This window comes from Paraeggerthella sp. LCP19S3_G8, assembly GCF_052119225.1.
Classification (GTDB): Bacteria; Actinomycetota; Coriobacteriia; order Coriobacteriales; family Eggerthellaceae; genus Paraeggerthella; species Paraeggerthella hominis.
In genome coordinates this window covers 1-41,308 of record NZ_JBQKFQ010000016.1, presented here as the reverse complement: position 1 = coordinate 41,308, position 41,308 = coordinate 1, and the positions used below count along the sequence as shown (strand labels likewise).

Genomic DNA, 41,308 nt, shown 5'->3' with positions numbered 1-41,308 from the left:
TCCGGGGCGGGTCGGCCAGCAACCCCGCAGGGTCTGCTTCATCGTAATCCGCTTGCGGATCGAGCTGGAAAAGAAAAGACCCGGCAGAGCCAGGTCTAACTGTAATGGGGGCGCGTGCCTGGAACGCGCCCCGGGGCATGTGCGGAGCGCTTTCGAGGCGTGCCCCGAGGCATGCTCTCCCAAGCGTGCCCCGAGGCGTGCCTCCCCCCAAACGTGCCCCAAAATCGCGGCTCTGCGCTCCACGAAGGCTTCCGCGCGCGCATGATTTTGAGCACTTGCATCAAAAGAGCAGGTGGGAAAACTCTAGTGAACCAGTCTATTATTTAAGGTGCGTTTTAGAGAACGCAGGCCCGCGATTTCGTGCCAAGTGGAGGCGTGCCCGCTGCTAAATTGCCGCCGGCGCATGGTCGAGGGTCGCGTCGGTCGTCCGCCAGTTGACGCAGGCCATTAACGGGCGGTTTTCCGGGGTGGGTCGGCCTGCGCTCGGATGCGCGGCGCCCCCGCACGAACCCGCTCCCCCGCACGAACCCGCTCCCCCGCACGGATCCGCTCCCTGTGCAAACCCGCGTCCCGCGCGAACCCGCTCCCATATCCGCTTCGCACGCCCGCCGCTTGCCTGCGTTCGGCGGAATCGGTTTTGCAGCGAAAGCTTCTCGCTTGGTCAAATGCTGTTTGCTAGAGGGCCTTGCGCTTGAGGAGCGCCAAATCGGAATCAAGCGACATCAAGTTGACCGGGCGCGATTTGGGCATCCTTCTCGCAAGGCGCGCAAACCGGAATTCAACTTGCGAAAACCCCACTCTGATATTCGCCCAAGACGGCACGCGTTCTAGGTCGAACCTTTTCTCGGGTGCGGTCAAACGTATGTCAATGGGGTCCAACGGCGAAGAGACGTGCTGCCAAAAAGAACAGGACCCTGGCAAGGGTCCTGTTTAAAGGCGGGGCTTCTTGGAGCGCGGATTGTCGCGGATCCGCTCAGGCTGGAATTTATGAAAACAGCCCATACAAGGAGGTGCCAACGGCAACGAATGGGTGTTTCCAACGTTCCCGCCTTGCATATACTATAGTTCCTTGGCTACTGATTATCAATATATAAAAAATTGATACTTACTATATTGATAATTGATAGTATAGTTGCTTCAAGTTGATAGCAACCGGATGGAGGCGGCATGGGACGATGTGCGACCGAGGATATCGTAGAGCTTATGAACAACGAATGCTTCTATCGACTGCGCAGCGTTATCGACAGAGGGTTGCTGCTGTTCGAAGATCTCGATCAATACGAGCTCCCGGAGGGGTACACGAAAGACGAGATTTGGTTGATCTTGACTGCCATTCGAAAGCAGGTTGCCATATTCGTTCCCGACGATCCGTATCGCGAGGCCGATTGCTGGTTCATAACCACAAGCGCCATGGCCTTCGACTCGAAGATGTTGGAGATGCGTTGCATGGCGGGCTTTCCGCTGGACAAGGCGCTTGCGTCCTTGAAAGGATCTCCGTTTGTCACGCGCTACATCGAGCGCACGCTGGCTCGGGTTCTGGAAACGGAGGGCGCGCAGGTATCCGACGATCGGATACACGAGATATTCCTAGGCGGTCCGCTGCGCAGTGATCTTGACCGTGTGATCAGCAACTACTTTGAAGTGAGCAGCGACGCCGACCTGCTTGCCGAGCGCGATATCACGTACGGACTGGTCGAAACGCTGTACTATCGATTAACCGAAGGGGTCGACGTTCGCAACGTGCCGCGCAGGGGCGAAGTGTGCCCGCTCGACGAACGCATTGCGCCGCCCACCTCGGCAGCCGCGATCGACGCCGTATGCCGCCGCGCCCGGCTTGACGACGACGAGTTCCGGTTCGGTCCCGTGCTGCGCATAATCAACGTGTCCTGGTTCTTTTGGAACTTCGACGTGTTTCCCTGCCTGAACTCGCTGGTGGGCGTTTTGCTCAGGAACATCATGGCCATCAAGTGGGGCTATCCGGTGCTGAGCTGGCTTCCCGTGGGATACTACCCCTTCGGGGAGTTGAACACGCCGCGCATGAAAGCGCTGTTTACCAACTGGTCGGTCGATTACGGGTTCGGTTTCGATTTCACGTCCTATTTCTCCACGTACGTCAAGCTGTACTTAGCGGAGCTTGACAAACTGGAAGCGTCGGTCGAGCAGTTCCAGCGGCTTAGCGACCTGATCGGCCGCATGTTCGGCGCCGATTTGAATTACCGTCAGCGCTCCATTCTTGCGACCTTGTGCAAAGAACCCGACGCCCTGTTGCGCATCGGGCCTCATCAGCGTACGTTTCGTGTGGCGTATGCAACGGCTCGGGGCGATTTTCTGGAGCTTGAGCAGAAGCGGTACCTTGTACGGGAGCAGCGGGGACGAGCGTTCGTGTTCCAAGCATGCCCGGAGCTGCGTGAAAAGATCGTCAGCCTTGGCGAGGCGGCTTTCGAAGAGCCGGGGCAGCGCGGGTGATTGAGGGACGCGATTTGAGCCGAGCGCGTGCGAAGCTTTCGCTGAACAGCGCGCCTCCCAAGATGAGCGCACCGCCGACAACCTGGATGGGCGCGAGCGATTCGTGCAGCAAGGCGGCGGCTAGAATCACGGCAGAAAGCGGCTCGAGGTAGCCCAGCACCGCTACGGTTTGCGCGGAAACGCCGCCGAAAGAAGAAAAGTACAGGTAGCACCCGAGCCCTGTGTTGATCAAGCCCAACGTAAGAATCCAACCCCATTCATCGGGTGCTATGCGAAATCCCAGATCGCCTTTCCAAGCCATGAACAAAAGCACAAGAAAGAAGCTGGTCACCAGTTGAAGGGCGGAGCTTGCGACGCCGTCCACGCGGTCGGCTTTCTTGCTGAAGATCACCATGGCGGCGTGCATGATAGCCGACATCCATCCGCAGAACATGCCCCAAGCGGAACCGCCGCCGTCAAGCGTTTGCGCGTTCACCAAGACGGCTCCAACAAGCACGGTGCAGAATCCTACCACGTTGGAAAACGTAAGCCGTTCCTTGAAGAGAAACGGGGAAAGTATCATTACCATAATGGGAGCGCAGTAATAGGAGAGCGACGAGATTCCAACGCCTACCAGGCGATACGCCTCGTACAGAAAAATCCAGCTTGCACCCATGGCTACGCCTGACGCTGCCAGGTACACAAGGTCGGCTCCTTTGGGCAAGCAGGCGGGCAAGCGTCGGGCGGCAATCAGGACGCACACCATCAAAGCGCTCCCTATAAGGGTGCGCAGCAAAACGATGGCATCGCTTGGCAGCGTGATGTGGGCGGCAATGATGCCGTTCGAGCCGAATAGGATCAGCGAGGCGATGAGTTTCACGTACGAAGATTTCATACGCGTTAGTGTGACACGACTTCATCGGATGCGAAAGCGCGCATCGCTCGCAAGCGCGTTTCGGATTGCCGCCGGAACGGTCGGATTTGTTTCAGGGCTGGTTTGGTTGCGGAAGCGAAAGCGGCGCTGTTGGAGGAAGGCTGCTTTTCGAGCGTGCGTGCAGTGCAGCCGGTTTGCACGTGAAGCTCCGCGCATCGATGACCTGCCGTTTGCGTGCGAAGACGCCTCGCGCGCATGACGTTGTGCTACTCTTGTCCGAAAACAATGCGAGACAAGGGAAGTGATGACGTCATGGTGAACGAGAGGATGTACGGGCTGGGGAACGAGCCGTCGGCGATTCGCGAGCTGTTCGCGTACGGGCTGGTGCGCAAGGCTGAAATCGGCGCCGACAACGTGTTCGACTTCAGCATTGGAAACCCGAGCGTCCCCGCGCCCGACGCGGTGAAGCAGGCTGCGCTCGAACTGCTCGATCAGCCAGCCGTGTCGCTTCATGGCTACTCGCCTGCCGCCGGCGTGCCCGAGGTGCGCGCCACCATCGCCGAGAGCATCCGCCGCCGCTTCGACGTGCCCGCTTCGGCTGAGCACATTTACATGACCGTGGGCGCGGCGGCCTCCATCGCCATATCCCTGTCGGCCGTCACGCAGCCGGGTGACGAGGTTATCGTGATCAGCCCCTTCTTCCCGGAATACAAGGTGTGGATCGAAACGGCTGGCTGCGCGTGCGTAGAGGTTCCCGCGCACGTGCCCGATTTTCAGCTTGACATCGATGCCTTGGCGGCGGCCATCGGCCCCAAGACCAGCGCCGTTATCATCAACACGCCGAACAACCCCGTGGGCGCCGTGTACTCGCGCGCGAACCTGGAGGCGCTTGCGAAGCTCCTGACCGAGAAAGAGGCTGAACTGGGTCGCGAGCTGTTCCTGATCAGCGACGAGCCCTACCGCGAAATCGTCTACGAGGGCATCGAGGTCCCCTACGTGCCGTCTTTGTACGCGCGCACCATCGTGTGCTATTCGTACTCGAAGTCGCTTTCGCTTCCGGGCGAGCGCATCGGGTACGTGTTCGTGTCCGACGCCATGGACGACGCGGACCGCGTGTTCGCCGCCGTGGCCGGGGCGGGTCGCGCGCTCGGCTACATTTGCGCTCCGGTGCTGTTCCAGCGCGTGATTGCCGCATGCGTGGACCAGCCGAGCGACGTGGAGGCGTATGCCGAGAACCGCAAGCTTCTGACCGACGGCCTGAGCGCGCTGGGGTACGAATACGTGGAGCCGCAGGGCGCGTTCTACCTGTGGGTGCGCGCGCTGGAAGACGATGCGCAGGCGTTCAGCGATCGCGCCAAGGAGCACGAGCTGCTGATCGTGCCGTCCGACAGCTTCGGCGTGGGCGGCTGGGTGCGCATCAGCTATTGCATCGCGCGCGAAACCATCGTGAACAGCATGCCGGCGTTCAAGGCGCTCATGGAGTCGTATCACGGCTAGGACCTGTCGTGCAGCTTGGTGAAGCTTCGGCTTGCCGGGTTTTTCGATGCTGGCGAATGCCGTCGTGTTCCGTTGGCATCGAAGCGCAGCGGCGCTTGTTTCGTCTTCCGATCTTCAGGGGGCGCTCCGGGGCGAGGATTCGTCTCGGAGCGCCCCCCTTCTTACAGCAGTTCCAGCAGCTGGTCTACGGCTTCGGGCCTGGTTGCCCAGCTGGTTGCGAAGCGAACGACGGTGCGACCGTCGGGCGTGCGCTCCCAGAATCCGAACGAGACGTCGCGTGCCAGGCGATCGCGCGTGGCGTCGTCGAGGATTACGAACTGCTGGTTCGTGGGTGAATCGATGGCTAGCTGGTAGCCCTTGCTGCGGAATCCTTGGGCGATGCGCTGCGCCAGATCGACGGCGTGGCGCCCCATCGCTTCGTAGCGAAGCTCGTCCTTGTCCTCCTCGAAGAGCGTAGCGAACTGAATGCCCAGCACGCGCCCCTTCGCCAGCAGGGCCCCGCGCTTCTTGACCAGCGTGAAGAAGCGCTCGTCCAGCGGATGCCCGAACGCGGCCAGGTTCTCCTGGGATGCCGGGCGCGAGAACACGACGGCTTCTCCGAACAGCGCTCCCACCTTGGTCCCGCCGATGTAGAACGCGTCGCACAGGCGCGCGATATCGCGCAGGGTGACGTCCGATCCAACGGCGGCCAGCCCGTAGCCAAGGCGCGCGCCGTCCAAGAACAGGCGCATGCCGAAGTCGTGGCACACGGCGGCAAGGTCTTCCAGCTCGGGCAAGGCGTACACCGTGCCGTACTCGGTGGGGTGCGATACGTACACCACGCCCGGCGCTACCATGTGCTCGTGGTTGGCGTCGTTCCAGTACGTCTCGCACAGGTTGCGCACGTCGTTGGCATGCAGCTTGCCGTTATGGTGCGGCAGCGCGAGCACCTTGTGGCCGCAGGCTTCCACGGCGCCTGCTTCATGCGTGTGGATGTGTCCGGTGTCGGCCGAGATCACGCCTTCCCAGGGGCGCAGCAGCTGGTCGAGCGCCACTGCGTTCGTCTGCGTGCCCCCAACCAGGAAGTGCACCGATGCTTCGGGTGCGTTGCAAGCGGTTCGCACCAGGTCGCGCGCCGCTGCGCAGTAGTCGTCGGTGCCGTAGCCGGGCGTTTGGTCGAGGTTGGTGGCTGCAAGACGTTCGAGGATGGCCGGGTGAGCCCCCTCCATGTAATCGCTGTCGAAGTGAAGCATGGCGTGCGTTCGGGTCCTTTCTTGCTGGGAGAGCGCACGGCTTTGCCCGTTCCGCAGTTCAGCGGCGACTTGGCAGTACGCGTCTTTTCGGGACGATGATCCGATGCGGCTCGAGCGCGAACAGCTCGGTTGCCGTTAGGGTTTCCTCGCATGATAGCGCACCGTAGCGGCAAGTTTCGGCGCAGACCCCGCAATCGCGGCAAAGGGGAGCGTCGAATTCGAGCACCGTGCCGCCGCCCGCCGCCTTGCCGGCCTTGCGCAGCGCGCCGGTGGGGCAGAACTGGGCGCACAGCGTGCATCCCGAGCAGTGGTCGACGTCGATGCTCAAGCGCGGTGCAAGGCTGCGCGGCACAACGGGGTTGTTGGCGGGCAGCCCGAAGCCGTGCAGGTCGTCGAGCAACTGCCAACGTCGGCGATCGGGTTCGGGGTCCGTTGCGGCGCGGTGCGGGTTGACCAGCGATTTTACAGGGGTTGGCAGCGCTTCGGCTGCCGCATCTGCCAACGTCGAGCGCGCCTGCGAAAGCAGATCGCGCCGCGAAAGCTGCCCGGCGGGGCTCTGTGCGTCCGCCAGGCTTTCGGCTTCCTCGCATGCGCATGTTGTTAGATCGATGCCCCAGATATGGGCGATGCGCTGGGCGTCCAGGGCGGCCTGGGGAAGCCGCGTCACGGCCTGACGATGTTCGCAGGAGGCGCAAGGAGCGCTCAGGAGGAAAACGCGCTGTGCGCCAGCGCATGCAGCATGCAGGATGAGTGCAGCGTCCACCCAGGCCAAGCAAGGAAGAATCAGGGTGCGTTCGACGTCGAGCCCCAGGTTCTCTGCGCCGCGCACGCAGGCGAATCCCATCGTTGCGGGGTTTGGGGCGAACGGCGGATCGTCCGCTTCGCCGTATTCGCACGCTGCACGCTGCTCTGCTTGGGCTTGCTCTCGGGCGGCGGATCCCGCCGCTGCGCACGCTGCGAGCAGCGTGTCGTCATCGTGCGGGGAGATTGCGATCAGCGCATCAACGGGGCAGGCAGTCACGCACGCTCCGCAGTACGCACAGCTTTGCAGATCGATGCGCGGGCCGGAAGCGGCGTCTTTGCCGATGGATTCGTATTCCCTGGCGCCGCAGGTTCCCGCTTCTACGCGTGCTGCTCCCGTGGAGCAAGCGTCAGCGCAGGTCGTGCAACTGGCGTGCAGGTCGCGCTCGGAAAGGCAGCGTCCGCTCGTCAGCACCGCCAGTGGCGGCCGGTCGACAATCCGCTGCGCAACATCTATAACGTTCGGCATGGCGCGTCCCCCTTGTTTGCGCGGTTTCGCAACGCCGTTGCACGGGCGCTACGACGTGTAGTGCTGCATGTAGTCCAAAATCTCCTGACGAGAGTGCAGGCCCGTCTTCGCGTAGATGCGCTTGATATGCGCATGCGTTGTGCCGGGGCTGATGAAGAGCTCTTCGGCAACGCGCTTTTGCGTGAATCCTAGCGCGTACAGGGCCAGTACCTCCACCTCTCGTTCGGAGAGCATGAACTGCCTACCTATCTCTTCGGCGTTGTGCTGCATGGACGCTTGGCGCATGTCGGCAAGCGTTTCGTGCTCGTCGAGGCCCATGATCTTCGACAGCACGCTTTGCTGCTTCTCTTTCCGCTTGTCTTCCTTCTCGTTTTCCAGTTGGGCAACGCTTAAGAACTGCGTGAGGACCACCTGGGTTGACAGCACGATGGCCGTTCCCATGACGGCGCACATGAGCATGTCGTTGGCGGACAGCTCGTAGAACTCGATCAGGGCCACGCGCGTGACGGCGCGGCACCCCCAGCACACCATCCAGCCTGCGATGGCGTAGTAGTACGGGTCGCGCCAACCGCAGCTCATGAACGCGATGATGATGTACCAGCTGAATGCCACCATGAGCGCATTGAGTGTGGTGGTGAAGATGGCGCCGATGTCCAGCGCATCCGGAAACGCCGCATAGCAGATCAGCGCCAGGCATGCCAGCAGTTCCATCAGCACGAAAATCCCCACGGTCATGATGCGCTGATGCCGCTTCGCAACCAGGAAAACGATAGTGCCGCTGATGCCTACGACTACCAGGAATTCGATGAACCGCGTAACGGGCGTAAACGATATGGGCTGGCCGTTGGGGTATCCGCGCAGCATGCCGTCGACTACGGCCAGGCACCCGACGCCGATAGCGGTAGCTATGAGGAATCGCTTGCTGGTCAGCATGCTCTTTGCAAATCCGAAGTAGTCGCTAGGAAGCGTAATGGAGCGGATGTCGTGAGCAAGCGCCTGCTTGCGTGCCCAGCGGATGCAGGGGTATTGCGCTAGAGCGAGGGCGCACGCCACCAGGTTTCCCAGGGCGATGGGCATGAGCGTGCACAGATAGATTTCAATTTCGCTGAGGATGAGCGCGGCGAACACGTACACGGCGGCCGTGATGGTTGCCGCCCCGCGCGCTCGCAGCAGCCAGTAGAAAATGGCCCCCGACGACGCAAGGGTGCACAAGGTGCTCATGGCGAAATGAGCTTCCCAGCTTTGCACTCCGAACATTTCGAACGCGCCCAGAGCTGCAAGGCCAACGGCTTCGAAGAAGATGCAGACGTGCACGAGCGCGTTGGTAAACGACTTCTTTACCCTTCGCTTCGTAATGGCGATGTACAAGAAGAACACGCCCAGGAAAGCAAGCGCCACCAGCATGGCTCCGTCGGTGAGCATGCCCGCATCGGTGCTGGTGTAGCTTCCGTAGCTTGCTACGATCAGGCCGGCGCGACCGAATGCCAAGCCCACGATCGAGGGCAGCAAAGGCGAGAATTTCCGAAATTCATTGCGAGCGGCGTCTTCCTGCTCGCCTTCGAGCGGTGCCGGGGCGAACAGCGACACCTCGTCATGCTGATCAGCTTCTCCTGCAGCATCGTGCAACCGATCGTCCAACCGTGCCCTCCCCCGAAGCGATCCGTTGATATTCCTGATAACAAGGCCTTTCTTGCAAATTATCCCCAAAGAGGGTACGGAAGCCTTGCGTCGAGGCTCATCATAGCACAGTGTTCTATTCAGGTTTGTAACGGGTGCTTGAGGCTAAGGAGGCGGGGTCGTGGGAGATACGAGAGACGTATACCTCGAGCCGAACGAGCGGGCGGTTATCCGCACCGCCGATGTGTACCAGACGATTATCGACGACGGGGTGTCGGGGTATTCCGATACCCTGCTTGCCGTGGTGGCGAACTTCAGCAACGGCGGCGCGCCCGAGGGTTTCAACGCGCAGAGCATGGTGGGGAAGTCCAAGCGCGGCGAGGTCGCGTTGAGGCTGTTCGCTGTGGTCGATCCGGCAACGGGAACGCTTGCGCGCGTAGGGTTCAAGACGCGCGGCTGCCTTGCCATGACGGCGTGCGCGAGCGTGGTCTGCTCTATGATCGAAGGGAAGACCTTTGACGAAGCGCTTGCCGTGTCTGCCGAGGACGTGAAGGAAGCGCTCGACGGCGTTCCGTGGGACAAGGCTCATACGCCGGTGTTCGCCGTGGAGGGCGTGCGCGCTTTGGTCGGCGACTGGCTCATCCGCCAGGGGGCGACGCTGGATCGGCTGAATCGCGAACTGCCATGCGACGAATATTCGGTCACATGCATGCTGTGCGAGCACTGCTCGCTGCGCGATTCGCGCATTGACTTGCAGGTGAGCGAGGCATTGGCGAAAGCGGGCGTGAGGGCATGAGCGAGGTGCAGGATACGCTGTCGGCGGGTGCCGATTTTCAGGATGCGCCCTGCGATTGTGAAGCGGCTGAAGAAGTTGTCGATCAAGAAGCGGTTGCGTTGGAACTTGCCGAGCGCAATGCGCTTGCGGCCGTGTTTGACGACGTGCGAGAGCAGTCGTCCGACAGCCAGTTGGTCGAACCGACGCGCTGGGTTGACCTGGAGTTGGTTCCTGCCCATATGACGGCGGACGAATTCGAGATGTTCGTGTACGAGTACCTTGAAGACCAGCAAGCTGCTGCTCAGGAGCAGGCGAGCGAGGACGAACCTGCCGTTGTGTATCGAAGCGCCACGCGCGCAGTGGGGGTTCCTCCTGCGATTGTGGCGCCCGCGCCTGTCGAGGAGCCGGACGGCGCCGCTTCCGTGGATTGCGCCTGTTTGCCGGCGTTGGATGACGCCGTGCTCGAGGTTGTCGATGCCGGCAATCTCGAGGTTGTTGATGCTGCCGTCGATCTGGACGAAGCGGCTGCTTCGGAGCCTTCTGTGCAAGACGATCGCAGCCCCTTCGCCAATTTGAACATTCCCGCAGGTTATCGGCTGGTCGAGCTTGAAGGGGAGTGGGTTTTGGTTCCGACCGACGAAGACCCGGAGCCCGTCGAGCGCGTGGTCGATTGTACCGGGATCGTGGCTTTGGTGGGAGCGCGCAGCTACTATCTGTACGACAGCGGCCGCATGACCGACACGTTTGCGCACTGGGCGTTTTTGGCGGCCGAGGACAACAACGTGGTGACGTTCGTGGATTGCGTTCGCGAGGAATCCCGCGTCTACCCGCGTCCGCTGCCTGCATCGAGCTTGAAGAGCCCGCCGTTTCGGTTGACTGACGAGGAGATTGACCGAGCATGGGACGAGGTGCGCGAATCGGGCCTCTATCCCGATGTTCAGCAGACGCGCGCATCGAACGGCGACGTGTACTACTTCTCGACCGAGTACCTTACGCCCACATACGCGGGCTCTCTTGCCGAGTGGGCTTCCGTCGAGCGCTACATGAACGTGTAGCTCGCTTTGCGGGCCGGGCCGGCGGCGATGCGCCGTTGCCCCCGCGTCTGCCGCCGACGTGAACCCGGCTGCGCGCGGCTCGGGGCGGGCCGCGGAGCCTTGCGCAGCCGGGCTCACGTCGGCCCCTTCTCATGGCCTTGCGCACGAAAAACCGCCATCGCTGGCAGGTTCTTGCGGTTTGGGGTCGTCGGAAGACTCCTTGCTTTTGGCGGTAATAGAGCGATCTCGCGTTACGCCAGGTCAAAAATCTATAGAAAATTGCTAGGTGTTCGGATGCCTCTCATCGCACTTCGACAACGACCTCAAACCGTCAAAACCTGCCAGCAAACGCGGTTTTTCGTGCGCAACGGGGCGAAGGGGGGCGCGGGGCTTGCGGATGCGTGCCCCATGCGGGATGCGGGCCCCGTGCGGGATGCGATCCCCCCGCAGCAGCGTGGGCGCAAATCGGGGCCTGTGGCAAAAACGGAGAACCTCGAGGGCGCCCGCACGAACGGCGCGCCGGTAAAAGGCGTGGTCACATTTGAAGTGCGGATGAAAAGCGGCTTCATTCGGTTTTGCGGGCGTTCGGGATTGTCTCAGCCCCCCTCGCGCCCAACTTTTCCACCGCCCCTCATCTGCCATTCCCGCTACCCTGTTACACAGCGAGGCCCCGGAGCAATTCCGGGGCCTCGTGCTTGGAGGGAGGGGGAGAGGGGTACGGGCATCTGGCTTGCGCCAAGGTGCCCGTATGCGAAATGGCGTTACGGCAGCAAGTTCAAGCCGGCAAGTTCTTCCTTGACGTCGGCCATGCCGTAGTAGTCCAGGCAATCCTTCGTCGGGCAGCCCAGCTTTTCGTCCCAGCCGAACTTAGCGTACGTCATTTCGAGCGCCTTGTTCCAGTCGTCGCGATCCATTTTGTCGGTGCCTTCGGTGAAGGGCTGCTTGTCGGGATCCTTGGTGAACACCCACTCGGTGATGACGTCGTGGACGTTGCGCATGTCGTTGCAGCCTATCGTGCCGTCGGGGTCCATCATGCCGCGCACCGTTGCGGCACGCTGCAGCGTCATGATGCGCGCGCCCGCTTTGTACAGGTCATCCGTGGACACCTGCTCGCCGGTGACGGCGGTGAAGAACTTGGCTTCCAGATCCAGGTCGCCGCGGTAATCGCGCGTCTTCGAGGGGCTCATGGACATGGGCCACACCCAGTTGCACAGCGTAAGCGAGTCGTGCAGCACGTCGGTCACGATGCTCCACCAAGCGAAGTTCGCCTTGTGCTCGTTCATGGGGGTGTAGTTCTTGTCGGCGTCGATGGCGTCCTCGCCGCCCCAGATCTCGGCAGCTATCTGCTTCTTTAGGTCGAAGGGCAAGCCGCAGCCCTGGAAGTTGACGGCGGAGTGGATCATGTCGTCGCGGTTGAACATCATGTTGTACACGCCGCCCACCTGGCCGAAGCATTCGATGGCGTGGTGCACGGGCCAGCCGCGGTAGTTGATCAGCGCGGAAGCCGGCTTGTCGAACCATCCCATGTCGTCCCAGCGCTTGCACCACACGATGGGGCCGTGCGCGATGTAGGACATCTCGTTGTCGCCCTTGGCAATGTGCTGCAGCACCTTCACCATCAAGCTGGGATCGTTGCTCTTGAGGCCCTCCCAGTCGAACAACGCGTATTCCTCGGGCGGCAGCACGCGCTCGAAGATGCCGGTCGCGTAGCAGTGCGCGATGTCGCGGTACAGCTGCGCGTAGTTGCACCACAAGCCCAGGTCGTCGACCGTAGAGCCCATAGCCTGGTTCCAAATTACAAAATCCTCGGAGCCGTTTTCAACGGTGGTCTTGTCTCCCAAAATCTTGATCATGTACAGGAACGGGAAGTTCGGCACGCAGGTGTTGCCCGTGATCTCGAAGCCGCCGTTGTCCTTGCTGCCGGGTACGCGCAGGTCCGAGTAACAGTGGATGGGGCAGCTGTGGCAGCCGTTCATCTTGATGGTGTACTTCTCGGCTTCAGGGCCGTCGTCCTTTACGGACTTCATGCAGCGGTAGCCCACCGTGTTCAATTCGCCGGGCTTGGGCTCGCCGGTTTCGATGGGGCCGCCTTCGGCCTGCGCCCAGTACAGACCCTTGCGCGCCGTCCAGCGGGAGCCCTTGTCGTAGTACTCGGCCCATTCCTGCTGCGTGGAGGGAACCACGTGGTTGTTGTTCGATCCCACGATATCGCGCAGCATGTAGTCGGACAGCTCCGCTACCGTTTGCGGGTCGGCTACGTTCACGCTGCCGTTGCCTTCGACCACCAGAGCCTTGATCTTCTTCGATCCCATGATGGTGCCCACGCCGGCGCCTGCCGAGTGGTTGCGCGAGTTCATGAGGCATGCGTACGGAACCAGGTTCTCGCCGGCGGGGCCGATGGTGGCCACGCATGCGCTCATGCCCTCGATGCGGTTCAGCGTTTCGGTGGTGGCGCGGGTTCCCATGCCCCAGATGAAGCTGGCGTCCTTGATTTCCACCTGGTCGTCTTTGATGTGCAGGTACACGGGCTTGCTGGAAGCGCCCTCAAGCACGATGGCGTCGTAGCCGGCCAGCTTGATCTTCGCGCCGATCATGCCGCCGCAGTGCGCATCGACCGGAAGGTGGTCGGTGGTGAAGGTGGACAAGAAGCTGATGGTGGTGCGGCCGGCCAAGGGCACGCCCGATGCCGTCAGGGGGCCAACGGCGAAGACGATCTTGGACTCGGGCGCCAAAGGATCGGTTCCTGCGGGAACTTCGTCGTAGATGATCTTGTTGGCAAGGCCCATGCCGCCGATGTAAGCCTTGTAGGGGTCGGTCGGTTGCGTCGTGATCGCGCCCGTGCTGAGGTCGACGCGGAGGATCTTACCGGCCCATCCGTACGATTTTTCGTCAGCCATGTTTGCATCTCCAAATTCTTGATAGTCGGCTCTTTGTTGTGTGAGAACCCAGGGGATGCGTGCGGAACACGGTGACAGAATTCGTCGCCGCCCAGTATGCCTTGCTCTTCTGAAGTGCGCGTACCCTGTTTGAGGGTATTTCGCAAAAATGCCCGATTAAAGCCAAAAGCACCTCAAAGAGGGTAGGGACGTTTGCGTAGGGTAGGCATACTGCAATTGTTGTGTGAACCAGGAAACGCAGAAATGCAAGGATAGCGCGGGACGGGCCTCCCTGGGCGCAAAGGAAAGCGCTCGCAGGGCGGCGAAACCACTGAAACGAGACTCACCATATATGTGAGGGGGGAGTATCAGGCTATGTCAGATACCAATCTGAACAACAACACCTCCGAGGAACAGCGCGCTCAGGCCAAGGAGCCCGCAGCGGCTGGATCCGCTGCGACGCCCGCCGCGTCCGAGGAGACTCCGAAGAAGAAAAACATCACGCGCCGCGACGTGCTGGCCATGGCCGGTTGCGGTGTAGCCGGCTTGGTGGTCGGTGGCGTGCTGGCTTCGTGGGGCGTGACGTCCGCCTCGATCGCCTCGGGGCGCATCGACATTCGCACGACGCCCACCAAGATGATCGTGACCGACCGTGCCCGCTGTTCGGGCTGCCAGCGTTGCGAGATGATGTGCACGCTGAAGAACGACGGTCGCGTGTGCCAGCACATTGCTCGCGTGCGTGTGTGGGAAAACTACAACTGGGGGGCCGGCCCCGACACCGGCGACGGCGTGTTCGGCGACGGCAACGGAGCTTGCGAGTTCACGGTGGAGCATTGCAAGCAGTGCGCCGACCCGCAGTGCATGAACTACTGCCCGGTTCACGCCATCTACTGCGACGAAGAAAGCGGCGCGCGCACGGTAGACGTCAAGAAGTGCATCGGATGCGGCATGTGCCACATGGCGTGCCCGTGGAACATGCCCGTGGTGGACTCCGAAACGGGCGTCTCGACGAAGTGCATTTCGTGCGGCCGCTGCGCCGAGCAGTGCCCCAATGGCGCCATCAAGTTCATCGACTGGGAAGACATTGCTCAGAAGGTCATCGATCAGGGCGTCGTGAGGACGGCGACCCTCGTGCAGGGATAACCCCGGTTCATCTGTTGTTGATGCGCGACAAGCGCATGATTCAAGGAGAGGAGGAAAGGCGATGATGAAAGACGAGGCCATGCTTTCGGTGCTGTCGATGTGCTTTGCGCCGGTTGAGGAAGCCGAATGGAAGCAGGCGTCGACCGGTGCCGCGTGGTCGGATTTCCTTGACGCCGCGCGTTGCGCCATGCAGGACGATCGAGCCTTCGGGGAAACTCCCAGCCCTATCGCCAATGCGCGCAGGCGTTGCCCGTTGCAGGAATTTCTTTCCGTCGGCGAGGTGAACGCCTTGTTCCGTCCTCCTACGTACCAGGAAAAGCGGGCGTTCGCGGCTCGGCATTTCGTTGGCGGGCTTCCCGAGTCGGCTTTGCCCGTCGAGTCTTTGTACCGACCTTGGACCAGCGCGGCAGGATCTTCGCCGTTCTCGCGCAATACGGGTGGATTGTACTGGGGGGATTCGGCGCTGTACATGCGCGATCTCATCGAGCGCTTGGGCTTTCAGGTGCCGCCGGAGTTTTCGGCGTGTCCCGATCATCTAGCCCTTGAGCTTGATCTTGCGGCAACGCTGCTGCGTTTTGACATGCGCGACGAAGCGCGACTGTTCCTTGTGGAACGGCTTGGCTGGCTTACGGCGTATCGGTTGCGGTTGCTGTCGCTTGAAGACGATGCGAGTTTCTACATTGGCCTGATCGACGTGCTCATGGGGATATGGGCGCAGGTTTCGCCGACGGAGATGAGCGCATGACGGGTGTCGAGCACATCGAATGCACGTGCATGCATATAGAGAGGAAACAACTATGTCAGAACACGCTATAACCAGGCGAGGCTTTCTGGCTGGGAGTGCCGGGGCGGTCGCGCTTGCGACGGCGTCCGGGTTCGTGAGCTTCGACGCGTGGCAGCAGGCTCACGCTGACGAGCCGACGAACGGGGAGACGAAGACGGTCCACACGCTGTGCAATGCTTGCTCGAGCAAGTGCGGCTTCTCCGCCTACGTCGTGAACGGGCGTTTGACGAAGCTTATCGGCGACGCCGACCATCCCTACGCCAAGGGCAAGCTGTGCGCCCGCGGCTACGGCTATTCCCAGATTGCCTATTCGAAGGATCGTCTGACCGATCCGCTCAAGAAAAACGACAAGGGTGCGTTCGAGGCCATCACGTGGGATCAAGCATACAGCGAGATCGCCGAAAAGGTGAAGGGCATCATCGCCTCCGACGGCCCTCAGGCCCTGGCCATGGTCCAGGACCCGCGCCCGTCGGGCAAGTACTACACGAAGCGCTTCATGAACGCGCTGGGTTCGGCGAACGTGTACACGCACGGCGCCGCCTGCAACCTGTCGAAGGAAGCCGGCTTCACGCAGGCTATCGGCGCGGGCAATTACTCCAGCGATGTGGCGAACTCCAAGATGACCATGTTCATCGGCCGCAGCTACGCTGACGCCATTCGCCCCAGCTCGGTGGCTTCGTTGCAGAAGGCTCATGACAAGGGCGCGCATATCGTGCTGGTGGACCCGCGCTGCAACAACTCCATCAAGTTTGCCGACGAGTGGGTGCCCATCAATCCCGGCACCGACCTTGCCCTGGTGCTTGCTATGGCAAACGTGCTGGTCACGCGAGACCTGTACGACAAGAACTACGTTGCCGAGAACACCGTGGGCTTCGATCAGTGGGCGAAAGAGCTTGAAGCGTATCCGCCTTCGTGGGCCGAAAAGGTCACGGGCATCCGCGCCGAGACGATCGATCGCTTGGCGGTGGAATTCGCCCAGGCCGCTCCTGCGGCTTCCATCGAGCCCAGCTGGCGCGGCGCGTTCGGCTGCTCGTACGTGAACTCCGGTGAGACGGCGCGCGCCATTGCGCTGTTCAACACGCTATTGGGCTGCTGGAACCAGAAGGGCGGCGCGCTGTTCACTTCGAGCGTTTCCGCTGGCGACGTGGACAAGGCGCAGTTCCCCAGCGTTCCCAAGCCCGAAGGCAAGATTGCCGGCTCCGAAGAGTATCCGCTGGCGCTTTCGGGAATGGGCACGAACCTGTTTGCGGCGCAGCAGGCCAAAGAAGGCGTGTTGAAGGGCATGTTCTTCTACAACTCGAACATGGCTGCCGGGTACTCCAACACCGCGTACCTCAACGAAGCGCTGTCCAATTTGGACCTGATGGTGGTCGTGGACGTGCAGATGTCCGAAACCGCCATGCTGGCCGACTACGTGCTGCCCGACACCAGCTACCTGGAGCGCTTGGAGCTGCCCGAGTTCATCGGCGGCAAGGTTCCGGCGGTGTCGTTGCGCGATCAGGTGCTCGACAAGATTCATCCCAATACCAAGCCGGTCGATCAGATTTTCAGCGAGCTGGCCGACGCGTGCGGCGTGGGAGAGTACTTCCAGTTCAGCGTGGACGAACTGGCTGACGCGCAGCTGAAGACCGTGGGCCTTTCGCTCGACGCGCTCAAGCGAACGGGCACGGCATACTTCCCCGAAAAGGAGTTCTCGTACGGAAACGCTCCCAAGTGGAAGACCCCCTCGGGCAAGGTCCAGTTTGCCAGCGAGGCGTGCGAGAAGGCGGGGCTGTCCGCGGTTCCCGTGTGGGTGGAGCCGGCAATCATGCCGATCGGAAACGAACTGCGTCTGATTGGCGGCAAGCAGGCTATCCACAGCCACACGCAGACGGCGAACATCGAAGACCTCATGCAGATCACGAAGGACTACGATCTGACGCGCGTTTGGATCAACGCCGACGTGGCCGACAGCCTGGGCATTGCCGATGGCGACGAGGTGGAGGTTTCGAACGATCAGCACACGGGTCGCGTTCGTGCAAAGGTGACGCAGCGCATCAATCCTACGGCGCTGTACATGCCCAGCCACTACGGCTGCTCGGTGCCCGATCAGCATACGGCGTACAACGTGGGCTTGCGCCAAATGGATTTCGTGCCCTTCCACATGGAGCCCGGATATGGGTCGGCGATGACGCAGGAAGCGGTCGTCACGGTTAAGAAGGTGGGTGCGTAATGGCTCGCTACGGAATGCTCATCAACACGAAGAAGTGCATTGGCTGCTACGCCTGCCGCGTGGCCTGCCAGCGCCAGAACGATCTGTTGCCTACGCAGCACTTCATTCGCTACGAGGAACAGGAAACGGGAACGTATCCCAACGTGGGGGTGGAGACGGTGCCGTTGCAGTGCATGCACTGCGAGGACGCTCCCTGCGTGGCGGTGTGCCCGACGGGCGCTGCGTTCATCGGCGCCGACGGCGTGGTGGGCGTTGACCACGGTCGCTGCATCGGATGCAAGTACTGCATGGCGGCGTGCCCCTACCAGGTGCGTTCGTTCAACGAGGAAACGGGAACCGTTGACAAGTGCCGCTTCTGCACGGTGTCGGCCGAGGTGACGGGCACGAAGATGTGCTCGTGCGTGGAGGCGTGCCTGACGGATGCCCGCATCTTCGGCGACTTGGACGATCCCGAGTCCAAGATATCCAAGGCCATTGTCGCGGAGGGCGCTCAGCCTATTTCCGGCGACTTGACCAAAGTCAAAGTATTCTACGTGAGGTGATGAACGATGACGTTTGAACCGATTTGGGGCTCCATCATCGCATGGTACCTGTTCCTCGCCGGTCTCGGCGGCGGCGCGTTCGTCACCTCCGCCTTCTTGGGCTGGCGTCATCCCGAAGCGGTGAACATGCGCAAGATCGGCCATATCGTGGCTCCTGTTGCGGTGGTCATCGGCTTGGTCTTGCTGATGTTCGACGCCGAGGGCGGCCTGCACAATCCGCTGCGCTTCGCGCTGCTGCTTACGAACTTCGGGTCTGTTATGACCTGGGGCGTGGTGTTCCTGGCTGGCTTCACCGTGCTTGCTCTGGTGGCGCTTTTGCTGGACATCCTGAAGAAGAACGTGCCGGTGTGGCTTGACATTGCGGGAACGGTGTTCGGCGTGGCCGTAGCCATGTACACGGGTGCCCTGCTGGGCGTGTGCAAGACGTTCCCCTTGTGGAACAACGCGCTGCTGCCTGTTTTGTTCCTGGTATCGGCTTTGTCGGCCGGCGCAGCTTCCGTGCTGCTCATCAGCATTGTGAAGCATGCCGACGAGTTCAACCGCGTGGGCGTGCTGAAGAAGTTCCACTTCTGCCTGCCCATCATCGAGTTGGTTTTGGTGGCTGCGCTGCTGTTCATCACGTCGAGCAACTCGGTTGCAGGGTGGAACTCGGTGGTCAGCTTGGTGTCCGGAGGATATGCGGCGCTGTTCTGGTTCGGCTTGGTGCTGATTGGCTTGGTGATTCCTACCGCCCTGGAGACGTGGCTGCTGTTCTTCAGCCCGAAGGAGTTCGAGGAAAGCCGCAAGGCGCATTGGATCAGCTTCGGCTCCGATGCGGGCGTGCTCATAGGCGGCTTCCTGCTGCGCTACCTGGTGGTTGTTGCTGCGCTGCCCCTTACGATGGTCGTGCCTGCTCTGTAGTCCGAGGCACACGGCAAACGTGCGTGCGCGCCGCTTTCTTGGGAAGGCGGCGCGCTTTTTGTCGGGTCTGCAGGTTTGGCCCGCGCGCTGGGCGAGCGTGCGGAAGCGCTTCGGCTGACGCTGGATCCCTTGCGTTTCGGGGTTCTTCTCGGGATGGTTTCTCTTCGGAACCGCTTGGCACAATGTAAGGTTGGTTTTCTTGTATTGCTTTATAATGGGAACCTTCAAACGAAGGGAATGAGCATAAGCACTACGACGTCATACGAACGCGAATGGTCACCGGTGGGCCTTGCTTTGTCATGCGTGCTGGCCGCATTCGGCTTGTGCTTGCACGCCGACAACCAACTGCTTGCCGTGTACGCTCTCGAGGGCGTTGCGGGCCTGTTCGCATGCTCGTTTCTTATCGGGGTGGTGTCGCTTTGCATGGCGGTGCTGGTTTCGGCGCACGATGAAGAGCAACGACGCTGGTCGATAGGCATTGGCTTGTTCGCCAGCATTGTCGGCGTAGGGTTTGCCCTGCTGACGGGTCTGTTGCCTGCGGCGGTATGCGCTGCGGGATCGGGGCTGTTCCTGGGCTTTGGCCTTACCTGCCTGCTGCGCCAGTGGGGGCGTTATTACCGGCTGTTCACGCATCGCGGCGCGCTTCTGAACACGGCGCTTTCCTTTTTGGCGGCTGCATGTTGGTGGTTCGCGATGGAATTTGCCGGAACTCCCTTTCTGTTCTGCCTGGGTCTTCTTGTTCTGGCCGTTTGCGGAGGGCTGCCGCTTCTTGCGCGGGAAATCGTGCTTGCCGACGAGGTGCGCGCCGGTCTTCGCGACGACTACGTTGCGCCTAAGCCTATCTCCACCATGTCTCAGGCCATGCGCAACGGATGGGCTGCCGTGCTGGGCCTCATGTTCAACTTCTTCATGATCGGAGCGACGTTTTGGCCGTACGCGGGTGGATTGTCCGCAACGGGAATTTCCCCGAAGCCTTTGGCGTACCTGCTTGTGTTCGCACTGGTGTGGTGGGTTGTTTCTCGTACGCGTGAAATCGTCGGCGGCGCTATGGAGTCGTTCTACCGTGCGGCGCTGCCGTGTTCGGCGCTGCTTCTTCTGGCGTATCCTCTGCTGAGTTCGGTTGATGTTTTGCAGGGCTCGATCGCGCTCCAAGTGATTTCGTATCTGGGCGTGGCCGTGTTCAATATTTTGGGCCTGGTGGTGCTGTTCTGGACCGCCAAAAGCTCTGAGGTGGGCTTTTCTCGCGTGTTCGCCATGTTCTGCACAAGCTGCGCCGCAAGCGTTGCGGCGGGGATGGTTGCGTTTCAGTTGCTGGGCGACGGCGCTCAGAAAATCGCGTTGCTCATGTTGGCTGTCTACGTGGTGGTTGTCCTTCTTGCCCAGGTTAGGGCTCGCATCGTCCGGTCTATGGCGCAGTAGGTTGCGCGCCCGCCGCCGGGTGCGAAGGCATCGGCTGGCTGCCCGGTTGCCTAGTTGGGCGTGGCGCGCGGCTTCTCGCTCGGCGGCGGGTACGATCGGCCTCTTTCCTTGCGCACTCTGTGAATTCGCGGCAACGCGTATGTCTTAAATGATTGATCAGCGGTATCATAAATGCAGATGAACAGTGGCGTCGCATGCGGCGCTCGCGGTTACAAAGGAGGAGTTTTTCATGGATGCTCGCGTATACGAACTGCTGAACGACCAGATCAACAAAGAGCTGTACTCGGCGTACCTGTACCTGTCTTTCGCCGACTACTACGAAGAAGAGGGTCTGGAAGGCTTCGCCAATTGGTACGAGATTCAGGCCCAGGAAGAGCGCGATCACGCGATGATCTTCCGCAACTACCTGCATGAGAACGGCCAGAGCGTGAAGCTGCTGGCTATCGACCAGCCCGACAAGGAGTTCTCGAACTACTTGGAGCCGCTGGAGGCTGCTCTCGAGCACGAGAAGTACGTGACCAGCCTTATCAACGACATCTACAGCGCTGCTGCCGATGCGAAGGACTACCGCACGATGAAGTTCCTCGATTGGTTCATCGAGGAACAGCAGGAGGAAGAGGACAACGCCGACAAGATGATCACGCGCATGAAGCTGTTCGGCTCGGATGCCAAGGCTCTCTACGACCTGGATCAGGAAAACGCCGCGCGCGTCTACACCACGCCGTCGCCGCTGGCTAACGCATAGCCGCAAGCGATCTGCCTTTGCTTGTTGGACGCCCCCGCTTCGCCGGGGGCGTTTTTTCGTTCTGCATCCCGGGTGCCGAGGGCGGGCTTCATACGGCTTGGATGGCGGGCTTCGATCGCTTTTTCCGAGCCTTTCGCTTCTCTTTGCCGACCTTGCTGCCGAGTTCAAAAATGAATAAAATCCCCGTCTTTTTGTATATGAGTAGCAAGGTCCTCTTGATGACGGGCAAAGGTCCGTTAGGTAACAATTTCGTTGTTCACCTGCACAAAAACCCTGGAAAGGGTTCGCTTTTAGGGTAAAAGAGAGTACAATCGCGGTGTCCGACAGTTGAATAGAAACGCAATACGAACGATAAGACTATCTTCGCCAAGTAAACAGTCTCGTGCGGTTATTATTGCGGACATCGTGAAAGCGATGGGCTAGTAGGAAAAGCAGCAAAAGCCAAGCGATACTGTCGGTATTCCTTTCGATGAGGCCGGGGCGCAACCCCCGGCCTCATTACGTATTCCCCTGTTCGCGGCTCTCGAAAGCAAAGCGTTACGGTTTGCTTTCCGATCGTCCAGCCCTCGGAAGCCCCACAATCGTGTGCCAAATAGGTAGAGGGGGTTTTCTGGGTATGCGGTAAGGTGTACGGTAATGGTTCTGCGAAATGATCGAAAGGAAGTACAAGTTGCAACAGGCTTTGCTTTGGGCCGCCGCCGGTACCGGATTCACGTTTCTCATGACCACGTTGGGCGCTGCTTCGGTTTTCCTGTTCCGAAAGCGCGACAGCCTGCTGTTCCAGCGCATCTTCTTGGGGTTCGCCGCGGGCGTTATGATCGCGGCTTCAGTGTGGTCGCTGCTCATTCCGGCTATCGAGCGCGCTGAGGAAGCGGGTCAGATCGGATGGATCCCCGCAGCTGGCGGATTCGCTTTGGGCGTGGCGTTTCTTATGGCGCTGCATCAACTGCTGCCGCATTTGCATCCAGGAGATAGCAAGCCCGAAGGCTTGCCCAGCAAATGGAATCGACCCACGCTGCTGTTCACGGCGGTAACCTTGCATAACATTCCCGAAGGCATGAGCGTGGGCTTGCTGTTTGCTATGGCGGCGCAAAACGGCGGCGATCCTGCAATGTTCGGCATGGCCGTAGCGCTGGCTATTGGCATCGGTATCCAAAACGTGCCCGAAGGGGCGGCCGTGGCGCTGCCTATGCTGCAAGAGGGAATGAGCGCGCCGAAGGCGTTTGCGCTGGGTACGTTGTCGGGTCTGGCCGAACCCGTATTCGGCATTCTCGTGGTGCTTTTCGCGGGGCTTATCTCGCCGTACATGCCGTGGATGCTGGCGTTCTCGGCTGGCGCCATGATGTACGTTGTGGTGGAGGAACTCATACCCGAGGCGCATCTGGGCGACCACTCCAACGCCGGCACCCTTGGCGTGATGGCCGGCTTCTTGGTCATGATGGTCTTGGACGTGGCGCTGGGGTAAGGCGCTGCGAACAGGCATGAAAAAGCCCGCAAGCAAAGCGGGCTTTTTCATGTGCGAATCTCGAACAAGGTTGCGCTACTGCGCCGGAGGGGTGGGAGGCTGCTGCTGGTTTCCGGGCTGCTGTGCGTAACCGTACACGGGCTGCGCCTGGCCGTAGGGCACCATGGGCGCGCGCCTCAGCTTGTTGATGTACACGGCGGATACGATAAGCAGCACCATGGTAATAAGGTTGCCGCACAAAAACGAGAATACGGCGCCTGCGATGGCCCAGCCGAAAGCTCCGCCCAGTTTGTCCACGTTGTTGTAGTTGCGCATTCCCAGGATTGCCGCCACCAACGGAACGATGGAGCAGATTATCAACCAGCCCATGAACATGCCGAGAACGCCCAGGCTCAGCATGGCTAGGACAACGACCTCGTCGCCGCTCAGAGAGTCCGCGCTTATCCCCGAGCCGTTGTCGATCTCGATAGCAGCGGAACTCGCGACGCTTGGATCGCTGAGCGCTACGCCGCCGATGCCCAGAAAGATCATGACCAGCAAGGAGCCGGCAACGGCAAGTATGGACAGAATCAAGACGGCAATGCTCAGCCCACGAACTACTTTCGCATCAGAGTTAGGCATGGCAATTTCCTTTCGAACGGTGTACGGTACACGCGTATGTACTATGCTTGCTATTGTACGCTAGGCGGCAAGCCTGCTGCGCTCGGGGCGCGGTAACGGTTCAGTCAAAAGAAAGTTGGTCATGGTCATGGAGAACTTTGAATTCGTGTCGCCGACTCATTTCGTATTCGGCAAAGACGCAGAACTGCAGGTGGGGACAAAGTTGGCCGAACGTGGCGCCCGAAAGGTGCTGCTGCATTTCGGCGGCAAAAGCGCTTTGGCCAGCGGCTTGATCGATCGCGTCAAAGAGTCTTTGGAGGCGCACGGCATCGAGCACGTGACGTTGGGGGGCGTTCGTCCCAACCCTGAAATCACGTTGGTGCGCGAAGGCGTAGCGCTATGCAAGCAGCACGAGGTGGATTGGGTACTGGCTGTGGGCGGCGGGTCGGTTGTTGACTCGGCGAAGGCGATCGCGGTGGGCGCGCGCTACGAAGGCGACGTGTGGGATTTCTTCGAGTCGAAGCGGCCGACGAACGACGTGCTGCCCATTGCCGTGGTGCTGACCATTCCGGCGGCTGGCAGCGAGGCGTCGAAGAACACGGTGGTCTCGAACGATGCGTTGCAAATGAAAACAGGGTATGCGAACAACGCGCAGCGCCCGAAGCTTGCGTTCATGAACCCCGAGCTCACGTTCACCTTGCCGCCGTTCCAGACGGCTGCCGGCTGCACCGATATGTTCTGCCACTTGCTCGAGCGCTTCTTCGACGACGTGGGCGCGGTTCCGGTGACGGACAATCTGTGCTTGTCGCTTATGAAGACGGTGCGCGCCGAGGCTCCGCGTGTTCTGGCCGATCCCGACAATTACGATGCGCGTGCAAACGTCATGTGGGCGGGCATGCTGTGCCATCAGGGTTTGGCGGGCGTTGGTCGGCATGAGGACTGGGCAACGCACGGCTTGGAGCACGAGCTTTCCGCACTGTATCCGGAGATTACCCACGGCGCGGGCTTGGCCGTCATGTTCCCGGCTTGGATGGAATTCGTGTACGACGCGAACCCGGCTCGCTTCGCCTACTACGGGCGCGAGGTGTTCGGGCTGGCTCCCACGGGAGATGTGGCCGCCGACGCTCTGTCGGCTATCGACGAAACCCGTTCGTTCTTCGCGTCGTTGGGCATGCCGATGACCTTGGACGAGCTGGGCGTTGAAGAAGCCGATATCGATAAGCTGATTCCCACGCTCAAAGAGAACAAGGGCGAGCCGTTCGGCAGCTTCAAGAAGCTGAGCATGGACGACGCAAAGGCCGTCTATCGCATCGCTTTTGCATCGGGCGACGAATAGCATGTGATTGTCGGGGGCCGCATGCGGCCCCCGACTTACATGAAGCAGCTGGTTACGATCACGATGGCGGTTGTGAGCAGGCCCGCCACCGCGATGGCCACGCCGCTCATGGCGCCTTCGAGCTCTCCCATTTCGATAGCTTTGGTGGTGCCAACGGCGTGTGCGCAGGTTCCGATGGCCACGCCGCGTGCCACGCGGTTGCGCACGCGGAACACGCGCGTCATGAGCGGCGCGAATATGGCTCCCAGAACGCCGGTTACGATAACGGCCGCCACCGTGATGGAAGTGATGCCTCCAAGCTGCTGGGAAACGGCGATGGCGATGGGCGTGGTGACCGACTTGGGAACGAACGAAAGCGCCATGTCGTCGCCCAAACCGAGCAGTTTGCACAACCCGTACGCGCTGACCATGGAAACGATGGAACCTACCAAGCAGCCGGCGAAAATAGGTGCGAAGTGCTTCTTCAGGATCTGGCGCTGCTGGTATACCGAATATGCCAGCGCTACGGTTGCGGGTCCCAGCAAGAACGAGATCACCCGGACGCTTTCCTCGTAGGATTCCAGAGGAATGCGAAAGATGCTCAGCACGGCGATGACGAATACCACCGTGACCAGGAGGGGATTGAGAAGCGGGGAGTTAACGCGGCGGTACAGCAGGACCGAAAGCTTGAACGTCGCAACGGAAAGCACGGTGCCCACAATAAGCGTGAGAATAAGCGGCGCCATGCTCTACCTCTTTTCCCATCGATCCATCAGGCGCGATACGAACACCACGGTTCCTGACGTAGCCAAAAACACCAGCACGGTTGTTGCTACGCAGACCAGGGCAAACTTCGCCACGTTTCCTTCCAGCAGAGAAACGCACCCCATGATGGCAACTCCGGCGGGAATGAAGAACAGCGACATGTTGTCGATAAGGCACGTGCACGCATCGCCGACATGCCGCGTTTTCAGGAGGCCCGTTCCCAAAAGCGCCAGCAGCAGCACCATGCCCACGATGTTTCCAGGCAGGGTGATGGGAAGTACCGAGGCGAGCGCGCAGCCTGCGGCGTACACGCCCAGAAGCAAGACGAGTTGGGCGAGAATTTTCGCGATGCGCTTTGCGGCGGCGCCGGTTTTCGATCGCCATGATGCGGCGTTTTTCGGGGACGTAGACGCGTGTCCCGAGGCGTCGCGAGAGACGCCTTCGATGTGCTCCATGGTTCGGATCCTCACGTGATGTGCGGATCCGATGCCCGCGCGCGACGACGACGTGCGGCGCCCGCGGGCATCGGATCAATGCGAAGCGGCTAGTTCCTGTCCATCATAAAGCGAAATGCTCGGTTGTCCATGGAGGCTTTCTGGAGATAGAAAAACGATCCCTTTCGCACAAGGCGATCGGGACCGTCGGGCAGCGTCGAAAGACGCGGTGCTTGCGGGCGCTTGGCGTTCTAGTCGTCGGCTCCTACCAGGGAGTTCATGATTCCCGACACGATGCTGATCACGATGGATGCCACGAACGCGCTGCCGAAGGTGGCAATGGCGAACCCAACTTGGAAGATGCCGTTTGCAAGCCATGCGGCTACGTACAGCAAAAACGTGTTTACGATCAGATAGAAGATGCCCAGCGTGATGACGGTGATGGGAAGGCTCAGCACCTGCATGAGCGGTTTGATGCTGATGTTGACAAGCGCCAACATCAAGCCGAAGATGGCGATTCCCACCCATGCCTCGTTGCCGCCGATGATCTCGATGCCGGGAACCAGCCATACGGCCACGCCGACGGCGATAGCGGTGACCAGCCAGCGGATGATGAAGTTCATGGGAAGTCCTTTCACGTACGGTGTCTCGCAGACTACTATACCGTGCGTCGCTGAATGCTTCTTAAAAGAGTTATAGATCCGTTACCGCTTACGCTGGCGTTGTCCTTCGGTTTTGAGCGGGCTTATCTGCACGCAGGCCCGGCATGCTCATGCCGGGCCTGCGTATCAAGCGAGCGTTGGGTTAGAAGCGCAGCGACAGGCAGCTCAGGCCGCCGTCCAGCTTGCGGTACTCGGACGTGTCGACAGTCAGCGTCTGGTAGCCCGCGTCCTGCACGGCTGCCAAAACGGTCGGGTAGCCCTCGGGCACGATGACCGTGCCGTTCACCCAGATGCAGTTGGCGGCGTAGGCCTCGTCCTCGGGAATCTGGATCTTGTTGTACTGAGCGAAGTCGGGCTTCGTCACGAATTCGCCGGACACCAGCATGTTGTTGTCCTCGAGGTAGTTCACGCCCGTCTTCAGGTGCAGGACGAATTCCAGCGGCACTTCGGAGCCTTCGAGGCCCCAGCCTTCCAGGATCTCGAAGAACTGGCGGATGCCCTCTTCATTGGTGCGAGCGGAGCGTCCCACGTAGAAGTGGTCGCCCACCATCATGACGTCGCCGCCGTCCAGCGTGCCCGGGGCAACGATGTGCTTCACGTGCTCGTCATCGAAGAACTGGCGAACAGCGGGCTCGATCTCGTCTTTCTCGCCGTTGCGGCTGGCGGCGCCAGGGTTCGCGATGATGGCGCCCTTGCGCGTGATGACCGCCGGGTCCTCGACGAAGCAGGAGTCGGGGAACTGCTCGAGCGCGGGCAGGACGGTTACCTCGACGCCGCATTCCTTCAGGGCCGCAATGTAGTCGTCATGCTGCTTGCAGGCCAGCTCGTAGTCGGGCTTGCCCAGCTCGGGTGCGGAGGTGATGCCTTCGACCATCGATTTGGCGGGGCGGCGGACGATGACGTTCGTGAACTTGGTCATTGCGAATCCTTTCGCGCGGTTCGGTGCTGCCGGTATTCCTTATGGTGCAAACTGTAGCTTGGATATTGTATACAATCAAGGCGTATAAGGAAAAAGTTACCGCCCGGACACGACGCCTTGGCAACGCGCTCGGACGGCATGACGGTGCAAAGCCCGGTCGATCTTGGGGAAAGCAAGCGAGCACGCGTGAAGCGGGCGTGCGTGAAAAAGGTCGCCACCCCGGCGTTTGCGCCTGGCTGTTTTCGGGAATGTCTAAGGGCTCGTTTGCCCTGTTCTTCGCAGAGGGCAGGGTTGCGCGTATGATATATTGGTATGCAGTGCAGCAGCGTGACAGGCGGATTACATGACAAACGAGTACCGGTCGCTGAAGGGCCATGTGTACGACTACATCGTTGATCTTATTGACGGCGGTGCGCTGGCCGACGACCACAAAATCAGCGAGCAGCAGATATGCGAGGCGCTAGGCGTGAGCCGTACGCCGGTGCGCGAGGCGCTCATTCAGCTTGCCTCCGACGGTTATCTTGAAAACGTTCCGCGCAAGGGGTTTTACGTGAAAAGCGTGACCGAGGACAGCGCTCGGGAGATTGTCGAGGTCATCGGGCCTTTAGACGGGCGGGCGGCTCTGCTTGCGGTGGACCGCATGACCGACGAGGACCTTGCCCAACTGCAGTTTCTGCACGGTTCGATGGAGCTGGCCATCGAGAAGCGCCTGTATAAAAAATACGACGATCTTCAGCGCGACTTTCACGCCTGCTATATGGAGAAGTGCGGAAACGCTCGCTTGGTGGAGCTTATCCGGCAGTTGAACCGCTACTTCATGAAGCGCGAGTACGCCCGCGTTGCCGAATCCGATTTGGACGGCCTTTTGCGGCAGGCAAACGACGAGCATGCCGAAATCGTGCGCTTGTTCGAAAGCCGCGACGGTGCGCGCCTGCAACGCTATATCCGCGATGTTCATTGGAGTGACGACAATGCAAAATTCCTCGTTTGGCAGTAAGGGCGCATGCGCAAGCGTGTTGGAAGATGCCGTGCCGCATCCCGAATGCCCCGTTGAGCGCCAGTGCGGTGCGTGCCAGCATATCAGCGTGGCGTACGCCGATCAGCTTGCTGCCAAAGATGCGCAGGTTGCGAAGCTGTTCGCGCAGGTGGCCGATCCGTCTGCGCTTCTGCCTATTTTGGGAATGGAAGACCCCTATTACTACCGCAATAAGGTGGCGTCTCCGTACGCGCCCGGTCGCAAGCTCCCTGCGCCGGGCGGCAAGGGAAAAGCCGATCGCTCGAAGGAAGGTCGAGGCAAGAGCGGCAAAGGCGGCAAGAACGGCAAGGGCGCAGCTCCCCGGCGCGAGATCTTGTGCGGCATGTATGCCGCAGGTACGCATCGCATCGTTTCCACCGATGCCTGCCTGCTGGAAAACCAGCAGGCCAAACGCATTATCCGGGCCATTCGCGATCTTATGCCGCGCTACGGCATAACGCCTTACGACGAAGACAAAGGGGTGGGGTTTTTGCGCCATGCCATTGTGCGCGTGGGGCATACAAGCGAAGAGGTGCTGGTTACGCTGGTAACGAACGGGCGGGAGTTCCCGGCGTCGCGGAATTTCTGCCGCGATTTGGTCAAGCGCTGCCCCGGCGTCACGACGGTCGTGCAGAACGTCAACGAGCGTCAGACGAATGTCATCTTGGGGCAGCGCGAGCAAACGCTCTATGGCCCCGGCTTCATATTGGATAAGCTGTGCGGACTGAGCTTCCGTATTTCTTCGCAGTCGTTTTACCAGGTCAACGCAGTTCAGACTGAAGTTTTGTACCGCCGTGCCATCGAGCTGGCCGAATTCACCGGCAGCGAGAGCGCCATCGACGCCTACTGCGGCACGGGCACCATTGGTTTGGTGGCGGCAAAGCACGGCGCCGCGCAGGTGACGGGCGTGGACAGCGTGGCTTCGGCCATTCGCGACGCGCGCGAGAACGCCCGGCACAACGGGGTGGAAAACGCCCGGTTCGTGGTGGGCGACGCGGGCGATTTCATGCGCGAGCAGGCGGCTGACGGCCAGCGCGTAGACGTGCTGCTGATGGATCCGCCGCGCGCCGGCGCGAGCGAGGAATTCTTGCACGCTGCCGTGGCGCTTGCCCCGAAACGCATGGTTTACATTTCCTGCAACCCTACAACTCAAGTGCGTGACCTGGCGTTTCTACGTGACCGAGGCTTTACGGTCAAGGTTGTTCAGCCGGTTGACATGTTCCCTCATACCGATCATATCGAGACCGTCGTGTCGTTGACGCGGGAGCCTTGATTCCATGAGATCGTAAGGGCGTAAGGGGGATGGCGGGTTGAAAAGAGCATTCCGGTCTTTAAGTAAAACAGGAGTCGTTCTCTGCGAGGTGGCGGTAGCTGTCGCATTGATATTCGGGTGTTTTCTCAACTTTCGAATGCAGGTTAACTCCTATATCGACGAAGACATGCGCTCTCAAATCGAGGCCGTCCAAAAGAATAGCGCCCTGCTCATTCAAAACGAACTGGACTATTTGAAGAACCTGACCGCTTCCATGGCGTTGACGCTCAGTCATGCGGAATTGCAGACGGACGAGGACATTCTGCAGATCCTTGAGGGCTATGCCGAAACGTCCAACGTCGTCCGCGCGCTTTTCGTCACCTTCGACGGCTGCACCTACACCAGCTACGATGGCTACCAGGGGCAGAATGAGGAAAACACGCGCCTGGACGGGGTTTTGCTGTCCGAGATACGGGAGCCGGTTTTTTCTCAGCCTTTTTACACCGATGAGCTGGATGAAGTCATTTTTGGCGTGGTTGCCCCGGTTACCATGGGCGGCATCCCGGGCGTTCTGGTTTCCTCGTACAACATCAGGGAATTTCCTTCGCTTTTGGAGAACAGCCTGCTGGACGGCACGGCGCAGATAGGGATCGTCAGCAGCGCCGGCAAGGTTGTCAGCGGCGAAACCTCCGATCAGTTCGGCCTTGATATTTTTGACGCGCTATCCGACCTGACCTTCGAGCAGTCATCGGCAGAAGCCATGCGCGCGGATTTTGCCGAAGGGAAGCAGGGGTTTTCCGTATACTCCGCAGGCGACGCTGTGCATTACTGCACGTATGGCCCCATAGACGCGAACGACTGGTATGTTGTGGTGACGATTACGGAAAACTCGCTGCGCGGAAAACTCGTCAACCTGGAGCAGTACGGACTTTGGCTGACCGTGGAGCTGGTCGTCATCATGCTGGGCCTGTTGTGCGCGATTGTCGTAGGCCGACTGCGTGAGCAAAAAAGGATCCAGGCGATTCTGGAGCGGGCAGCCCAAGTGGACGGGCTGACCGGAGTCTACAATCGGAAGGCGGTCGAAGATGCGATCACCCAGAGCATTTCGGAAGCGGGGGAGAACGCGTCCGCTACCTTGCTTGTTATAGATCTGGACGACTTCAAGAATATCAACGACGAGGGCGGGCATCTTTGGGGAGATGCGGTTCTTAGGGAGTGCGCCAGCAGATTGCAAGATGCGTTCGGGGCTGCGGGCATCGTCGGGCGCATCGGCGGCGACGAGTTCGTTGTGTACCTGCCGGGCGATTGGGACGTTGACCAGGTGGAAGAAAAAACCAATGCCCTGATCCGCGATTTCTACGTGCTGACCGACGCTGGCGAAAGAAAAAAGGTCTCCATCAGCGTTGGGATGGCCCGGGCCAGCCTTGGGAAGAACTCGTTTCTTTCGTTGTACCAGTTGGCGGATGCCGCGCTGTACCGTGCGAAGCAAACGGGAAAATCGAAGCTGTCCGATTGAGCGTTGCCCAAGCTGTCTTCCCGCGTGGCTCGAGGCTCGGACGTGCTTCAGGACAGAGCCCTTAGGGAGGAGTATGATATCGCCAAGACGCTTGGCGTCCTGTTGGACTTGAAAGCCCCGTTTGGGCTTCGCCGCTTTCGAGTGGGTTCGATCGGCGGGATATGCGAGAAGGGGAGCGAACGTGAGCGAATCGAACATCCTGCGTCAGCGCATTGCTGCCGCCGTTTCCGAGCGCGACTTGGCGAAGCCGGACGCCCCGGTGCTTCTTATGGTGTCAGGGGGGTCGGATTCGACGGCGCTGGCATATTTGGCTCGCGACCTGCACGACGAAGGGCTGGTGGGCCCGCTTGCCATGTTGCACGTGAATCACAAGCTCAGGGGCGAAGACGCCGATGCCGACGCGCGGTTCGTGGAAGAGCTTGCCGAGCTTCTGGCTGTGCCGCTGTTCTTGTGCGAGGTCGATATAGCGCGCGAGGCGCAGCGCACGGGCGAGAACGTGGAGGCCGTCGCGCGGCGCGAGCGCTATCTTGCCGCGAACGAAGCGCTCGAAAGCCTGTGCCTGCACGCGTCCGCACCGCTTGCGGACGGGCGTATTTTCACGGCTCACACAGCCGACGACCGCGTGGAGAGCTTCTACATGAGGTCCATCGTGGGTACGGGGCCGGGCGGCTTTCGCGCGATGCGGTACCGAAACGGGCCGGTGGTTCGTCCGTTGCTGGACGCGACGCGCGATGATCTTCGGGCGTATTTGGACGACCGTGCACAGGCTGGCTTGCCGGTGGCGCGCGACGATTCGGGCGCGCTGTGGCGCGAGGATGCCACGAATGCCCATACCGACCGGTTTCGCGCGTACGTGCGCCACGAGATCGTGCCGCGTGCGAAAGAGCGAAATACCCAGCTCATGGAAGTGCTGTGCCGAACCATGAACCTGATCGCCGACGAAGACGACATGCTCGAGAGCCTGGTGGACGATCTGGTTGAGCAGCATGCGTCCTGGATCGAGCATGTTCCCGGGCAGTCCCCCGATTTCGATGCCGGTTGCGTTCTGGCCCCCGAGCTGGGAGAACAGCCCGTTCCGTTGCTTCGTCGCGTGGCGGTGCGCATCTTGCATCACATGCTGGGACCCGAAGCGCGGGTGGAGACTGCTTCCGTGGACGCCGTGCTGGCCGCATGGGGCGAAGCGCGCCCAAGGGGCGGGTACGTGGCCAACGTGCAGGGCGATTTGGCTATCAGCGCCAACAAGCAGGGCGTGCGCATAGAGCCCATGGCTGCGTTTCGTGCGCGAAGGAAGCGGGTCTAGCGCCTCGCGCGCCTGCGTCCATTCGGGCTTGTTGGAGAAGTGCGCCGTTTTCTTGTGCGCTTCGCCAAGGTGGTACAATACCCGTCATGGAAAACGAACAGAACATTTCATCTCAAGAGTCCGCAAGCGCCGAGGCTCAGTCGGCTGCGCCTTCTACCCAGCCCGCACCCGCCGTCGACGTCATTTTGGCCAGCGGGTCGCCGCGACGCCGCGAGCTGCTGGAGCGGGAAGGCGTGGAATTCACCGTCCGCGTGTCCGAAGTTGACGAAACGTTGGAGCCCGATTTGCTTGCCGACCCGCCCGAAGCGGCTAAAAAGCTGGCAGAGCGCAAAGCCGGAGCCGTGGTTCAAGAGGTCCTGTCGGGCGATTACACGGGCATGGCCGCCGTTTTGGGCGCCGACACCATGGTGGTGTGCGAGGGCGAGATTTTCGGGAAGCCCGTGAGCCTTTCCGACGCGAAGCGCATGCTGCGTCGACTGGCCGGCACCACGCACGAAGTGATCACCGCCGTATCCGTATGGCTGGTCGCCGCGCCCGAGCCCGACCAGGTATCGCTGGGCTTCCGCACGTTCGTGGACAGCGCTGCCGTGACGTTTCACGAGCTGAGCGACGACCAGATCGTCGAGTACCTGCGCAAAGGCGAATCGTTCGACAAGGCTGGCGCGTATGCCGTCCAAGGAGCCGGAGCCGATCTTGTGAAGCACGTGCAGGGCGACCTCGACACGGTTATCGGCTTGCCGGTAAAGCGCTTGCTCGAAGAGTTCCCGGACTTGAAGACTTCGCTCGCCTAGCGCTTCAACGACGGACGGTTGCTTATAAAGCCCCAGTTCCTGCGGCACAATGTAATTATCGTGGCATGTGGGGCGGCGTTACCGTATTGTCTCCTTTTGCTTGGAGGGCAATGGTACACTAACCGAACTCATGGTAAGCGTTGACGTCCTTGCTCACGTAATGCGCATTCGCGCATGGGCGGTCAAGGATACGAATGGAAAGCGACGAAGAGGCCGAAACCGTGCATCAAGACATTGCGGAGACCCTGTTCACCGAAGACGATCTAGCCCGGCGCGTGGGCGAAATCGGGGCGGCGATCACGAACGATTACGCGAAGGTCGCCGACGAGGGCATCGTGCTCGTGTCGGTTCTGCGCGGCGCTGCAATTTTCATGGCGGATCTGGCTCGTGCGATTGAGCTGCCGCTCGAGATGGACTACATGGCCATTTCGTCGTACGGCAACGGCGCGAAAAGCTCCGGCGTGGTGCGCATCCTCAAGGACCTTTCCTCCGAAATCGAGGGGCGGCACGTTATCGTGGCCGAAGACATCCTCGATTCCGGCCTTACTTTGAAGTACCTGTTGAAGAACCTGTCGTCGCGCGGTCCTGCCTCCATCGAGGTTGCGACGTTGCTGCGCAAGCAGACGCCGGCGCAGGCGAAGATTGATTGCAAGTATATTGGCTTTGAATGTCCCGATGAGTTTATCGTAGGCTATGGGCTCGATTTCGCGGAGCGTTACCGCAACCTTCCCTACATCGGCGTTTTGAAGCCGGAGATCTACTAACCCGAAAGCAAGGCTTTATGGCACAGCAAAACAAACAATCACAGTTTCAGCAGCCGAACCCTCGGACGACCGTCATATCGGTCATCCTGTTCATGATCATTGCCTTTTTCGTAGGGCAGCAGTTCATGAACATGTCCACGTCGGGGTCTATGCCTACCGATCGCCTGATCACCTCGGAGTTCGTTCAGGCCGTCGAGCAGGACCGCATGACGAAGGTGGTGTACAACGCGGGCGACTACACGGTGTCCGGCACGTACTACCCGGCTATCACCGCGGGCTCGACTGCGGCCGACGCGTTCAACGGGGCTTTCCAGGCGCTGAACGCGAAGATGGCAACCATCAAGAATCCTGAAACGGGCAAGGCCTTGGGCGGCGTGGGAACGTCCGACTTGAGTTCCGTGACCTTGGGCAGCGAGCATAAGTTCACGTCCACGTACGCAGGCGGCTCCATCGGCGAGCTGATGGCCGCTCACCCGAACGTGCCGTACGAGGTGCAATTGCCCAGCCCGTGGGCCAGCATTCTGTCCACGCTGCTTCCCATCATCCTGATCGGCGGCCTGCTGTTCTTCTTCTTCAATTCCATGCAGAAGGCGAACAACTCCCAGATGAGCTTCGGCAAGGCTAAAACCAAGAAGAGCATCGAAGAGCGCCCCGACGTCAAATTCTCCGACGTTGCCGGCGTGGACGAGGCTGTAGAGGAGATGCAGGAAATCAAGGACTTCCTGGCGAATCCCGCCAAGTACCAGTCCATGGGCGCGAAGATTCCGCGCGGCTGCCTGCTGGTGGGCCCTCCGGGCACCGGCAAGACGCTGTTGGCGCGCGCCGTCGCTGGCGAAGCGGGCGTTCCGTTCTTCAGCATTTCCGGCTCGGACTTCGTCGAGATGTTCGTGGGCGTGGGCGCGTCCCGCGTGCGCGACCTGTTCCAGCAGGCGAAGGAAGCTTCCCCTTCCATTATCTTCATCGACGAGATCGACGCCGTGGGCCGTCAGCGCGGCACCGGTTTGGGCGGCGGTCACGATGAGCGCGAGCAAACGCTCAACCAGTTGCTGGTGGAGATGGACGGTTTCGAGGCCAATGATTCCGTGGTGCTGATCGCGGCGACCAACCGTGCCGACGTGCTCGATCCCGCCTTGCTGCGCCCCGGCCGTTTCGATCGCCAGATTGTGGTGGACGCGCCCGACGTCAAGGGTCGCGAGCGCATCCTGCAGGTTCACTCCAAGGACAAGCCTTTGGGCAGCGACGTCGACCTGGCAAAGGTGGCGAAGCTCACCCCCGGCTTTACCGGTGCGGATCTTTCCAACCTTATGAACGAGTCTGCGCTGCTGACCGCCCGCCGTGGCAAGAAGATCATCACCCAGCAGGAAGTCAGCGAGTCGATGGAGCGTGTTATCGCAGGTCCCGAGCGCAAGGGTCGCGTGTTGGACGAGCGCACGAAGCACACCATCGCGTACCACGAGAGCGGACACGCCCTGGTGGGACACCTGCTGCCCCATGCCGATCCCGTGCATAAGATATCGATCATTTCGCGCGGCCGCGCGCTGGGCTACACGTTGTCCATTCCCAAGGAGGACAAGGTGCTCAACTCGCTGGGCGAGATGCGCGACGAGCTGGCCGTGTTCATGGGCGGTCGCGTGGCGGAGGAGATCTTCTGCGACGACATCACCACGGGCGCTTCGAACGATCTTGAGCGTGCTACCAAGATGGCGCGCGCCATTGTGACGCAGTACGGCATGAGCACCGAGCTGGGCACGCAGGTGTTCGGCCAGCCCAATCACGAGGTGTTCCTGGGCCGCGACTACGGCAACACGCAGGATTACTCCGAGGAAACGGCGCGCCGCATCGACGACGAGGTTGCGCGCATCATGAAGGAAGCGCACGATCGGGCGTACGACATTCTGGTGAGCCATCGCGAGCAGATGGACCTGATGGCCAACGTGCTGCTGGAGCGCGAAACCGTGGAGGGCGAGGCGTGCTTGGCCTTGCTGGACAACACGTGGGACGAATACCTGAAGCACGAGGACGAGATCATCGCCAAGAAGGAGGCGGAGGAGCGCGCCGCGCGCGAGCGTGACGAGAAGCTTGCCGACCCCAATTGGAAGGAAGAGCCGATCGAGCCGGGCGATCAGGATCCGAACCCGCCGTTCCGCGCGCCCGCTGCGCCGGATGCGGTGGCGCCCGCTGCGCCTTCGAACGACCCCGCTGCTCCTGCGCCGTCTGACGCTTCTGCGGGTCAGCCCCAGTCCAACGATGAGAAAGGCGACGGAACCGCACGATGATGTGGCGTTGCGCTGACTATACGTTTGATACCAGGATGCCCATCGTGATGGGCATCCTCAACGTTACCCCCGACTCCTTTTCGGACGGCGGTATGCACGATGCGCCCGAGGAGGCGCTGGCTCATGCGCGACGCATGATGGACGAAGGGGCCCGCATTATCGACGTGGGCGGCGAGTCCACGCGCCCGGGCGCGCAGCCCGTGTCCGAGGCTCAGGAGATTGCCCGCGTGCTGCCCGTGGTGCGCGCGCTTGCATCCGAGGGCGTGTGCGTGAGCATCGACACGCGACATGCGGCCGTGGCTCGCGCGTGCCTGGAGGCGGGTGCGGCCATCGTCAACGACGTGTCGGGATTCACCGATCCGGCTATGGTGGAGGCCGTGAGCGAAAGCACGTGCGGGCTGGTGGTCATGCACATGCAGGGCGAACCTGCCACCATGCAGGACGACCCCACGTATCGAGATGTCGTGGTTGAGGTGCGCGACTGGCTGCGCGATCAAGCGGCCATGCTGGAGGCCAAGGGCATCGCGCGCGACCGTATATGCCTTGATCCTGGTCCCGGATTTGGGAAAACGCCGCAACAGACGCTGGAGCTGGTGCGCAATTTCCAGGAGCTGGCGCGCTTGGGCTACCCCGTGATGGTGGCGGTTTCTCGCAAGAGCTTCCTTGGATATGCGTACGGCATCGAAAACCCTGCCGATCGTGACGCCGTGTCCGCTGCTGAGGCGCTCATGGCTTGCGAGCTAGGTGCGAGCGTGGTTCGTGCGCATAACGTGAAAGCTACCGTGGAAGCGCTCAAGGACCTGCGTCCGTACGCGCTGATCGGGCTGGGCTGCAACGTGCCCTTGGTGGCAAGCCCGGGTGAGGAGCGCGAGGGCAAGATCGCCATGCTCAATCAGGCTATCACCGAGATGTGCTCGCTGCCCGACACGCAAATCATCGACATATCGAGCTTTTACGAAAGCGAGCCGGCCTACTACCTTGACCAGGACGTGTTCGTGAACGCCGTGGTGCTGCTGCGAACCGGAATTGCCCCGAAAGAACTGTTGGGCTACCTGCAGGCGATCGAGAACAGCCTGGGCCGCGTGCGCCAGATCGAGAACGGTCCGCGGACGTGCGACCTCGACATTCTGGACTATCAGTTGTACGTGGTTGATTCGGAAGTGCTCACGTTGCCCCATCCTCGTTTGCTCGAGCGCGATTTCACCGTGAAGCCGCTCCTGGAACTGCATCCCGGTCATGTGCTGGCTAACGACGTTGTGGTGACGGACGAAGGCGTAACGGTGGGGAAGGCCGCTCGGTTGTGAGCCAGCTGACGCTTCGCGTGCGCGACCTTGATCGTGTTGCTTCGACGAACGACGAGGTGAAACAGGCGCTTGAGGCGGGCGAGGACGAAGGCCTGGTGGTGCGCGCTCGCGTGCAGACGGGCGGCTACGGTCGGCAGGGCCGTACGTGGGTCAGCCCCGAGGGCGGGCTGTACTGCTCGTGGCTGCTTCGTCCCGAGGTTCCCGCATTCACGCTGCCGACCTTGAGCCTGGTCGTGTCGATGGCCGTTCGCCGGGCGTTGGCTGGCCTTTCGCCTGACGCGGTTCAAGCTGTAGCGATCAAGTGGCCAAACGACGTGGTGCTGGTATCGACGACGGCTTCCTGCGCTAGCTCGGCGCCCTCTGCGACGCCGATCGCGATGGACCGTTCGACGTTCAAGAAACTGTGCGGCATCTCGCTGGAGGCGCATGCGGGCGGGGTGTGCGTGGGAACGGGCGTGAACGTCATTCCGCCGGTCGAGCGCGCCGAAGTGGGGGGCAAGAACGTACCCGCGTACGTTGCCGACATTGTTCCAGCGTTGGCGCACGAGGATCCCACGGATGCGCTCGACTGCGTGTTCGATGCAATCGCAATCGAGTTTTCCCTGCTCTACCAGCTATGGACGCGCGATGGATTCGAGCCGCTTGCTGGCGAGTACAACGAGCATGCGCTTCTTTCGGGCAAGCAGGTGCGCCTGGTTGATCGAGAAGGGACGCTTATCGCGGAAGGGACGGTTGCGCGGGTTGATTCTTTCGGCCGGCTCGTGTTGTGCGACGACGCCGGCCTGGAAACCCCCGTCACTTCGGGCGAAGCCCATATCGCGTAGGGTCGCCCTTGCAGCGGCGATTGCGGCGTCGCAAGCGCATTGTCGCCCGAAACGTACGCTTTCTGCTCGAAAACCGTACGTTTCGGGCGACAATATGGATGGCGCCGGGACATTGAGGCCGTTGGGTCCTTCGCGCGTTCCGCGCTTTCCGCTTCCGCATCCGATCTCCGAGCCTTCGTGGAGTATGCATACGGTTCCTCGTAATGTGCTCGAAAGGGAGTACAATAGAGCGTTCTCTTTGTACGAAATGAGCGAAAGGCAGCATCGAAGGCATGGTAGCAACGAGTGAAACGACGCCGTCCGGGTCTCTTCAGACGGCGCCTCCGCAGGGTTCCGGATCGCCCGAACGAAAGCATCCGAAAGAAGATAAAATCACGCGCATGGGCACGGCGTCCATTCCTCGCCTGATCGTGGAATTTGCCATCCCCTCTATCCTGGGCATGTTGGTGAACGGCGCATACAACCTGATCGACTCCATTTTTCTGGGGCAGGCCATGGGCGAGATCGGTCTGGCTACGGCAACGGTTGCCATGCCTATTATGACGGTGTTCATGGCTATCGCCATGCTGGTGGGCAATGGCGGCAACGCATTGGCCGCGCTGCGCATGGGCGAAGGCAAGCGCGACGAAGCCGAGCGAAGCTTGGGCAACACCGTTTCGCTTTCTATCGTCATGTGCATCATCGTGGCCGTGATCGTGCATATTCCGATTTGCATAGACGGGTTGTTGAAGGTGTCCGGCGCAACGCCGGAAGATTGGGAATATGCGCGCTCGTTCATCCAGATTATCTCTCTGGGATTCATTTTCCAGTGCATCGGCATGGGCGTGAACAACTTTATCCGTACTGCCGGTGCTCCTAACCGTGCGCTCTCCACCATGATTATTGGCGCGGTGGCCTGCACGGTGTTCAATTACTTGTTCGTGATGGTGTTTGGCTGGGGCGTGCAGGGAAGCGCGCTCGCCACGGTGTTCGGCCAGGCAATCTCGTGCGCGTGCGTGCTGTGGTACTTCATCTTTACTAAAAACGTTCCCATGAAACTGCGCTTGCGCAGCATGCCCCTTCATGGTCGAACGGTGGGTCTTATCATGTCGCTGGGTTTGGCAAGCTTTGCGGTTCAAGCGGGCATGGCCGTGGTCAACTTCGTGTTGAACAACCTGCTGAATATGTACGGTTCCATGAGCGTTTTGGGTGCGGAAGGGGCCCTTGCATCTATCGGCGTGGTGCAACGCGTGGCCATGTTCGCCGTTCTGCCGTTGATTGGAGTTGCCATCGCGATACAGCCCCTGCTGGGCTTCAACTACGGCGCCCACCTGTTCGAGCGTGTGAAAAAGACGCTCTGGTACGGTATTTTCGGCGCTACGGGCATAGGTTTGGTGCTGTGGGCCCTCGTGCACATATTCCCGGAAGAGATCGTGGGCTTTTTCGGCATCGTGGATCCGAACTTGCAGAACTTCACGGTGTTCGCGCTGAAGGTGCAGCTTATCATGCTTCCGTTCATTGGGTTCCAGATTGTGGGATCGAACTACTTTCAGGCTACGGGTCAGCCTGCGAAGTCCATCTTCTTGTCGCTGACGCGTCAGATTCTGTTCCTGGTTCCGCTGCTTGTTTGCCTGCCGATGGTTTTGCCGGGTTGGTTCCCGCAGTTCACCAGCTTGGATGCGCTGTATTTTGCCACGCCGATCTCGGACTTCCTGTCCATTTTTGTTACGGTTGTGTTCATCGTTGTGGAAATGGGTCGACTCAAGAAGCTCGAGGCGGGCGAGATCAAAGCCAAGTTCTAAAAAGAAGCGCGGTATCGGACTGTTTGAACGATACCGCGCGTTCATGTTTGCAGCCGTGCGTTTGCTTCGGCTCGCTTTGCGCGAATCGGCGATTGTCACCCTTGCGATGACCTCTTGATTCACAATTAGGGCAACGTGCGCTAGCATAGACGCCTTGCAGTATCGAGTTGAGATGAAGGAGAGTCTTCGCATGGAAGAAGCACGCAGCAAGGTGCAGAAGAAGGGCGCGGCGTCCCGCACGCGTTCGATAGCGTTCGTCGGCCTTTCGATCGCCATCATGGCCGTTTCCGCTTGGGTGACTGTTCCGCTGGGTCCGGTTCCGTTCACGTTGCAGATGTTCGCGTTCGCGTTTGCCATTCTGGTGCTCACGCCCAAGCAATGCCTTGCCGCGATTGCCGGCTATCTGGTGCTGGGCGCTATCGGGTTGCCGGTGTTTTCCAGCATGCGCGGCGGCATCGGCGTTCTGGCGGGTCCCACGGGCGGTTACTTGTGGGGATGCCTGGTGGGCGCAGCAGTGGTGCTTCTGGTGCTGCATGCGCTGCGCGGTCGTTTTGAGGGTGACGGGAAAGTTTCCGTGGTGAAGGGGCTGGTGCTGGATGTTGCCGTTTGCCTGGTGTTTCTGTGCGTGGTGTACGTGTGCGGCTGGGCGCAGTTCATGGCGGTGACCGGGACCGATCCCATGGCTGCGTTCATGACTACGATTGCTCCGTTCGTGGTGGTCGACGTGCTGAAGATGGTGGCGGCTGCCATCTGCGCACGTGCCGTACGCACCGCCGTGCCGCAGCGATAAGCGCGACGACAGAGCGCGCGTATCCGCGATGCGGATTCGCGCATGGAACGGGGAGGGGGGGGGGGGGGGGGGGGGGGGGCCGCCCCCCCGGGGCCACCCCACCCTCCCCAAAATAACACATAGCTTTAAACACGCCCCCCCCGGCGTACCCCCCCCCCACCCCAAACAAA

Annotated in this window: 34 protein-coding genes; 24 read left to right on the top strand and 10 right to left on the bottom strand. The window is 60.8% G+C overall.

Annotation, left to right across the window (positions count from 1 at the left end):
- Window positions 1-1,167: 1,167 nt before the first annotated feature.
- Window positions 1,168-2,466, top strand: coding sequence for a hypothetical protein (locus ACTQZK_RS12525; protein ID WP_114567303.1), 1,299 nt, complete (start codon window positions 1,168-1,170; stop codon window positions 2,464-2,466).
- Here the strand turns inward: ACTQZK_RS12525 and ACTQZK_RS12520 are convergent.
- Complete coding sequence (locus ACTQZK_RS12520; RefSeq protein ID WP_441899717.1) at window positions 2,420-3,325, bottom strand: DMT family transporter; 906 nt, start codon at window positions 3,323-3,325, stop codon at window positions 2,420-2,422. The genes ACTQZK_RS12525 and ACTQZK_RS12520 overlap by 47 nt on opposite strands.
- Before the next feature lie 306 nt (window positions 3,326-3,631).
- Between ACTQZK_RS12520 and ACTQZK_RS12515 the strand changes: the two genes are divergently transcribed.
- Complete coding sequence (locus ACTQZK_RS12515) at window positions 3,632-4,816, top strand: pyridoxal phosphate-dependent aminotransferase (protein ID WP_225749729.1); 1,185 nt, start codon at window positions 3,632-3,634, stop codon at window positions 4,814-4,816.
- 161 nt (window positions 4,817-4,977) lie between these two features.
- On the opposite strand, the gene ACTQZK_RS12510 is transcribed toward ACTQZK_RS12515, so the two are convergent.
- Genes ACTQZK_RS12510 through ACTQZK_RS12500 form a run of 3 tightly spaced genes read right to left on the bottom strand, consistent with a single transcriptional unit; the run spans window position 4,978 to window position 8,956 of the window.
- Window positions 4,978-6,048: a threonine aldolase family protein gene (locus ACTQZK_RS12510; RefSeq protein WP_418831460.1), complete on the bottom strand. Its 1,071-nt coding sequence runs from the start codon at window positions 6,046-6,048 to the stop codon at window positions 4,978-4,980.
- Window positions 6,049-6,106: 58 nt separating this feature from the next.
- Entirely contained in the window at window positions 6,107-7,318 is a 1,212-nt protein-coding gene (locus ACTQZK_RS12505; protein WP_428420957.1) for a 4Fe-4S binding protein, read from the bottom strand.
- A gap of 48 nt (window positions 7,319-7,366) precedes the next feature.
- Complete coding sequence (locus ACTQZK_RS12500) at window positions 7,367-8,956, bottom strand: response regulator transcription factor (RefSeq protein ID WP_441899716.1); 1,590 nt, start codon at window positions 8,954-8,956, stop codon at window positions 7,367-7,369.
- 160 nt (window positions 8,957-9,116) lie between these two features.
- Here ACTQZK_RS12500 and ACTQZK_RS12495 point away from each other — a divergent pair, with 160 nt between their 5' ends.
- Window positions 9,117-9,731 (top strand): iron-sulfur cluster assembly scaffold protein, encoded by a 615-nt coding sequence (locus tag ACTQZK_RS12495; protein ID WP_225749733.1) that lies wholly within the window; start codon window positions 9,117-9,119, stop codon window positions 9,729-9,731.
- Window positions 9,728-10,765: a hypothetical protein gene (locus tag ACTQZK_RS12490; RefSeq protein WP_441899715.1), complete on the top strand. Its 1,038-nt coding sequence runs from the start codon at window positions 9,728-9,730 to the stop codon at window positions 10,763-10,765. Before ACTQZK_RS12495 ends, ACTQZK_RS12490 begins: the two co-directional genes overlap by 4 nt.
- Before the next feature lie 740 nt (window positions 10,766-11,505).
- Here the strand turns inward: ACTQZK_RS12490 and ACTQZK_RS12485 are convergent.
- Window positions 11,506-13,641, bottom strand: coding sequence for an aldehyde ferredoxin oxidoreductase (locus ACTQZK_RS12485; protein ID WP_114567297.1), 2,136 nt, complete (start codon window positions 13,639-13,641; stop codon window positions 11,506-11,508).
- Window positions 13,642-13,995: 354 nt separating this feature from the next.
- Here ACTQZK_RS12485 and ACTQZK_RS12480 point away from each other — a divergent pair, with 354 nt between their 5' ends.
- From ACTQZK_RS12480 to ACTQZK_RS12445, 8 genes are all read left to right on the top strand, one after another.
- Entirely contained in the window at window positions 13,996-14,763 is a 768-nt protein-coding gene (locus tag ACTQZK_RS12480; protein WP_114567296.1) for a 4Fe-4S binding protein, read from the top strand.
- Window positions 14,764-14,824: 61 nt separating this feature from the next.
- On the top strand, window positions 14,825-15,508 hold the full coding sequence (locus ACTQZK_RS12475; RefSeq protein ID WP_231088253.1) for a molecular chaperone TorD family protein: 684 nt from the start codon (window positions 14,825-14,827) through the stop codon (window positions 15,506-15,508).
- Between the two features lie 52 nt (window positions 15,509-15,560).
- Window positions 15,561-17,759, top strand: a complete 2,199-nt coding sequence (locus ACTQZK_RS12470; RefSeq protein WP_216529345.1) for a molybdopterin-containing oxidoreductase family protein — start codon at window positions 15,561-15,563, stop codon at window positions 17,757-17,759.
- Complete coding sequence (locus tag ACTQZK_RS12465; protein ID WP_114567294.1) at window positions 17,759-18,301, top strand: 4Fe-4S dicluster domain-containing protein; 543 nt, start codon at window positions 17,759-17,761, stop codon at window positions 18,299-18,301. The genes ACTQZK_RS12470 and ACTQZK_RS12465 overlap by 1 nt, the downstream gene beginning before the upstream one ends.
- 6 nt (window positions 18,302-18,307) lie before the next feature.
- Complete coding sequence (nrfD, locus tag ACTQZK_RS12460; protein WP_216529346.1) at window positions 18,308-19,201, top strand: NrfD/PsrC family molybdoenzyme membrane anchor subunit; 894 nt, start codon at window positions 18,308-18,310, stop codon at window positions 19,199-19,201.
- 237 nt (window positions 19,202-19,438) lie between these two features.
- On the top strand, window positions 19,439-20,620 hold the full coding sequence (locus ACTQZK_RS12455; protein ID WP_225749736.1) for a hypothetical protein: 1,182 nt from the start codon (window positions 19,439-19,441) through the stop codon (window positions 20,618-20,620).
- 229 nt (window positions 20,621-20,849) lie between these two features.
- The gene (locus tag ACTQZK_RS12450) at window positions 20,850-21,365 is read left to right on the top strand and encodes a ferritin (protein ID WP_114567291.1); all 516 of its coding nucleotides are present in this window, start codon (window positions 20,850-20,852) and stop codon (window positions 21,363-21,365) included.
- Between the two features lie 670 nt (window positions 21,366-22,035).
- The gene (locus ACTQZK_RS12445) at window positions 22,036-22,830 is read left to right on the top strand and encodes a ZIP family metal transporter (protein ID WP_114567334.1); all 795 of its coding nucleotides are present in this window, start codon (window positions 22,036-22,038) and stop codon (window positions 22,828-22,830) included.
- Window positions 22,831-22,905: 75 nt separating this feature from the next.
- Here ACTQZK_RS12445 and ACTQZK_RS12440 read toward each other — a convergent pair whose 3' ends face one another.
- Window positions 22,906-23,451: a hypothetical protein gene (locus ACTQZK_RS12440; protein ID WP_114567290.1), complete on the bottom strand. Its 546-nt coding sequence runs from the start codon at window positions 23,449-23,451 to the stop codon at window positions 22,906-22,908.
- A 127-nt stretch (window positions 23,452-23,578) separates the two neighbouring features.
- On the opposite strand from ACTQZK_RS12440, the gene ACTQZK_RS12435 reads away from it, so the two are divergent.
- A complete protein-coding gene (locus tag ACTQZK_RS12435) occupies window positions 23,579-24,766 on the top strand; it encodes an iron-containing alcohol dehydrogenase (protein WP_216529415.1) in 1,188 nt (395 codons plus the stop codon).
- A gap of 35 nt (window positions 24,767-24,801) precedes the next feature.
- Here the strand turns inward: ACTQZK_RS12435 and ACTQZK_RS12430 are convergent, their stop codons facing one another.
- The 4 genes from ACTQZK_RS12430 to ACTQZK_RS12415 form a co-directional block, all read right to left on the bottom strand.
- Entirely contained in the window at window positions 24,802-25,491 is a 690-nt protein-coding gene (locus ACTQZK_RS12430; protein ID WP_441899714.1) for an LrgB family protein, read from the bottom strand.
- Window positions 25,492-25,494: 3 nt separating this feature from the next.
- On the bottom strand, window positions 25,495-25,965 hold the full coding sequence (locus ACTQZK_RS12425; RefSeq protein WP_114567288.1) for a CidA/LrgA family protein: 471 nt from the start codon (window positions 25,963-25,965) through the stop codon (window positions 25,495-25,497).
- Window positions 25,966-26,195: 230 nt separating this feature from the next.
- Window positions 26,196-26,567, bottom strand: coding sequence for a phage holin family protein (locus ACTQZK_RS12420; RefSeq protein WP_114567287.1), 372 nt, complete (start codon window positions 26,565-26,567; stop codon window positions 26,196-26,198).
- 181 nt (window positions 26,568-26,748) lie between these two features.
- Window positions 26,749-27,525, bottom strand: a complete 777-nt coding sequence (locus ACTQZK_RS12415; protein WP_114567286.1) for a dimethylarginine dimethylaminohydrolase family protein — start codon at window positions 27,523-27,525, stop codon at window positions 26,749-26,751.
- 343 nt (window positions 27,526-27,868) lie between these two features.
- Between ACTQZK_RS12415 and ACTQZK_RS12410 the strand changes: the two genes are divergently transcribed.
- From ACTQZK_RS12410 to ACTQZK_RS12360, 11 genes are all read left to right on the top strand, one after another.
- Complete coding sequence (locus tag ACTQZK_RS12410; RefSeq protein ID WP_441899713.1) at window positions 27,869-28,522, top strand: GntR family transcriptional regulator; 654 nt, start codon at window positions 27,869-27,871, stop codon at window positions 28,520-28,522.
- Window positions 28,523-28,538: 16 nt separating this feature from the next.
- Window positions 28,539-29,813, top strand: a complete 1,275-nt coding sequence (rlmD, locus tag ACTQZK_RS12405) for a 23S rRNA (uracil(1939)-C(5))-methyltransferase RlmD (RefSeq protein WP_258552686.1) — start codon at window positions 28,539-28,541, stop codon at window positions 29,811-29,813.
- Between the two features lie 166 nt (window positions 29,814-29,979).
- A complete protein-coding gene (locus tag ACTQZK_RS12400; protein WP_441899712.1) occupies window positions 29,980-31,308 on the top strand; it encodes a sensor domain-containing diguanylate cyclase in 1,329 nt (442 codons plus the stop codon).
- A 181-nt stretch (window positions 31,309-31,489) separates the two neighbouring features.
- On the top strand, window positions 31,490-32,608 hold the full coding sequence (gene tilS, locus ACTQZK_RS12395) for a tRNA lysidine(34) synthetase TilS (RefSeq protein ID WP_114567282.1): 1,119 nt from the start codon (window positions 31,490-31,492) through the stop codon (window positions 32,606-32,608).
- Window positions 32,609-32,694: 86 nt separating this feature from the next.
- Window positions 32,695-33,399 (top strand): Maf family protein, encoded by a 705-nt coding sequence (locus ACTQZK_RS12390; protein WP_225749739.1) that lies wholly within the window; start codon window positions 32,695-32,697, stop codon window positions 33,397-33,399.
- A 221-nt stretch (window positions 33,400-33,620) separates the two neighbouring features.
- Complete coding sequence (gene hpt, locus ACTQZK_RS12385) at window positions 33,621-34,163, top strand: hypoxanthine phosphoribosyltransferase (RefSeq protein ID WP_441899718.1); 543 nt, start codon at window positions 33,621-33,623, stop codon at window positions 34,161-34,163.
- Between the two features lie 17 nt (window positions 34,164-34,180).
- A complete protein-coding gene (ftsH, locus tag ACTQZK_RS12380; RefSeq protein WP_114567280.1) occupies window positions 34,181-36,439 on the top strand; it encodes an ATP-dependent zinc metalloprotease FtsH in 2,259 nt (752 codons plus the stop codon).
- Entirely contained in the window at window positions 36,436-37,743 is a 1,308-nt protein-coding gene (gene folP / locus ACTQZK_RS12375; RefSeq protein WP_216529352.1) for a dihydropteroate synthase, read from the top strand. Before ftsH ends, folP begins: the two co-directional genes overlap by 4 nt.
- Window positions 37,740-38,567 (top strand): biotin--[acetyl-CoA-carboxylase] ligase, encoded by an 828-nt coding sequence (locus ACTQZK_RS12370; RefSeq protein ID WP_418831032.1) that lies wholly within the window; start codon window positions 37,740-37,742, stop codon window positions 38,565-38,567. The genes folP and ACTQZK_RS12370 overlap by 4 nt, the downstream gene beginning before the upstream one ends.
- A gap of 380 nt (window positions 38,568-38,947) precedes the next feature.
- Window positions 38,948-40,348, top strand: coding sequence for an MATE family efflux transporter (locus ACTQZK_RS12365; protein WP_181792592.1), 1,401 nt, complete (start codon window positions 38,948-38,950; stop codon window positions 40,346-40,348).
- 190 nt (window positions 40,349-40,538) lie between these two features.
- Complete coding sequence (locus ACTQZK_RS12360) at window positions 40,539-41,138, top strand: biotin transporter BioY (protein WP_123192761.1); 600 nt, start codon at window positions 40,539-40,541, stop codon at window positions 41,136-41,138.
- Window positions 41,139-41,308: the final 170 nt, after the last annotated feature.

Excerpts from the sequence above, each read along its gene's own strand:
- ACTQZK_RS12525 (WP_114567303.1), top strand. The coding sequence starts at position 1,168 with ATGGGACGATGTGCGACCGAGGATATCGTAGAGCTTATGAACAACGAA.
- ACTQZK_RS12515 (WP_225749729.1), top strand. The coding sequence starts at position 3,632 with ATGGTGAACGAGAGGATGTACGGGCTGGGGAACGAGCCGTCGGCGATT.
- ACTQZK_RS12510 (WP_418831460.1), bottom strand. The coding sequence starts at position 6,048 with ATGCTTCACTTCGACAGCGATTACATGGAGGGGGCTCACCCGGCCATC.
- ACTQZK_RS12505 (WP_428420957.1), bottom strand. The coding sequence starts at position 7,318 with ATGCCGAACGTTATAGATGTTGCGCAGCGGATTGTCGACCGGCCGCCA.
- ACTQZK_RS12490 (WP_441899715.1), top strand. The coding sequence starts at position 9,728 with ATGAGCGAGGTGCAGGATACGCTGTCGGCGGGTGCCGATTTTCAGGAT.
- ACTQZK_RS12485 (WP_114567297.1), bottom strand. The coding sequence starts at position 13,641 with ATGGCTGACGAAAAATCGTACGGATGGGCCGGTAAGATCCTCCGCGTC.
- ACTQZK_RS12480 (WP_114567296.1), top strand. The coding sequence starts at position 13,996 with ATGTCAGATACCAATCTGAACAACAACACCTCCGAGGAACAGCGCGCT.
- ACTQZK_RS12475 (WP_231088253.1), top strand. The coding sequence starts at position 14,825 with ATGATGAAAGACGAGGCCATGCTTTCGGTGCTGTCGATGTGCTTTGCG.
- ACTQZK_RS12470 (WP_216529345.1), top strand. The coding sequence starts at position 15,561 with ATGTCAGAACACGCTATAACCAGGCGAGGCTTTCTGGCTGGGAGTGCC.
- ACTQZK_RS12465 (WP_114567294.1), top strand. The coding sequence starts at position 17,759 with ATGGCTCGCTACGGAATGCTCATCAACACGAAGAAGTGCATTGGCTGC.
- nrfD (WP_216529346.1), top strand. The coding sequence starts at position 18,308 with ATGACGTTTGAACCGATTTGGGGCTCCATCATCGCATGGTACCTGTTC.
- ACTQZK_RS12455 (WP_225749736.1), top strand. The coding sequence starts at position 19,439 with ATGAGCATAAGCACTACGACGTCATACGAACGCGAATGGTCACCGGTG.
- ACTQZK_RS12450 (WP_114567291.1), top strand. The coding sequence starts at position 20,850 with ATGGATGCTCGCGTATACGAACTGCTGAACGACCAGATCAACAAAGAG.
- ACTQZK_RS12440 (WP_114567290.1), bottom strand. The coding sequence starts at position 23,451 with ATGCCTAACTCTGATGCGAAAGTAGTTCGTGGGCTGAGCATTGCCGTC.
- ACTQZK_RS12435 (WP_216529415.1), top strand. The coding sequence starts at position 23,579 with ATGGAGAACTTTGAATTCGTGTCGCCGACTCATTTCGTATTCGGCAAA.
- ACTQZK_RS12430 (WP_441899714.1), bottom strand. The coding sequence starts at position 25,491 with ATGGCGCCGCTTATTCTCACGCTTATTGTGGGCACCGTGCTTTCCGTT.
- ACTQZK_RS12425 (WP_114567288.1), bottom strand. The coding sequence starts at position 25,965 with ATGGAGCACATCGAAGGCGTCTCTCGCGACGCCTCGGGACACGCGTCT.
- ACTQZK_RS12420 (WP_114567287.1), bottom strand. The coding sequence starts at position 26,567 with ATGAACTTCATCATCCGCTGGCTGGTCACCGCTATCGCCGTCGGCGTG.
- ACTQZK_RS12415 (WP_114567286.1), bottom strand. The coding sequence starts at position 27,525 with ATGACCAAGTTCACGAACGTCATCGTCCGCCGCCCCGCCAAATCGATG.
- ACTQZK_RS12410 (WP_441899713.1), top strand. The coding sequence starts at position 27,869 with ATGACAAACGAGTACCGGTCGCTGAAGGGCCATGTGTACGACTACATC.
- ACTQZK_RS12400 (WP_441899712.1), top strand. The coding sequence starts at position 29,980 with ATGCGCTCTCAAATCGAGGCCGTCCAAAAGAATAGCGCCCTGCTCATT.
- ACTQZK_RS12390 (WP_225749739.1), top strand. The coding sequence starts at position 32,695 with ATGGAAAACGAACAGAACATTTCATCTCAAGAGTCCGCAAGCGCCGAG.
- ftsH (WP_114567280.1), top strand. The coding sequence starts at position 34,181 with ATGGCACAGCAAAACAAACAATCACAGTTTCAGCAGCCGAACCCTCGG.
- folP (WP_216529352.1), top strand. The coding sequence starts at position 36,436 with ATGATGTGGCGTTGCGCTGACTATACGTTTGATACCAGGATGCCCATC.
- ACTQZK_RS12365 (WP_181792592.1), top strand. The coding sequence starts at position 38,948 with ATGGGCACGGCGTCCATTCCTCGCCTGATCGTGGAATTTGCCATCCCC.
- ACTQZK_RS12360 (WP_123192761.1), top strand. The coding sequence starts at position 40,539 with ATGGAAGAAGCACGCAGCAAGGTGCAGAAGAAGGGCGCGGCGTCCCGC.